We start from the raw sequence: 57,671 nt of genomic DNA on the forward strand, positions 1-57,671 counted from the left end.
GCGCTGTTCCCGAACGAGGAAAACCCGTTCCCGTGGATGAGCGAGATGATCGACCTGAAGAAGGAGCGCAACTTCTTCGAGACGCGTGTGACCGAGTACCAGACCGGTGGTGCGCTGAACTGGGATTGATCCCGGAGCGCCATGACGAAGCCCGCCGCCCGGCGGGCTTTTTTATTTGCAGGGCCGCTCGGCTCAACGGTCGTCGAGCCAGGCGAGGAAATCGCCGGCCACTTCCGGCGTCAGTTCCAGTGCCGCTTCCGCCACGTCGCCCGTCCCTTTGACTGCCGCCAGCGCCGCCATCGCGCACGCGAGGAATTCGTCATCCCACTGACGCACGGCGGCGGCAGCAATCAAGCGGGGAAGGGCGGCCAATGCCGTGAAGTAGGCCTCGCGCAGGTCGGAAGGCGCGGTGATGTCGTGCCGCTTGCGGCAGATTTCGATCCACGCTGGAAACTGCAGGTAGCCGGCACTGGCCCGGTCGGGCGCCAACGCCAACGCACGCACGACGTGCGGCACGGCCGCGAATGATGCCGGGTACACGTCTCCCTGATGTGCCAGCGCGCTCCACAGCGAGAACCAGGGCTCGTCGTCGGGACCCGTCGGCGGGAGGGGGGCGAGCTGGCGCAACAGCGCCGGCATGTCGGTGGCCTTGCCATACGCATGCTCGAGTTCATGCCAGCGCGGACTGTCGAGGGGCAGGCAGGGCAGATCAGGATCGGTCGTCATCGCGTCTCATCGGGAAACAAACCGATAGTCTAGCAAGCCTTCCTGCGCCGGTCTGCGTGGGCATCGTCGATGAGCGCCCGTCAGTCGACAAACTCCAGAATCGCCTTCATCGTCGCCTCGGGCGCCTCCTCCATCAGCCAGTGCCCCGCATCCGGAATGACCACTTCCGTGACGTTGGCCGCCGCATTGCGCATCACGACCGCCTCGTTGGCGCCGAACGACTTGGCGCCGCCGATGGCGAGGACGGGCATCGTCAGCTTGTGGGCGAGGACTTTCTGGTTGTCTTCCGCATCCTTGGGAATGCTGAGGAATTGCGCGAAGGCCGAGTGCATGGCGCCCGGGCGGGCGTACAGCTTCGCATAATAAGTACGGGTCGCTTCGTCGACCTTCTTCGGGTCGCCGGCGAACTCGTTCCAGAAACGGTCCAGGTAAATGCGCTCGCGGCCGGCGACGAGCCGCTCGGCGTCCGGGCCGCCGAACGAGAAATGCCACAGCTGCGGACTGCGGACGATCTGTTCCCACGGCGGCACCCCGGGCACGGGTGCATCCATGACGACGAGGCGGTCCGTCTTGTCCGGATAGCGAGCTGCATAGGCGAAGGCCACCATCGTGCCGATGTCGTGGCCGACGACGACGGCATGGTCGATGCCCAGCTTGTCGAGGACGGCGCGGACGTCGCCGGCCTGCGTCCATTTGTCGTAGCCGCCCGCCGGGTGCGACGACAGCCCCATGCCGCGCAGGTCCGGCACGATGACCGTGTGGTTGGCGGCCAGGCGCGCGGCCAGCGGCGACCACATTGCGCCCGTGTCGCCGAAGCCGTGCAACAGCACGACGGCGGGACCGTGGCCACCCGTGACCACGTGCAGCGCGGCGTCACCGGCCTGGATGGTCTGCGCCTTGAACGCGGGCGGGAAGGGCTGGACGGCGGCGCCGGCGGGCTGGCTCAGCGCCACGGACAGTGAAAGGATGGCAGCGATACGTGGGAACATGGACGATCTCCTACCCGGCGGGGGAGGCCACGTGGCCATCGCTGATTGCCCTTGGGGTGACGGCCAGTATGGTTTAGGATGAGCAGCCGGACTAGTCGCCAAATACCGCAACAGCAATTCGGAAACGCCGAACAACGGAGTGCACCGACATGAAACTGGAAGGCCTCGCCACGTTCGTCACGGTGGCCGAAAGCGGTTCGTTGAGCGAAGCGGCGCGCCGGCTGCGCGTGTCGCGCTCCGTCGTCAGCGAGCGCCTCGTCGAACTGGAGCGCTCGCTCGGCGCGAGCCTGCTGCAGCGGTCGACGCGCAAGGTCTCGCTCACCGAGGACGGCGCCGCCTTCCTCGCGCGCGCCGCGCGCATCGTGCGCGACGTGCAGGAGGCCGCGGCCGACCTGGCCGAGCGGCGCGGGCAGCTGAGCGGTCCGCTGCGCATCTCCGCGCCGGTCACGTTCGGCCGCATGCACCTGGGGCCCGCGCTGTATCCCTTCCTCGCGCGATACCCCGACATCCAGCTGACGCTCGAGCTGAACGACCGCCGGGTCGACGCGGCGTCGGACGGATTCGATGCCGTCCTCCGCCACGGTCCGATCGCGGATACCTACCTCGTCGCGTGGCAGCTGGCAACGAGCCGGCGCGTGCTCGTCGCCGCACCCGCCTACCTGGACCGGTACGGCGCGCCCCGCTCGCCGGAAGAACTCGAAGGCCATCGCGGCATCTTCTACATGCACCGCGGCGGCGCCGACTGGCGCTTCGCGCAGCAGGGCGGGGCGCGCATCGTGCGTGGACGGCCCGGCATGGTCCTGAACAACGGCGACATGATGCGCGACGCGGCGGTCGCCGGACTCGGTGTCGCCTTGCTGCCGATCTTCATCGTCGGCGGTGCGCTCCGCGCGGGGACGCTGCGCGTCATCGACGTCGGCATCGAGGCCGAACAGGAGTACATCTATCTGACGCACGCGGACGGCCAGAATCCATCCGCGAAGCTGCGTGCGCTGGGCGCATGGCTGAGGGAAGCGTTCGGCAATCCACCGTATTGGGAGACCGAGTGCAGCGCTTACGTCTAGTGCTCGGTGTGTCCTGAGTGGAAGATCGCGCCGTTGCAGATCGACGGCCGTCACCATGCTATGCTGCCGCCCTTTCGGCACTTGTCCCCGCATCCGTCATGCTCACCAACCCGCTCCTCGACGACCCCGCCATCGTGCACGGCTTCGGCACGCGCGATGACGACATGGCCGCGCTGCTGCCCGGCTACTGGCCGCGCCGCCCCTTCCAGCGCGAACGCCACGGCACCCGCATTGCCATCGCGACGCGGCCGAACGAGGATTGCGGGGAAGTCGACGGCATGCTGACGGATCGTCCCGGCCTGCTGCTCGCGATCTCCACCGCCGACTGCGTGCCCGTGCTGCTCGCGCGGCAGGACACGCGCGAAGTGGCGGCGCTGCACGTCGGATGGCGCGGCGCCATGGACGGCATGGTCGATGCGTTCGCGGCGCTCGTGCGCGCGCGCGGCGGCGATCCGGCCGAGTGGATCGCGGTCGCGGGACCCGCGGCACATGCCTGCTGTTACGAGGTCGGGCAGGACGTGATCGACGGCTTCGTCGCGCGCTGGGACTTCGCGCCGCGCTTCGTCGCGCCGCATGGGCGCATGCTCGACCTGCCCGCCATCGTGCGTCGCCAGCTCGAGCGTGCGGGCATCGTCCGCGTCGCGTCGCACGCCGAATGCACGATGTGCCATCGCTGCGGCGACGGCAGCCACACCTTCCACAGCTACCGCCGCGACCGCGCAACGCGCACGCCCGTGGTCGACGTGCACTGGTCCGCGATCGCGATCGCCGACCGCTAGACAGGCCGCGCGACGCGGCGCCGGCGCACGACATCGGCACGTGGATGCGCCCGTCATCGCGGCGCGCGCACCGCGTTTGCAAGGGCCTTGGAGTCGCGCAAAGAACACGCTGCATCGATCATGCGGCGTCTTCATCACGATTTTTATGCGTGTCTCGCGCCACAAGCTTCTCACTGAGGCTATCATGCGCTCAATTCCATCTTATCGATGTCGTCATCGTCGATCGCGCCATGGTCCGAGTCCTCGTCATCCGCCAGAATCCGCAGTGCCGGTCGCGCCGGTCGATGCGGCATGTGCGGACGCGCAGCGGCGCAGACGTCGCGCACGTGAACGCGGGGGAGGTCGCATGACGGACCGCTTCGCTTTTCACTACACGCCCGACGGCTATTCGACCTCGGGTGCGCGGCTGATGGGCCGCCAGGCCGCGGGCGCCGGACTGCTGCGCGCCATTGCGGCCGCGCCCGATCTGGAAGCGGTCGGCTGCTTCGCCGGCGGTCAGGCCCACGCGGCCGAGGGCGAGCGACTGCTGCGCGAATATGGTTACGCGGGCCAGGTGGAATGGATCGCCCAGGGCCGCCCGCAAGACCTCGAGCGCTACGGCACGCTGTACCATCCCGCACCCGGCATCGAACGGCTCGCGTGGCGCCGTCTCGGCATCGGCGAGCGCCGCTACAGCCTGTGCGGCGTCACGCACGCGCCGGCGGGCCATGCCGTGATGTCGAGCCTCGCGAACCTCCTCGTGGCGCCCGTGCGCAGCTGGGATGCCGTGATCTGCACGTCGCGCACCGTGCGCGACAGCGTGCGCCGCGTGCTGGAGCGCCAGGCCGAGTACCTCAGCGCGCGCCTCGGCGCACAGCGTTTCGAGTTGCCGCAACTGCCGCTGATCCCGCTCGGCGTGCATGCGGCTGACTTCGATGCCGATCCGTCCCGCCGCGACGCCGCCCGCGAGCGCCTCGGCATCGCCGGCGGCGCCGTCGTCTTCCTGTTCGCCGGGCGGCTGTCGTTTTGCACGAAGGCGCATCCGCAACAGATGTTCCTCGCGCTCGAACGGGCGGCGCAGAACGGCGCGCGTGTGCATCTCGTGCTGTGCGGTTCGTTCGCCGGCGACGCCGTCGACAAGGCCTTTCATGAAGCCGCCGCGCAACTGTGCCCGTCGGTGCGCCTGTCCGTACCGGAGCACGATGATGAGGCTGATGTGTGGGCCGCCGCCGACGTCTTCATCTCCCTCGCCGACACCGTGCAGGAAACATTCGGCCAGGCGCCGCTGGCCGCGATGGCGGCGGGCCTGCCGTGCATCGTCAGCGACTGGGACGGCCATCGCGACATCGTGCGCGACGGCGTCGATGGCTATCTCATCCCGACCGTGATGCCGGGCGCGGGTGCCGGACTCGATCTCGCGCAGCGTTACGACGATGGCGTCGACAGCCACGACACGTATCGCGGTCACACGAGCCAGGCGGTCGCACTGGACGGCGCGGCCCTCGCGCGGGCGTGCGCACGACTCGCCGACGACGCGTCGCTGCGGCGGCAACTGGGCGACAACGCACGCCGGCGCGTGCGCGCGGAGTTCGACTGGGCCGTCGTGTTCGGACGCCACCGCGCATTGTGGCGCGAGCTCGACGAGCGGCGCCGTGCCGATGCGGTACTCGGCCCCGCGCTGCCCGCGGCCGTGCCCGACCGGCTCGATCCGTTCGAACTGTTCGCCACGTATCCCACGATGCAGATCACGCCGGCGTCGATGGTCGAACTCGCGCCCGATGCATCGCTCGCGCTGTTGCGGCGGTATCGCGAACTCGCGATCAACCGCTTCGCGCACGCGGCGCTGCCGACGCTGGAAGAGTTTGGACAGATCTTCGGATCGATCGAATCACGTCCGATGCAGGTCGACGAGTTGCTTGACGCGCTCGGACCGTGCGATCGGGCGACATTGCTGCGCGGACTCGCGTGGTTGTGCAAGATGGACTTGCTCCGGATTGCCGCGGGTCAAGCGTGAATATTGAATATCGCCTTTAGATAAAGGCTTTATACGAAATGGAAGTACGGTAATGCGCATCGATTTGCGCGCTTGTTTTTGGAGACCAAGCAGAACGAGGAAGGAATCAACCGTTATCGCAGCGATCGTTTCGATTGATGCTATCGCGGGTTCGCGCCTTAAAAGATACGAAAAATATTGTGTGCGGGTTGCGCACTGACAAGGTTTTCGTGTACTTTACGTGATTGAATTTGTCAAAACGTGAAGACGCTGATTTTGGTAGCGTCAAACGGGAAACAAACCGATCAAAAAAGGGACGCTGATTCATTCAGTATGCACGTAAAGCTTAGCGAAAAGAACAAGCCGCATTGCCTGATAAACGTCGGGTATGGCGGCTTTTTCTTTTCGCGGCCCTGCGGGCTGTGATGTGGACAGCGCAGTGAACCATCGGACTTTAGTCGATCAGGTCGTCGGCGACGACGATAGCCGAAGTGCCGTGGAGTAGTTCTGCTGTATGAAAATACAGTATATCGCAATTCGAGAATGCATGCCCGGGTTTTACGGGTTTTATCGAATCGCCGCGGTAGTTCGGCTGGTGCCGGATTCATTGACGCAAACGCCGCGTTTGCGCCGATGAATAATTCGCCCGACCAAGCAGACTGGGTTGGACGGGTTCAAATCATGTAGCGTAAATTTCTCATCGCAGAGAAGGAGAACACAAAATGGCAACCGCCGCGAAGAAACCAGCAGCAAAACCGGCCGCAAAAGCCGCCACCAAACCGGCCGCAAAGGCAGCAGCAGATAAACCGGCAAGCAAAACCGCAGCCACCAAAGCCGCCGCCAAGCCGGCAGCGAAAAAAGCCGCTGCAACCAAGGCCCCGGCCGCCAAATCGGCCGCAACCAAAGCCGCCGCCAAACCGGCAACCAAGAAAGCCGCAGCAACCAAGACCGCCGCCAAACCGGCAGCCAAGAAAGCTGCAGCAACCAAGACGGCCGCCAAACCGGCAGCCAAGAAAGCCGCAGCAACCAAGACCGCCGCCAAGCCGGCAGCCAAGAAAGCCGCAGCAACCAAGACCGCCGCCAAACCGGCAGCCAAGAAAGCCGCAGCAAGCAAGACCGCCGCCAAACCGGTAGCCAAGAAAGCCGCAGCAACCAAGACCGCCGCCAAGTCGACCGCGTCCAAGTCGGCAAGCAAGGCCGCCGCCAAGCCGGCAGCGAAAAAGACTGCCGCCAAGTCGACGGCAAAAGCAGCAACCAAGACCGCCGCCAAACCGGCTGCCAAGAAGGCTGCTGCCAAGTCGTCCGCTAAACCGGCTGCGAAGAAGACTGCTGCCAAGTCGACCGCCAAAGCTGCAAGCAAGACCGCCGCCAAGTCGACCGCGGCCAAGCCTGCTGCGAAGAAGACTGCCGCCAAGTCGACCGCTGCCAAGCCTGCTGCCAAGAAGACTGCCGCCAAGTCGACCGCCGCCAAGCCTGCTGCGAAGAAGACTGCCGCCAAGTCGACCGCCGCCAAGTCGACCGCCGCCAAGCCGGCTGCGAAGAAGACCGCTGCCAAGTCGACCGCGACCAAGGCTGCAGCCAAGCCTGCTGCCAAGCCGGCCGCGACCAAGTCGACGGCAACGAAGGCTGCTGCGACCAAGACCGCCGCCAAGCCGGCTGCGACCAAGTCGACCGCCACCAAGGCCGCCGCTCCCGCCGCCAAAAGCGCCGAGTCCAAGCCGGCCGTGAAGAAAGCTGCCGCCAAGCCGGCCGCCAAGAAGGCCGCTCCGGCCAAGACCGAAGCCAAGCCGGAAGCGAAGCCGGAAGCCAAGCCTGAAGCCAAGGCCGAAGCGAAGACCGAAGCCAAGACCGACAGCAAGGACACCGCCACCCAGGCCGCAAGCCCGGCGCCGGCAGCCAAGTCCGTCATCGCACCGGCAGCATGGCCGTTCCCGACGAGCAGCCGTCCGTAAGCCATTCCTGCCTGGTTCAGGCAAAATACCGCTGTGTGAGCTTTCACACAGCGGTTTTTTTTTAAGGAGTCCTCGTGCTGTCCATTCTGAAGTTGATCGTCGATACCGCGGCCGGTGTGCTCGGTGGGGTGTTGCTGCTGCGTTTCTGGATGCAACTGATCCGCGTGCGTCCGCCGTCGTCCGTTGCGCAATTCACGTTCACGCTGTCCGACTGGCTCGTGCGTCCGCTGCGCCGCATCGTGCCGGGCATGGGCGGCTACGATTGGGCCAGCCTGCTGGGCGCCTTCCTCGTCGTGCTGGCCGCGACGTCGATCCTGCTGCTGGTCGGGACGAGCGGCCAGGCCGTCGTGCTGATCGCGCTCGTGCGCCTGCTCGACTGGATCCTGTACGGCTTCATGGGCCTCCTGATCATCGAGGTGATCTTCAGCTGGGTCAATCCGCATGCGCCGCTGGCGCCGTTCATCCACGCGCTCAACGACCCGCTGCTGCGCCCGCTGCGCCGCGTGATCCCGCCGGTCGGCGGTCTCGACCTGTCGGTGCTCGTGGCATTCATCCTGATCCAGATCGCGCAATTCCTGCTGCGCCAGGTTTTCTACATCTGACGCCAGGCGTCATGAAAAAAGCGCGCCGGTCCCGCGAGGGACGGCGCGCTTTTTTATTGCCGTGCGCGTCAGAAGCGGTAGCCGAAGGCCGCCTCGAAGCGGTCCGCGATCTCCTGCTGCGTGAAGCTGTGGTTCTGGCCGCCCTGGTGCGCGATCTTGATGGAGCCCAGCAGGCTGGCCAGGCGGCCCGTCGTGGGCCAATCGAGGTCGTTGGCGATACCGTACAGCAGGCCGGCGCGATACGCGTCGCCGCAGCCCGTTGGATCGATGGTGGCAGCTGCCGGCACGGCCGGGATCTTGTGGTGCTCGCCGCCCGCATAGATGTCGGAACCGGCTTCGCCGCGCGTGACGATGAGCGCACCCAGGCGCGCCGCGACGTCCTGCAGGGGCAGGCCCGTGCGGTCCATCACCATCTCGAATTCGTAGTCGTTGCAGGCCAGGTACGCGGCCTGGTCGATGAACGTCAGCAGTTCCTGGCCGCTGAACATCGGCAGCTGCTGGCCCGGGTCGAAGATGAAGGGCACGCCCTGTTCCGCGCAGTCGCGCGCGTGCTTGATCATGCCGTCGCGGCCGTCCGGCGCGATGATCGCGACGCGCAGCGGCAGGTAGTCGGCCAGGCTGTTCTCGTGCGAGAACTGCATCGCGCCCGGGTGGAACGCGTTGATCTGGTTGTTGTCCAGGTCCGCGGTGACGAAGCACTGGGCCGTGTACGCGTGGGCGATCGTGCGGATCGCGTTGGTCGCGAGGCCTTGCTGCTCCATGCGGTCGAGGTACTCGCCGCCGTCCTGGCCGATGGTGCCCATGATCAGGGGATCGCCGCCCAGCAGTTTCAAGTTGTAGGCGATGTTGACGGCGCAGCCGCCGTATTCCGTGCGCAAGGTGGGCACGAGGAACGAGACGTTCACGCGGTGCAGCTGGTCGGCCAACAGCGTTTCGCCGAAACGGCCGTGGTATTGCATGATCTTGTCGAAGGCGATCGAGCCGCAGATCAGCGAGGTCTTGGTCATTGGAGCCTCAAGGATAGAAAACGAAAGTGTGATAGCCGGACGGCTGCAGGCCGGCCAGCGTGAAATGCAGTGCGACCGGCTGCTCCGAGTGCGGCGCGAAACCGTTGGCCGCCGGCGTGCCGGGCGGCAGGTAGTCGGCGGGCGCCAGCACGCGGCGCAGCACCGGCTTGTCGCTGGCGTCGGTCAGTTCCAGTTCGATGCTGGGCCAGGCCAGCACGAGGCTACCCTGGTTGCGCAGCACCGTATTGAGCGCGTACGTGCCGGGGCCCAAGGTCGTCAGCTCGCCCGTCTCGATGACGAGGTTCTCGGCCTGCGCAGGCAGCTCCACGCGGCAGCCCAGCACGGCGCAGGCGCCCTGCAGCACGGGCCTCAGGCCCGGATGCTGCGCGGCCAGCACGTTGCGATAGGCCAGCACCGCCTGGGCCAGCAGCGCGAGCAGCAGCGCGACGCTGCCTGCCACCATCCACAGGCGCTGCGTGCGGCCCATGCGTTCCTGGCGGCGGCTGCGCTTGACGAATTCCGGCTCGTCCGCGTCGCTGTCGGCCGCGATGCGCAGCCTCGGCGGCTCGATCTTCGTCGGCGTCAGCTTCGAGCGGCGTGCCCGTGCGTCGGATGCGCGCGCGGCCTTGCTGCGCGCGGACGCCACGACGGGCGGGATCATCGCCGGTGTCGGCGCGGGCGGTTCGCTCGCGGCCGATGCGCGCAAGGGCAGTGCGGCGGACGGGATGTCGGCGGCGGACGTGGGGCCGGCCGGCGCGGCCGGTGCCGCCGTCGGATCGGGTTCGTGCTGCGGTGCCGGTTCCGGTTCCGGTTCCGGTTCGTAGTCGGGCAGCGGCTGCGCGACGATCTCCTCGTCCACCGGCAGGCCGAAGTTCGGTTCGACGCGGCCGGCGGGCGCGTACGCGCTGGCAGGTGCCGCGTCCGCGTGCGTGGCCGCGGCGGTATCTTCGGGCGGTTCGGATGGCGGGACGGCAGCCGCGTCGTGCGCCGCATCGAACACGGGTTCCAGGCGCGGCTCGACGCGACCTGCGGGCGCGTAGGCGGAGGGCGGGACGGAGACCGGGTGTTCTTCGGCGAGCGCGACGTCGGGGGATTCGCTTGCCGGTGCAACATCGGCGCGCTCGGTATCGGCCGGTGCGGCGGCGACCAACGGCTCGTCGGCTGGCGCGGCGTCGGCACGCTCGGCATCGACCGGCGCAGCATCGATCACCGGCGCATCTGCAGGCGCAGCATCGATCACCGGCGCCTCTGCAGGCGCAGCATCGTCGTCGGGACCCTCAGCGGCAGCTGCCTCGTCCGGGTGCGCCGGCGTCGTCTCTGCGTCCTCGGGCGCGCGCGCGCCACCCGTGCGCCACACGTGCGCGCGCGGCGCCGCGGGCGCGGGCGCTTGCGCCTCGTCCCGTTCATCCACGTTCGGCAGGATGCCGAGCGGATCGAACGTGTGGCCGAAGTCGAGGGTGTAGACGGGCAGGGCGTCGTCCTGGTCGGACGGTGCGGGCACTGTCGGCGGCGTCTCGGTGGGCGCAGGCGCGGCCGGCTTGGCCAGGTCGATCAGGTGGGCGTTGCCGTCAAAGATGCTCTGGCAGGCTCCGCAGCGGACGATGCCGCCGCGGAGCTTGAGCTGGTCCGCGGCGACGCGGAACGTGGTGTGGCAATGCGGGCACTGGGTGGCGAGCGCCATGCCTTATTTGCTGCCGTCGGCACGCAGTTCGGTCACCCGGCGCGGCTCCGGTGCATTTGCTGCGCCGAGCTGCCCGTGCAAGGCGACCCAGCCGTCCAACTCGGCCCAGACACCCAGCTTGATGAACGGTGCGTACGCGGCAGCCACTTCGTCGGCCTGGCGCGCCAGCACGCCGGACAGGATCAGCGAACCGCCGTCGGCCACGCGGCCGGACAGCATCGGCGCCATCAGCTTCAATGGGCTCGACAGGATGTTCGCCACGACGATGTCGAAGCGCTCTTCGCCGTGCTTCGACGCGACGAAGTCGTCCGGCACGTAGAAGTCGATCTCGCAGCGGTTGCGTTCCGCGTTGAGCTTCGCGGATTCGATGGCCTGCTCGTCGATGTCGACGCCAGAGACTCCAGCCGCGCCGAGCTTCTTGGCGACCATCGCGAGGATGCCCGAGCCGCAGCCGTAGTCCAGCACGGACTTCCCCGGTGCCGGATGGGCTTCCAGCCATTCCATGCACAGGCGCGTCGTCGGATGGCTCCCGGTGCCGAATGCGAGGCCCGGATCGACTTCCAGGATCAGCGCGGTGGGATCGGGGGCTTCGTGCCAGCTCGGCACGACCCAGATGTTCTTGCCGATGTGGATCGGTTCGAACTGCGATTGCGTGAGGCGCACCCAGTCGGCGTCGGCGACGGCGCGCGTCGTGAAGCCAGGTGCCTGCGCGAGGCCGATGGCGGCGGCTGCCTCCGCGACGATGGCGGCCTGGTCGGCATCCTCGTCCGTCAGCGCGACGACGCGGCTGTGGTCCCAGGCGGCTTCCTTCGGCACCATGCCCGGCTCGCCGAACAGGGGCTTCTCGTCCTCCGTGCCTTCGTCCGCGTCTTCCACCGAGACCGACAGTGCGCCCGCTTCCATCAGGGCATCGGACAGGCCCTCGGCGTGCTCGCGTGCGATCTCGATGACGACTTCAGTCCAGCCCATCATTCAGCCTCGGATTTGGCGCCGATCGCGCCATCCTTCGGCAGGTCCGGCTTGTGGGCCAGCTTCTGCTCCAGGTAGTGGATGTTGGTGCCGCCTTCGATGAAGCGGGCGTCGACCATCAGTTCGCGGTGCAGCGGGATGTTGGTCAGGATACCCTCGACCACCATTTCCGACAACGCGATCTGCATGCGGCGGATTGCCTGGTCGCGCGTGGCGCCGTAGGCGATGACCTTGCCGATCATCGAGTCGTAGTGCGGCGGCACGTAGTAGCCGGCGTACGAATGCGAATCGACGCGGATGCCGGGGCCGCCCGGCGGATGCCAGCCCGTGATACGGCCCGGCGACGGCGTGAACTTGAACGGGTCTTCCGCGTTGATGCGGCACTCGATCGCGTGGCCCGACAGCATGATGTCGCGCTGGCGGAAGCGCAGGCGCTCGCCGCAGGCGATGCGGATCTGTTCCTGCACGATGTCGATGCCGGTGATCATTTCCGTGACCGGGTGTTCGACCTGCACGCGGGTGTTCATCTCGATGAAGTAGAACTCGCCGTTCTCGTACAGGAATTCGAACGTGCCCGCACCGCGGTAGCCGATCTTGCGGCAGGCCTCGGCGCAGCGGTCGCCGATCTTCTCGATCAGCTTGCGCGGGATGCCCGGTGCCGGCGCTTCCTCGATCACTTTCTGGTGGCGGCGCTGCATCGAGCAGTCGCGCTCGCCGAGCCAGACGGCTTGCTTGTGCTCGTCGGCGAGAACCTGGATTTCCACGTGGCGCGGATTCTCCAGGTATTTCTCCATATAGACTTCCGGATTGCCGAACGCGGTGCCCGCTTCCGTCTTGGTCATCGCGACGGCGTTCAGCAGCGCGGCTTCCGTGTGCACGACGCGCATGCCGCGGCCACCACCGCCACCGGCGGCCTTGATGATGACCGGATAGCCCACGCGGCGCGCGGTCTGGATGATCTCTTTCGGATCATCGGGCAGGGCGCCATCGGAGCCCGGCACGCACGGCACGCCGGCGCGGATCATCGCCTGCTTGGCCGACACCTTGTCGCCCATCAGGCGGATCGATTCCGGACGGGGGCCGATGAACACGAAGCCCGATTTTTCGACGCGTTCCGCGAAGTCGGCGTTTTCCGACAGGAAGCCATAGCCGGGGTGGATCGCTTCCGCGTCCGTGACTTCGGCCGCGCTGATGATCGCCGGCATGCTCAGATAGCTTTGCGCGGACGGTGCCGGGCCGATGCAAACGGACTCGTCGGCCAGTTTCACGTACTTGGCGTCCTTGTCGGCCTCGGAGTGCACGACGACGGTCTTGATGCCCATCTCGCGGCAGGCACGCTGGATGCGCAACGCGATTTCACCACGGTTGGCGATAAGAATTTTTTCAAACATGGTAAGTTCGGTGTTTCTTTGAGTGCCGGCGGTTTGCCGGGAGGGCGCGGTCGAGCGACCGCGCCGGGAGACTTTAACCGATTACGAACAGCGGCTGCCCGAATTCGACAGGCTGGCCGTTTTCCACCAGGATCTTGGTGACGGTGCCGGAGATATCGGCATCGATTTCATTCAGGAGCTTCATCGCTTCGATGATGCACAGGGTATCGCCTTCCTTCACGGTCGAACCGACGTCGACGAATGCCGCGGCACCAGGTGCCGACGAGCGGTAGAACGTACCGACCATCGGCGACTTGACGACGTGGCCGGTCGGTTCGGCCGGTGCGGCCGGGGCGCTGGCGACTGGCGCGGCGGCCGGCGCATGCATGGCCGGTGCCGAGAATTGCTGCACGCCTTGCTGCGGCACCATGACCATCTGATTCTGCGGGATTGCGGAGGACTTGACGATGCGGACCTTGCTTTCGCCTTCCGTGACTTCGAGTTCGGCGATATCCGACTCGGCGACGAGGTCGATCAGTGTTTTGAGTTTTCTTAGATCCATGTGAAACCCCTTGGAATTATTTGTTTAAGAGCATACGGCGCGTCGGGTGGTGCGCACTTTCGCGCGGAATGCGTGAAGTTGACGTAGATTAACGCTGTTTCAGCGCGAAGTCGATGGCAAACCGATATCCATCAGCACCGAGCCCGCAGATCGTGCCTTGCGCGATCGCCGACAAAAAAGAGTGGTGCCGGAATTCTTCGCGCTTGTAAATATTAGAGATGTGCACTTCCACGAACGGAATGTCCACGCCGGCAAGCGCGTCGCGCAGCGCCACGCTGGTATGGGTCAGTCCGCCCGGGTTGATCACGATCGCGTCCACACCCTCCTGGCGGGCAGCGTGGATACGGTCGATCAGCGCTCCTTCATGGTTACTCTGGAAACAGGCAATTTCCGCCCCGGCCTCCTGTGCCTGGGCGGTGGCGGCCCGCTCGATGTCGGCCAGCGTCGTCGCGCCGTACACCGCAGGCTCACGCGTCCCCAGCAAATTCAAATTGGGGCCATTGAGCAGCAGTAGCTTTTTCGCCATGTTGAACCGTCAGTTTGCCCGAAAGACAGGCATTTTGCCGCCAACGTTACGTGTTGGCAAGCGATATAAATCACCCGGAAAATAAGTGAACGACCGTTCGCCGGTCGCCCGCCGGGCCCTACAGCTTGGCCAGGTCGGCGCGCACCTGGTCGAACTTCAAACGGCCCAGGTACGTCTTGCGAACCTGCCCATCTGCGCCGATCAGCACCGTAAATGGCAGCCCGCCATTCGCGTTGCCGAGGTTGCGCGCGAGGTCGGTGCCACCCATGCCGCCTACGTACAATGGGTAGGAAATCTTGATTTTGCGGGCAAACTCGGCGAGGTTCGACGGCGAATCGATGCCGATGCCGATCACGTTGAAATGCTTGCCGCCGTCCTTGGCCGCCAGTTCCGACAGTTCCGGCATCTCCGACACGCAGGGTGCGCACCACGACGCCCAGAAATTCACGAGCAGGGGCTTGCCCTTCCACTGGCCGAGCGCCTGCGGCTTGCCGGCGAGGTCGTTCAGCGAGGATGCATACAGGTTCGTAACGGGCGTTTGCGGCCGGCCATCCGTCTTGTCATATGTCGTCGTCAGCGGGCCCTTGGCGTCCTGCTTGACGCCGGCGATGGCGCCGAGCACGGTGAAGGCGGCAGCCAGCGCCACGTAGCCGGCCAGGTGTTTTTTATTCATCTTGTTCGGAAGAGTCATTGTTCATCAGGGTGCGGAGCGCGGCGGCGTCGGCGCGCTGCAGGCGGCCGTCCGCACGGGGTTTCAGGGCGCCCCGCAGGTCGTTCATTTCATACAGCTCGGCATGCACCATTTCTTTTTGCCACATGAAGCTCACCGTTTCGACGGGATCGTGGCGGCCGCCCTTGAAGTGCGGCGTTTCCGAGATCTCGATATTGACGTTGCGGTTCAGGAGCCAGATCTCGACGTCCTTGGCGCTGTCGGCGAACAATTGTAAGTGGATGTCGTCGTATTCGCCCGCCGTGCCGTTCAGCACGGGGCCCGTGATATAGGGGCGGAAATCGGCCAACAGCTCCATCACTTCGAGGGCCGCGCTGCGCATGTGTTTTACACGCGCCGCCTGGGACGGGCCCTGGAACAGGCTCTGGTAGCGGCGTACCTCGTCTTCGACTTGTATATTGTCCGGCAGATAATTCGGGGACGGGCGATCGACGCCGAGCACCTGGCGCGCCGCCTTCGTCTTTGCCGTGGAATAGTCGGCGCCGTCCTGGGCGATCATGCGGGCGGCCGTCGCGGCGATGCGTGCGCGCACCTGCAGAAGGTCGTCGTTTGAATTGGGCATCATGTCCAAATCATACCCTTGAACGCGAAATGGCATCGCGTCACTGGCGTGCCCCGCCTTGACTATAGTCTTCCACCAGGCGCAGCACGGCCTTCGATTGGTAGCCCCTGGCCAGCGCGCTCAACCGGTTGGCGAACGGCCGGTAGCGTCCGTCCAGCGCAGCCAGCCGCTCGGCTTGCGCGACGATGTCCTGCATGTGGCCCGAGCGTGCGAGCTGGAGCAGCACTTCCATCTCGGCGGCGGGCGGCGCCACGATGGGCCCCTCGGCCGGCAGTGCGGCCGGCTTTTCCGCGCCATACGTCCATTCCAGCTGCAGCAGCCGGGCGATGTGCTCCAGCAACCGGTCCGTGTCGAGCGGCTTCGGCAGGAAGGCATCCATCCCGGCCGCCAGGCATTCCTCGCTGTCGCTCGTCGACACGCTGGCCGACAGCGCGATGACCGGCAAGCCGCGGAACGCCTCCTGCCGGCGCAACCGGCGCACGACTTCCAGGCCGTCCAGCCGCGGCATGGCGACGTCCAGCAGCACGAGGTCGGGCCGCAGGCGTTGCACCTGGGCCAGCGCGGCCTCGCCGTCGGCCGCCTCGGCGACCTCGAAGCCGAGCGACGTCAGCAGGTCGGTCGCCACCGCCCGGTTCTCGGCGACGTCGTCGACGACCAGCACGGTCCGGCGCGGGCCCGTATAGCCGGTCACGGTGCGAGAGACGGCCGCGGCCGTCAACGCCTGCACCGGCGGCGCCCGCACGTCGAAGCGGAACGTGCTGCCCCGGCCGAGGTCGCTGTCGACCCGGATGTCGCCAGCCATCAGGCGCACGTACTGGCGGCTGATCGTCAGGCCCAGGCCCGTGCCGCCCAGGTGCCGCCGCACGTCGCCGGCCTGCTCGAACGGCTCGAAGATCGTGTCCAGCTGGTCGGCCGCGATGCCGATGCCGGTGTCGCGCACCTCGAACGCGAGCCGGTCGGGCGGCACGAAGCGCACCTGCAGCGTGACCTGGCCGGCGTCGGTGAACTTGACGGCGTTGGACAGCAGGTTCAGCAGGACCTGGCGCAGCCGCTTCTCGTCGACCCGGACCCAGGCCGGCAGGTCGGGCGCGAGGTCGCATACGAGGTGCAACTGTTTTTGCGCCGCTTTCACGCCCACGATGTCCGCGATGGTCTGCACGAAGCGGGCGAGGGGGATGTCGGTGGCGTACAGTTCCATCTTGCCGGCCTCGATCTTGGCCATGTCGAGGATGTCGTTGATGAGGGTGAGCAGGTGCTCGCCGCTCTTGCGGACGACGTTGACGCCGGCCAGTTGGCGCTCGGTCAGCGTCGGGTCGCGTTCCAGGATCTGGGCGTAGCCGAGGATGCTGTTCAGGGGCGTGCGCAATTCGTGACTCATATTGGCCACGAAGGCACTCTTGGCGCGGCTGGCCGTTTCGGCCGCCTCGCGTGCCTGCCGCTCCGCCTCGGCCTGCTTGTGCGCGGACAGGTCCAGCACGAAGGCGACGCCCTGGTCGGGCGCGTCGTCGAACAGGACGGCGCCGATCAACACGGGCACGTGGCTGCCGTCCTTGCGCCGGAACGCTTTCTCGTACGGTGTGCACGTCCGCGTCGTGCGCACCTCCTCCATTTTTTGCGCGTCGATGGCCTTGAATTCCGGCAGCGTCATGGTTTCCCAGCGCACGTTCCCCGCGAGCAGGTCCGCACGCGAATAGCCGATCATGTGCAGGAACGCATCGTTGGCGTCGCTGATGCTGCCGTCGACGTCCCAGAAGAAGATGCCGATGATGCTGGACTCCACCAGGCGCCGGATGCGGGCTTCGCGCGCCTGCAGGCTGGCGTACAAGGTGGCGTTTTCCAGCGAAATGGCCGCCTGCGACGCGAGCAATTCCAGCACGGCCAGGTGGTTGCGCGTGAACGCGCGCGGCGCGAGGCGGTTTTCCAGGTACAGGATGCCGACGAGGTTTGCCTGTTTCGCGAGGGGGATGCACAGCACCGAGCGCGGCGGCGGCTGCTGGACTCGGAAATACGGGTCGTCGGCGAACGGGTGCGGCGCGGCGACGTCGTCCAGCAGCACGTTCTCGCGCACGCGCGCCACGTAGCGCAGCAGCGACTCGGGCAGCGCCGCGGCGCTGACGGCGGTCCCCCGGAGGATGACGTCGATCCCCGCATGCGTGCCCAGTGCCTCGGCTTCGACCTTGAACCCGTCCGGCGCCGGCAGGATCAGCAGGCCCCGGTCGGCGCCCGCATGTTCGACGGCGATCCGCATCAGGGTTTCGATCAGCGCGGGCAGCACGATCTCGCGCGACACGGCCTGCGACGCCTTGACGACCGTGGCGATGTCCAGCTGCCGGTTCGACGTGTCGCCGGCCAGGCCCTGCGCCGGCGCCAGGTTGCCGGCGGGCCGGGCATGGTGCCGGTCGAGCTGCGCCACCTTGCCGTCCGCCCCGTAGCGCGCATAGCCGGCACGGGCCTGGCGCAGATAGGTCGCCGCGATCTCCGCGAAGCCACGCGCCCGGTAGAAGTTCGCCGCCAGTTCGTAGGCCAGCGCTTCGTTCTGCACCATGCCTTGCTCGCGCGCGGCCGCGATCGCTTCTTCGTAATGCCGCATTGCCTCCATGTCGCGCTGCTCGATGCGGGCGATCTCGGCGGCAACGAGCGCGGCGCGCGTGCGAAAATTGTCCGGGCAGTTCTCCGCCCACGTCGCGATCTGCTGGTGGTGGGCGGCGAGCGTTTGCCTGAGCACCGGTCTGGCGTCGGCCGGCGCCGTGTCGTAGTGGGCCGCGCTCGCCAGCGCGTCGTAGAAGTGATACTCGGCCAGCTCGAAGAACGACGGGAGCGTCCACAGCAGCGTGCATGCGCGCGTAGCGGCATCGATGGCGCCGCGCGCATCGCCGTCGAAGAAGCGGATCTGCAGCTTGCGGATCCAGTACGAGCAGGTGGACACCGCCAGGTGCGGATCCTGTTCCAGGTGCCGCCGGAAATCGTCTTCGCTGCATGTCGTGCCGGGGGCCAGCTCGAATCGCTGCGGCAGCCCGCGCAGCGCGCGCATCAGCATCAGCTGCCCGTTCATCGTGGCGATGACGAGGCCGAGCCGGGTCTTGTGCACAAAAGCGGACAATTGTTCCGCTTCGCGTTGCACGTCGCCGAGGGATGTACCCTCCGCCAGCCGCAGCGTGATCAGGCAGTTGCAGCAATACGAGGCGTAGACGAGGTTGCCGCTCTCGCGGGCGGCGTCGAACGCGCGCCGCACGGCGTCGATGCCCGCGCTGACATGGCGCGACCATGGGCTGATCAGGAAGCCGAACCCGAGATAGGTCTGGGCCTTGAAACGCTGCAGGCCGCGCTGCTCGAGCAGGTCGAAGCCGAGCTTGCCGAAGCGATAGCCGGCCCGGTAGTCGCCGAAGTGCGGACCGAGGACCGTGCCCAGCGCGACATACGCGAGGCACGAGGCGTCGCTGTTGCCGTGCTCCATGCTGATGTTTGCCATGTGCGCGGCGATCAGCGCGAGCAGGTTCGCATCCGTGTGCAGCGCCGGCGCCTGGCCCCACATGAGGACTTCCAGGGTGCCGCGCCACGCAGCGTCCGTCATCGGAGGCAGGTCGATGAGGTCTTCGATGGCGCGGTTGCCGATCCGCTGCCACATCGCGTCGAACTCGCGCCTGACGTCGGCGTCGGTCGGATGCGGCGACCACGCGATGCCGAGGCGGCGCAGGTAGTCGATCACCGCCAGCACGCTCAGGTCCGGCCGGTCCAGCATCGCGTACAGCGCGGTCTGGGCGCAGGCGACGGCGGCCGCGTCCACGAGGCCGGACGCGCGCTGCGCCAGCCGTGCCAGCCGTTCTTCCGCCGCGGACGTTGCGCCGGTCAGCGATTCGCATTCGGCCTGCCCGAGTTCGAGGGCGAAGGCCAGCGCATACCGGCTGTCCCAGCAGTCCGGCGCGAGCAGGCCGCAGCCGGTCGTGAAGAAGCCCAGCGCCGATGCGTACGCGGTGGCCGTCGCGGCGCGCCTGCCCGCCATCAGGTTCAGTTCGGCCAGGCGCGTCCGTTCGGCGTCCGCCGTCATCAGCGCGGCGCCCCGGTTCAGCTGGCTCACGACGTCGAACACGGCGTCCGCCAGCGCGTCCGGTCGTGTACGGGCCAGCAGCAGCCGGCCGATGCGCAGGTGCGCGGCCGGCCGTTCGGCGGCGGGGATCAGGGAATACGCGGCTTCCTGGACGCGATCGTGCAGGAACACATACGTACCGCGCTTGCGCCACACGAGCCCGGCACGGTGCGCTTCCCACAGCGCGCGGTGGCTGGCGTCTTCCGGTTCTCCGCGCACGAGCGCCAGCGTGGCGGCGTCGCCCGCGTTGCCGAGGCACGCGAGCTGGCGCACGGCGTCGCGGGTCATGTCGGGCAGGCGGGCCAGCTTCGCGACCAGCAGTTCGACGACGTTGTCCGTGTAGCCCTTGGCGTGGATGCGCTCGACGTCCCACATCCAGGCCGCCTTGTGCGCGTCGAAGGCGAGCAGTCCCTCGTCGTGCAGTGCCATGACGAACTGGATCGCGAAGAACGGATTGCCGGCCGTTTTCTCGTGCACGAGCGCCGCCAGCGGCGCGATGGCGCGGCGCGTCCGGTGCAGGGAATCGGCCAGCAGGTGGGCCACGTCGTCGACCGACAGCGGGGCCAGGACGATTTCCGTGACGTCGATGCCAGCCCGCCGCAGCGCGTCCAGGCGCAGCATCAGGGGGTGGTCGGGACCGACTTCGTTGTCCCGATAGGCGCCGACCAGCAGCAAATAACGCACCTCGCCCTCGGCGATCAGGCCGTTCAAGATGCGCTGCGTCGCCGCATCCAGCCATTGCAAGTCGTCGAGGAACAGCACGAGCGGGTGCGCCGGCTGGGCGAACACGCACAGGAAGCGCCGGAACACCCGCTGGAAACGGTTCTGGGCTTCCAGCGGCGCCAATTCCGGTACCGGCGGCTGTGCGCCGATGACGAGTTCCAGCTCCGGCACCAGGTCGATCATCAGCTGGCCGCACGGATGGACGGCGTCCAGCAGCGCCGCGCGCCACCGGCCCAGTTCCGCTTCGCTCGTCCCCAGCAGGCGGTGCACGAGCATCTGCAACGCTTGCGCGAGCGGTGCGTAGGGAACGTCCCGTTTGAACTGGTCGAACTTGCCGGACGCGAAAAACGCGCGGGGCCCCACGATTTCCCGCTGCAATTCGTTGACGACGGCCGACTTGCCGATGCCCGCATAGCCGGACACGAGGGCCATCCGGCTGTCGCCCGTCGCGACCACGTGTTCGAACGCGTCCATTAAAGTGCGCACCTGGGCTTCGCGGCCGTACAGGTGTTCCGGCACGCGCAGCCGGTCCGGGATGTCCTGCCGGCCGAGGCGGAAGGGCCGGATGGCGCCGTGGGCGGCCCATTGCTCCCGGCAGCGGCGCAAGTCCGCCACGACGCCGGCCGCGGACTGGTAGCGCGCCTCGGGCATTTTCGCGAGCAGCTTCATGACGATGGCCGAGACGGGTTCCGGTACGCCGGGACTGCGTACGGCGGGCGGCACGGGCTCGCGGGCGATGTGGCAGTGGATGAGTTCCAGCGGGTCCGCGGTGGCGAACGGCAGTTCGCCGGTGAGCATGCGGTACAGGATGATGCCCAGGGCGTAGAAGTCGCAGCGCGCGTCGACGGAACGGTTCATGCGGCCCGTCTGCTCCGGCGCCAGGTAGGGCAGGGAACCGGTGATGATCTCGGACGGTTCCAGGTCGTGGCGCTCGCTGGGCAGTCGCGATGCGCGCCCGAAGCCGAGGAGGCGTACCTGTTCGCCCTGCACGAGGACGTGGGCCGGCGCGAGATCCTGATGGATGAGGCCGCTGGCATGCACATGGCCGAGCGCGTCGGCGAGGGAGATGCCGAGTGCGAGGGCGGTGTCCACGGCGAGCGGGGCGCCGAGGCGGCTGTCCAGCAGGTCGCCGCCGGGATCGTCCAGCAGCAGCACGAGCCGGCCCGCCTCGTGCATCAGGGCACGGGGGCGCACCGCCCAGGCCGGATCCAGCTCGGCCCTGAGCGCGTACTCGTGTTCCAGACGCGCCAGCGTCGCGGGTGCCGGGTGCTCGTCCAGGGCGGTCTGCATCAGGAAGGACGTCGCGTCGCCGGCAAAACCCCGGTAGCAGGCCAGTTCACCATCCTGCCCGAGGACGTCGACGCGTTTCCCGTGAAAGGTAGTCATCTCAGCATCCGAAGCACACCAAACGATTATATAGTTCATCAATCTGTATAGGTGGGCTCGTTGCCGCCGTGTCGAAACGGCCGCTGCGGGGGATGAGGTGTTTGGTAGAATCGCGTATTCGCTATTTCAACGATCCCTTCGGCACGTCATGCACATCCATATCCTCGGCATCTGCGGCACCTTCATGGGCGGCCTCGCGGTGCTGGCCAAAGAGGCCGGCCACCGCGTCACCGGGTGCGACGCCAACGTCTACCCTCCGATGAGCACCCAGCTCGAAGCCCAGGGCATCGAGCTGATCCAGGGGTACGGGCCCGACCAGGTGAACTTGAACCCGGACCTGTATGTCGTCGGCAACGTGATGACGCGCGGCAATCCGCTCATCGAGGAGATTCTGAACCGCGGCCTGCCGTATGTGTCCGGGCCGCAATGGATTGGCGACCATATTCTGCGTCACAAATGGGTGCTCGCCGTCGCGGGCACGCACGGCAAGACGACGACGTCGTCGATGCTCGCGTGGATCCTGGAAGACGCGGGCTATTCGCCCGGCTTCCTGATCGGCGGCGTGCCGCTGAACTTCGGCGTGTCCGCGCGCCTATCCGGCGAAACCGACTCCGACTTCTTCGTGATCGAGGCGGACGAGTACGACACGGCGTTCTTCGACAAGCGTTCGAAGTTCGTGCACTACCATGCGCGGACGGCGGTGCTGAACAACCTCGAATACGACCACGCCGACATCTTCCCCGACATCGGCGCCATCGAGACGCAGTTCCACCACCTCGTGCGCACGGTACCCGGCGTCGGCCGCATCGTCGTCAACGGCGACGAGGCGTCGTTGGCGCGCGTGCTGAAGCGCGGCTGCTGGAGCGAAAAGGAAAGCTTCGGCAGTTCCGAAGGTGTCAACTGGAGCCTCGTCGAGCATCCGGGCGGTTCCAGCTTCGACGTGCTGTTCGACGGCGTGCAGCAGGGCACCGTCCACTGGGACCTGACCGGCCACCACAACCGCAGCAATGCGCTGGCCGCCATCGCGGCCGCGCGTCACGTGGGCGTGCCGCCCGCGCAGGCGATCGAGGCGCTGGCCCGCTTCCAGAGCGTCAAGCGTCGCATGGAAGTGCGCGGCGCCGTCAACGGCGTGACCGTGTACGACGACTTCGCGCACCATCCGACGGCCATCGCGATGACCGTGGGCGGCCTGCGCCAGAAACTCGGCACAAGCGGCAGGATTCTCGCCGTGCTGGAACCCCGTTCGAACACGATGAAGCTGGGCGCGATGAAGGATGCGCTGCCGGGCAGCCTGAAGGATGCCGACCTCGTGTTCGGCTTCGGCAGCCAGCAGGCACTCGGGTGGTCGCTGGCGGACGCGCTGAAACCGCTGGGCGCCAACGCGCACAGCTTCGACCAGATCGACTACCTCGTGCAGGCCGTCGTCCAGGCCGCGCAGCCGGGCGATCACATCCTCGTGATGAGCAACGGCGGCTTTGGCGGCGTGCACCAGAAGTTGCTGGAGGCATTGGCGGCATGAGCGGGATCCCGCATCTGCTTTATTTGCACGGCTTCCGCTCGTCGCCGCGTTCGTTCAAGGCGCGCGTCGTGCAGCAGCGGATGGCCGCGGCCGGCCGCGCCGACCTCCTGATCTGCCCGCAACTGCCGCCGTCGCCGCAGGCCGCGATGGCGCTCGTGCTCACCCTCGTCGAGCGCTATGCTGCAAAGGGCCCGGACGAACTCGCCATCGTCGGCTCGTCGCTGGGCGGTTTCTACGCGACGTGGCTGGCGGAACGCTTCGGCTGCCGCGCCGCGCTGATCAACCCGGCCGTCGACCCGTTGCAAGACCTCGACAAGCACGTCGGCATCACGACGGAGTGGCACACGGGCGAGCCGTTCGAATTCAAGCGCGACTACATCGCCGAGCTGGCGGCGCTGAAGGTCGGACAGATCACGCGGCCGGAGCGCTATTTCCTGCTGGCCGCCACCGGCGACGAGGTGTTGGACTACCGCGACATGGTTGCGCATTACGCAGGGGCGCACCAGCACGTCATCGAGGGCAGCGACCACGCCATCTCGGAATTCGAGCAGTATGTCGACGAGGTGCTGGCATTCTGCCTGACGGGGGAAGTACAAGGCTCGGCCGGATCGGACACGGCAAGGTGAGGCCGGCGTCGCTGCGCCGGGCCCGCTGGCTGGCGCATCCGGACGGGGTCGGCGCCCCGGCCGCCATGCGCGACTGGCTCACGACCCCGGGCTCGCTGACGGCGCGCCTCATCGCGCATAGTGGGCATTTCCGGGTACAGAAACTGCGCCAGGCCGGCAATATGTGCCTGGCGGACGAAGCGGCCGCGATCGGCCTCGCGCGGCCCCAACGCGTGTGGGAACGCGAAGTGCTGTTGCGTTGCGATGACCGCCCCGTCGTGTACGGTCACACGGTCGTGCCGATGAGCGCGAGCGCGAGCGACTGGCCGCTGTTTTCGGCGCTGGGCGAGCGTTCGCTCGGCACCACGCTGTTCTACGATCCGAAGGTCACGCGCGGCGAGCTCGAATTCGCGCGGCTGCGCCCCGGCCATCCGCTGCTGGCCCGCGTGCACGACGTGCTCGGCATCGACGGCCCGCTGCACGAAACTTATTTTGCGCGGCGTTGCCTGTATCGCCGCCGCCAGGGCGTACTGCTCGTCACCGAGGTCTTCCTGCCGGCGGTACTCGACCTCGCAGCGCCCGCAACCCACATGAATACGAATACAAAATGAACTTATTTTTCGAAGAGTCCGGTGATTTCAAGGTCGGCACCGTGTTGTCGCAGGCGGGCGAGGCCTACCAGGTCGAGATGCCGAGCGGGAAGCGCACCAAGGTCAAGGCGCGCGACGTGCTGCTGCAGTTCGACAAGCCGGACCCGGGCACCTTGCTGGAACAGGCGAAGGCCGTCGCGGCGGACGTCGACCTGGAATTCCTGTGGGAAGTCGCGGGCCAGGACGAATTCGGCTTCGCGGAACTGGGCGCCGAATACTTCGGCCATGCGCCGCTGCCGTTCGAGGCGGCCGGCCTCGTGCTCGCGCTGCATGGCGCCCCAATCTATTTCTATAAAAAGGGCCGCGGCCGCTACAAGGCCGCGCCGGAACAGTCGCTGCGCGCGGCGCTGGCCGGCATCGAAAAGAAGAAACAGCAGGCCATCGTGCAGGCCGCGTACGTCGAGGAACTGAAGGCCGGCACGCTGCCGCAGGCGATGCAGCCGCTCGTCCAGCAACTGCTGTTCAAGCCGGACAAGAACAGCATCGAATACAAGGCCCTCGAGACCGCGGCCGACGAATTGCAGACGACGGCGCCGCGCCTGATGCTGTCCACGGGCGGCATCGCGTCGGCGAAGGACTTGCACATGGGGCGCTTCCTGTTCGAGCACTTCCCGCGCGGCGCCGGCTTCCCGCCGGTCGCAGTGCCGGTTCCTCCGTCGGACCTGCCGCTGGCGAACGTGGCCGCGTTCTCGATCGACGACGTGACGACGACCGAGATCGACGACGCGTTCTCCGTCGAGAAGCTGGACGACGGCACCGTGCGCGTCGGCATCCACATCGCGGCGCCGGGCCTCGGCATCCGCCCCGACGACGCCATCGACAAGATCGCCCGCGCGCGCATGTCGACCGTGTACATGCCGGGCGATAAGATCACGATGCTGCCGGACGAGGTCGTCAATGCGTACACGCTGGCCGAAGGCAGCGACTGCCCGGCGCTGTCGCTGTACGCCGTGCTCGACCCGGCCACGTGGACCGTGCTGTCGACGACCACGCGCGCCGAACGCGTGCCCATCAAGAACAACCTGCGCCACAACGACCTCGATGAAGTCGTCAACGAAGAGACGCTGAACAGCGGCGAAGGCGATTATCCGCACAAGACGGAGCTGGGCCTGCTGTGGCAATGGGCGCTGCAGCTGGAAGCGGGCCGCATGAAGAAGCGCGAGGCGTTCGGTTTGAAACCCGAGCAGGCCAACCGCGTCGACTTCAATTTCTACGTCGAGGACGACGTCGTCACGATCGTGCGCCGCAAGCGCGGGGCGCCGCTGGACAAGATCGTCGCCGAACTGATGATCTTCGCGAACTGCACGTGGGGCAAGCTGCTGCACGACAGTGGCGTGCCGGGCATCTACCGCTCGCAGGGCCCGGGCGCCGGCGGCTGGGCCGCCAAGATGCAGGTGCGCATGGTCACGCACGCGGCGCCGCACCAGGGCCTGGGCGTCGATCAATATGCGTGGTCGACGTCGCCGCTGCGCCGCTACACGGACCTCGTGAACCAGTGGCAGATCCTCGCGTGCGCCAGCAACGGCGTGACGGCGCCGCTGGTCGCGCCGTTCAAGCACCGCGACGCCACCTTGTTCTCGATCGTGTCCGCGTTCGACGCCGCGTACGCCGCGTATAACGACTTCCAGCAGAACATGGAGCGCTACTGGTGCCTGCGCTGGCTGGCGCAGGAGCATGCGAAGCAGGTCGATGCCGTCGTGCTGAAGGATGAGGTGCTGCGCCTCGTCGAGATTCCGCTCGTGATCCGCCTGCCGGGCATGCAGCAAGTGGCGCGCGGCGCGCAGGTCCGGCTGGACATCGTGCGCTGGGACGAGGTCGACCTGGCGCTGGAGGCGCGCCTGCTCGAGGTGGCTGCCGTGGCTCCGGAGGCAGCCGAGGAGCTGGGGCTGGACGAGGAAGAGGAAGGCGCGGACACGGGCGAGGCGGCGGCAGCCGAAGCGGCCGAGGCCGAAGGGGCGGTGGCCGTCACCGATCCGGAGACGCAGACCGATGTGGCGGGCGAGCAGGCCGATCCGGAGACGCCGCGGGCGGCGTAATCGCTAAATTGATGCGTTGAAACGATGACAACGTGTTGTTATTTACCGAGTGCGGAGTTTCCACAAGGCTCGCAAATCGCCCGGCCCGCACGGTAGAATGGGCAGTTCGATGACCCCAACCGTCCCACCCCGCAGCGCGTGAACACCCTCCGACACAACCGCCCCCTGATGATCGCCATCACCTGTTCGGTGCTGGCGCACGCCTCCCTGCTGGCGGTCCGCTTCGCCGCGCCCGACGCGTTCCGGCTGCAGCCGGCCGACCCGGGCCTGGAAGTCATCCTCGTCAACGCCAAGCATGCGCGTGCGCCCGTGAAGGCCGACGCGCTGGCCCAGGCCAACCTGGACGGCGGCGGCAGTGCCGACGCCGGGCGCGCCCAGTCGCCGCTGCCGGACCTGCGCAAGGTCGAGAACGGCGACAGCATCCAGGCCCTGCAGCGCCGCATCGCCGAATTGGAACAGCAACAGAAAAGCGTCCTGACGAAAGTCCGCCAGTCGCAATTCAACAGGGCGCCCGTCGCCGACCAGGCCAAGCCGGACCCGAGCCGGACTGGTGTCGACAACCTCGATTCCACCAAGGCCATCGCGCGCATGACGGCCGAGATCACCCAGCGCATCTCCGACGAGAACAAGCGCCCCAAGAAGACGTTCATCAGCCCCAGCACGCGCGAAGTCGGCTACGCGATGTACTACAAGGCGATGCAGAAGCGCGTGGAGGAAGTTGGCACCCTGAATTTCCCGCAGCAGAACGGGCACAAGCTGTACGGCGAGCTGGTCGTCTACATCCCGATCTTCCAGGACGGCACCCTGTACGAGAAAGAGGGCGGACCGCGCATCGAGCGCAGCTCCGGCAACGCGGCGCTGGACAAGGCCGCGCTGGCGATCGTCCGGCGCGCGGCGCCGTTCGGCAAGTTCCCGGCGAATATGCGGTCGAGCGACAAGGACGATTTGTGGATCGTCGTCACCCGCTTCAAATTCACGCGCGAAGAAAAACTGCAGGCGGAATTGCGCGGCGACGGTTAACAGGAGATCGAATGACGGACAAGTATTGCGTGATCGGCAACCCGATCGCCCACAGTAAATCGCCGGACATCCACGCCGCCTTCGCGGCCGCGACCGGGCAGGACATCGCTTACAAGCGCCAGCTGGCGCCGCTGGACGGTTTTGCGGACACCGTGCGGGACCTCGTCGCGCAAGGCTATCGCGGCGCCAACGTCACCGTGCCGTTCAAGCTGGAAGCGGCCGCGCTCGCGACGCGGCTGGAAGAGCGGGCGCGCCTGGCGGGCGCCGTCAACACCTTGCGCTTCGACGGCGGCGAGATCGTCGGCGACAACACGGACGGCCCGGGCCTCGTCGCCGACATCGTCAGGAATGCGGGCGTGCCGCTGGCCGGCAAGCGCATCCTGCTGCTGGGCGCGGGCGGCGCGGCGCGCGGCGTGATCCTGCCGTTCCTGCGCGAGAAACCGGAGGCGATCGTCATCGCCAACCGCACGCGCGCGACGGCCGATGCGCTCGTGGCCCATTTCGCGGACCACGTCGCGTATCCCGGCCAGATCGCTGCTTGCGGCTTCACGGACATAAGGGGCTCGTTCGACGTCGTCGTCAACGCCACGTCGGCGAGCCTGTCGGCCGACTTGCCGCCCGTGCCGGCGAGCGCGTTCCGCCAGGGAGCGCTCGCGTTGGACATGATGTACGGGAAGAAGCCGACACCGTTCATGGCATTCGCAGCAAAGCACGGCGCGACCGTGCGCGACGGCCTCGGCATGCTCGTCGAGCAGGCGGCCGAAGCGTTCGCCATCTGGCGCGGCGTCCGGCCGGACACGGCGTCCGTGCTGGCCCGCATGCGCGCAGCGTCATGAGCGGCGTCGGCACCCTGAAGGCGGGCGCCGTCCCCCGCACGAAGTCCGGCGGGCGGCGCTGGCTGAAATGGATCATCCTCGGGCCGCTGCTGCTCGCCGTCCTGCTGCAGCTGTATTTCTTCGCGATGGTGTGCTGGTGGACGCAGTTCAATCCGTCGTCCTCGAGCATGATGCGCCAGCAGCTTGCGGCGCTGCGCGAACAGAATCCGAACGCAAAGCTGGAGCACATGTGGGTGCCGTACGCGCGCATTTCGGACCACCTCAAGCGCGCCGTGATCGCGTCCGAGGACGCCAATTTCGTCGACCACGACGGCGTCGACTGGGATGCGCTGGAAAAGGCCTACGAGCGCAACAACAAGAAGCACCGGGTCGTGGGCGGCGGGTCGACGATCACGCAGCAGCTCGCGAAGAACCTGTTCCTGTCCGGCTCGCGCAACTACCTGCGCAAGGGCCAGGAACTCGTCATCGCCTACATGCTGGAAGCGGTGATGGACAAGGAACGCATCCTGGAGATCTACCTGAACGTCGTCGAATTCGGCCGCGGCGTGTTCGGCGCGGAAGCGGCGGCGCGCCACTACTTCCACACAGCGGCCGCGAACCTGAGCCCGGCCCAGGCCGCGCGCCTGGCCGTGATGCTGCCGAACCCGCGCTACTACGACCGCCACCGCGACACGAGCTACCTGGCGCGCCGCACGGCCGTCATCCAGCGCCGCATGAACGCCGCCGAGCTGCCCTGATTCACAACGCCTGCTCCCACACGAGGCGCCAGGTCGTGCGCACGCGGTAGACCGTCGTGCGTGCGCGCGGGCTCGCGCCGTCCCATGCGATCCGTTCGCGATAGTCCGGATGCAGCAGGTCCGCGACGGACAAGCGCAGCCGCGTCGTCGCGTCGCGCTTCCACACCGCATACAGGTCGAGCTGGCGCTTGATGCCGTCGTCGCTGGACAGCAGGGCGCTCGTGCGGCCGGCCACCCGGCCGCGGTAGCCGTAGCTGCCGCCGACGTCGATGCGGGCGGCGGCGTAGTCGAGGCCGACGTTGCCGCTGTAGGCCGGCTGCCCCTCGATCCGGTTACCCGGCCCTGGCACGCTGTCCACGTTCGACCAGTTGCGCGCCGCGTTCACGCGCGCCGTCAGCGGGCCGCGCGTCACCTTGCCCTCGAATTCGATGCCGCGCACGGTCGCGCCGCCCAGGTTGTCCGGCATCGAGGTCCACACGCCGTCGGCCAGGAACGTGCGGTACAGCGTGACGTCGCGGATGCGCTTGTGGAAGGCGCTCATGCCCACCATGCCCTCGTTGCCGAGCGTGCGTTCCCAGGCCAGGTCGATGGCGAGCGCCAGTTCCGGGCGCAGGTTCGGATTGCCCTGCTCGTCGGGATACGTGGCGCTGTTGTTGTTGTCGACCGTGTAGCGGCGCGGCATCAGCTGGACGATGTTCGGTGCCTTGTACGTGCGGCTGACGGCGAGGCGGAACTGGTCGCGCGGTCCCGTGCCGCCGTCCGGGTGCGCCGGCTTGAACAGCGCCTGCAGGATCGGGCTCCAGGCGCCGGCATCGACGTCGACGGCGGCATGCGCGTTGCCCGCTCCCGTCGTGCGCAGGTCTTCGCGGCGCAGGCCGACGTAGGCCGACCACGCATCGTCGATGTCCCACTCGTCCTGCACGAAGAACGCCGCGCGCGCGACGCTGGCGCGGTAGTCCTCGTCGCTCGCGAGCAGCAGCGCATCGTCCGCGTCGGTCTGGCGTTCGCGCCGGTATTCGCTGCGCCGCTTGCGGCCCAGTTCCCACCCGGCCGCGAGCAGGTGGCCGCGCCACATGGGGCGGCGCCAGCTGCCGTTGAACGTCCATTCGCGCTCGGTCGGGCCGGACGCCACGCGATGGGTCTCGAGCAGGGCGTCGCGCACGTCCATGCCGCGGTACACGAAGTCGGCATCGCGGGTCGTGGTGTACGCGGACAGCTTGGCCGTCACGCGCGCGCCGCCGGCCAGCTTGCGGATCCAGGCGGCGTCGGCATAGGCGTGCAGCGGGTCCGCCGCGAAGCGTTGGACGGCGTGCGGAAACGCGGTCGGGCTGCCGATTGCCGTGGTTTCCACCTCGCGCTTGGTATTGTCCAGGCGGCGCGTGCGCACATAGGCTTGCGCCGTGACGGTGTCGCTAGTGTCCGGCTGCCACGACAGGCGCGGCGCCAGCTCCGCCACCGCCTCGGTCTGGTGGTCGGTCCACGCGATGCTGCGCCTCAGGTCGGGCTGCGTGCCCGTCTCCGTGGTGACGGCCGTGACCGGCTTCTCGTCGTGCTTCAGCGTGGCGACGACCGTATAGGCCAGCGCGCCCGCGCGGCCGCTGTGCTGGGCGACGAACTGCGGCGCGAGATAGCCGTCGACGACGGCGCTGCCCGCCTTGACCTCCGTCGCGGGGGCGCCCCGGGTGGGACCGGCGCGGCGCAGGATCACGTTGATGGTGCCGGCCACGGCCTGGCTGGACGTCTCGGCGGTGGCGGTGCGCTGGATCTCGATGCGCTCGATGACGTCCGGGCCGAGCGACTCGAGCGCGAAGCCCGCCGGCGCCGGCACGCCGTTGAGCAGCAGCGCCACGTAGCCGCCGCCCATGCCGCGCATGCGGATCGTGGCGGGCTTGCCCGGGTTCGTGTCGACCGTGATGCCGGATTGCCGCTTCAAGACGTCGGACAGCGTGGCGTCGCCGAGGCGCAGGATGTCGTCGCGGCCGACGACGATCGACGAGGTGGTCGATGACGCGTGCCGCGCGTCGGCGCTGACGACGACTTGTTGCATGGGCTCGGGCGCGGTCTGGGCATGGGCGCAGGCCTGGACGGCCAGCAGCAGCGCACCGGCGCCGCGGGATCGGAAAGTGTGCATGGCGGGATTATTCGGTGGCCGCCCCGGTTGCGGAACAGCGGTGGGATGAACGCACGGGACGACGGGACGAATGCCGCCGCCGGCCCAGGGGGCGAGTATTTACCGCAAAACACGCGTTCGGGCTGGCCGGGCCCAGGGCTTAAAGGTACACTTGCGCTGTTTCCGAATCCGGCCGAGAAAGCAGCGCATGATCAACGTATTTGTCCTACAAAATGGCCGACTGAACCAGGTACCGATCGCCTCGCGGACCGATCTGGAGAACGTGCCTGCCGTCTGGGTCGACCTCACCGATCCCACGGACGAGGAGCGCGCCTGGGTCAAGGCGACCTATGACGTGATCCTGCCGGGCGAGGACGAAGTCCAGGACATCGAGGCATCGGCCCGCTACTACGAGGCGGAAAACGGCGACCTGCACCTGCGCACCGACTTCCTGCGCGAGGAAGAGGACGGCCCGTCGCGCATCGTGACGGTTGCGTTCATCCTCGCGAAGAAGATCCTGTTCTCGGTCCACACGGACGACCTGCCCGTGTTCCGCCTCGTGCGCCTGCGCGCGCGCTCGCGGCCCGGCTCGATCGAGGACTACATGGACGTGCTGCTCGACCTGTACGCGACGGACGCCGAATATTCGGCCGACGCGCTGGAAGGCATCTACGAGAGCCTGGAAGACGTCAGCCAGCGCGTGCTGCAGAAGGAATTCACCGACCAGGACGCGGCCGCCGCGCTGAATGCGATCGCGCACGAGGAAGACTTGAACGGCCGCATCCGCCGCAACATGATGGATACGCGCCGCGCCGTGAGCTTCCTGATGCGCGGCCGCCTGCTCAACACGGACCAGTTCGAAGAAGCACGCCAGATCCTGCGCGACATCGAATCGCTGGACGGCCACACCTCGTTCCTGTTCGACAAGATCAACTTCCTGATGGACGCCACGGTCGGCTTCATCAACATCAACCAGAACAAGATCATCAAGATATTCTCGGTGGCGTCCGTCGCGTTCCTGCCGCCGACGCTGATCGCCAGCATCTACGGCATGAACTTCGAATTCATGCCCGAGCTGCACTGGCACCTCGGCTATGGCTGGTCGCTGGCGCTGATGGTGGTCAGCGCCATCGCGCCGTTCCTGTACTTCCGGCACCGCGGCTGGCTGAAATAATCAGAGCGGCACGTCGTCCACCTTCAGATACCACGTCAGCGCCCGCACGACCAGCGCATGGTCGTCCACGCCCGCAAGCCCGGACACGGTGATCGTGCCGACCTGGCCCGTGCCCTTGACGACGATGGGGAACGAGCCGCCGTGCGCGGCGAAATCCTTGCGGTCGAACGTCGGCAGGTTGTCGTAGTCCTGGCCGCGTTCGATGGCCTGCAGATGCGTGAAGAACGACGCGCGGCCCGTGCGGTTCACGAGGTTGCTCTTGCGCCGGATCCAGTCGATGTTGTTCGGGCTCGTGCCCGCCATCGCGTGGAAGAACAGCGGATTGCGGTTGACGGCGACGTCGACCGTGACGCCGACCTTGTCGGCCTTGGCCATCTCGACGATCTTGTTGCCGATCGCGAGCGCGGCGTCGTTGTCGAACGAGGTGAACTGCAACGCCTCTTCCTGGCGCTTGATGGTGTCGAGTGTTACGGTTTGCTTGTCCATGCCGGTTCCTGCGAAGTGATCCGCGAGTATAACCAACCGGGCACCATTAGTGCTTCAGGTTCAGGAACAGGTTGGCGGCGAACGTGAGGATGGCCAGCGCGGCGACGATTTCCCCGATCGCGAGCACGGGCGCGATGCTCATATGGCCCAGCAGCAGCAAGGTGAGCGCACCCATCATGACGGGCAGGGCCAGGTTCAGCAGCCAGAAATGCAGGCGCGCCAAGCGGCTTTCGCCCGCCTGCGGGAACACGCTGTAGATCAGGCCCGCAAGCGCCATCGTCGTCCAGCCCAGCAGGTTGATGTGCGCGTGGACGGGTCGCAACGTGAAATTCTGGCTGGCGCCCATCGCGATGCCCAGCGAAATGCCGAGGATCAGGTAGAGGACGGCCAGCTTCAGCCAGATGATCCCGGCGCGCGAGAATTGCGGTTGCGGGATCGGGGAAACGGTGGTGGTTTGCATGATGCGGCTCCAGTGGGTGTGTACATGAGAGGAGCGCATCGTAAGCTGTCCGCCCGCGCGGGTGCAGCCCCACGCGTGGGGGTGATTGACGCGGTCACAAGGTCGCGAACATCGCCACCACGGCCACCATCATCACGGCCACGCCAGCCCAGCCGATGAGCGTATGGCGCGTGGAGAGCGTGTACGCGCCCATGATCTTGCGGTTGTGCGCGAGCATCATCATGACGGCCATGATGGGCACGGCGATCACGCCGTTGATCTGCGCGGACAGCACGAGGGCCGCGATCGGGTCGACAGGGGCGAAGTCGAGCAGCACCCCGCCCAGCGTGGCGAGGGCGATGATGCCGTAGAACTCGCGCGCCTCGACCACTTTCAGGTCCATGCCGTTGCGCCAGCGGAAGCTCTCGGTGACGGCGTACGCGGCCGAGCCGGCCAGCACCGGCACGGCCAGCATGCCCGTCCCGATGATGCCCAGCGCGAACGCGAGGAACGCGAACTCGCCCGCCACCGGACGCAGCGCTTCGGCCGCCTGGGCGGACGACTGGATGTCCGTGATCCCGTGCGCGCCAAGCGTAACGGCCGTCGTCAGCATGATGAAGAACGCGACGATGTTGGAAAAGCCCATGCCGATCAAGGTGTCGGACTTGATGCGGCGAAGCTGCGCGGCCGCGTCGCGCGGGCGCGTGCGCAGGGCGCGCGTGTGATGGTCGTTGCGGATCTCCTCGACTTCCTGCGACGCCTGCCAGAAGAACAGGTAAGGGCTGATGGTCGTGCCGAACACGGCGACGACCAGCGCGACGGATTCCTTCGTGAACGCGAAATGGGGCCAGACGGTGCGCGCGAACACTTCCGTCCACGGCATGTGCACGGCGAACGCCGTCGCGACATAGGCCAGCAGGCCCAAGGTGAGCCATTTCAGGTAGCGCACATAGGTCGCGTACGGCAGGAATACCTGGAGCAGCAGGCACAGCACGCCGAAGCCGAGCGCGTACAAGTGGCTCGACCCGGTGCCCGTCACGAGATACAGCGCCTCGCCCATGGCGGCGATGTCGGCCGCGATGTTGATCACGTTGGCCACCAGCAGCAGGGCGACGATGACGTACAGCAGCCAGGGAGAATATGCGCGGCGGATGTTGGCAGCGAGTCCGCGTCCCGTCACGCGGCCAATGCGGGCCGACACGAGCTGGATGCCGACCATGAACGGATACGTGAGTACGAGCGTCCACAGCGTATTGAAGCCGAATTGCGCGCCCGCCTGCGAATAGGTGGCGATGCCGGAAGGGTCGTCGTCCGCGGCGCCCGTGATCAGGCCCGGTCCCAGCGATTTCAGGGTGGCGTTGTCGGTGAGACGGCGGAAAAGCTTGAACGGCATGTCGGGCTCGCGCGAAGGAACACAGGCGCGCGGCCGGAAGGATCAGCGCGCCAGGGCGATCGGGTTGGTAGAGGGAAGGTCCATGATTGGCGCGCAGTGTAGCACGGGGGACACGGTTCCAACGTGTCCCCTCGGTAACACAAGCGAGAAATAAGCCCCGTTTAAGCCAGGCGGCCGAAGACGCGTCGCGCCGCGTCCACGGTGGCCGCGATCACGGCATCGTCGTGCGCGGCGGACACGAAGCCCGCTTCGAACATGGCCGGCGCAAAATACACGCCCTCGTCCAGCATGCCGTGGAAGAAGCGGTTGAAGCGTTCCTTGTCACCGGCCATCATCTGCGCGTAGCCGGTCGGCACCGTGTCGGCGAAATACAGGCCGAACATGCCGCCGACGCTGTCCGCGCAGAACGCGATGCCGGCGTCCTTCGCGGCCGCCGTCAGGCCATCGACCAGCTTCTTCGTCTGCGCCGTCAGGTGCTCGTAGAAGCCCGGCTGCTGGATCAGCTTCAAGGTCGTCATGCCGGCGGCGACGGCGACCGGGTTGCCGGACAGCGTGCCCGCCTGGTAGACGGGGCCGATGGGCGCCATTTTCTGCATCAGGTCGGCGCGGCCGCCGAACGCGGCAACGGGCATGCCGCCGCCGATGACCTTACCCAGCGCCGTCAAGTCCGGCACGATGCCGTACAGCGCCTGCGCACCGCCAATGCCGACGCGGAAGCCCGACATCACCTCGTCGAAGATCAGGACGGTGCCGTACTCCGTGCACAGTTCGCGCATGCGGTGCAGGAATTCCGGCGTCGCGCGGATCAGGTTCATGTTGCCGGCCACGGCTTCCACGATCACGCAGGCGATGGTGTCGCCCATCGACGCGAACGCGTCTTCCAGCTGCGGGATGTCGTTGTAGTCGAGGACGATGGTGTGCTTGACGAAGTCCTCCGGCACGCCGGCCGACGTCGGGTTGCCGAACGTGAGCAGGCCCGAACCGGCCTTCACCAGCAGGGAATCGGCGTGGCCGTGGTAGCAGCCTTCGAACTTGACGATCTTGTCGCGGCCCGTGGCGCCGCGTGCCAGGCGCAGCGCGCTCATCGTCGCTTCCGTGCCGGACGAGACGAGGCGCACCTGCTCGATCGACGGCACGAGGCGGCAGATTTCCTCGGCGATCTCGATCTCGCCCTCGGTCGGCGCGCCGAACGACAGGCCGCGCGCGGCGGCATCCTGCACGGCCTTCACCACTTGCGGGTGCGCATGGCCGACGATGGCCGGGCCCCAGGAGCCGATGTAGTCGATGTAGCGCTTGCCGTCCGCGTCCCAGAAATACGGCCCTTCGGCGCGGGTGATGAAGCGCGGCGTGCCGCCGACGGAGCGGAAGGCGCGCACGGGCGAGTTGACGCCGCCCGGCGTGGTCTGCTGGGCGCGGGCGAACAGGATGTCGTTCCGGGAGGTGGTGCTTGAGGTAGCGGTCATGGTGTCTCGGTGAATCCGGCGCCGTGCCCGCGACGGGCGCTGGCGCCGTCTGGTTAGCAGGCCGCGCCGGGGGCGCGGAAGATCTTGTTCGGGATGAGCCGGCCCATGCCGAAGCGGCAGGCGTTGGCGAGGGCGCCGGTGACGTATTCCTGGGCCGGCGGCAGCGCATCCTGGGCGCCGGCGCCGCGCGCCATGACGGCCGCCAGCGCGGCCGACAGCGTGCTGCCGGCGCCGACGAACGGGCCGGGCAGGTGTTGCGACCAGGGCAGGGCGGTGGCGAGGCCGTCCGCGTCGTACAACTCGTTGCAGCGGGTGCCGTCGCCGCCGCCGATGCCCGTCACGAGCACGTGGCCGCAGCCGAGGCCCGTGAGCTCGGCCGCGTCCTCGGCGACGGTGGCCAGGCTGGCCGGATCGCGCCAGCAGTCGGCGAAGCGCGCCAGCTCGGGTTGCGACAGCAGGAACACGCTGGCCTGCGGCACGAGCAATTGGTGAATGAGCGTCATCATGTCATCGTCGCGCGTGCCGCAATCGGGCAGGGACGACGTGAACGGATCGAGGATGAGGGGCACGTCCGCATAGTCGGACACGATTTCCGCGATCGCGGCGATCTGTTCCAGGCTGGCCATCGTCCCCACCTTGATGGCGGACACCGGCATGTCCTCGAGGAGCATGCGCGCCTGTTCGACGACGAACGCGTGGTCGGTCGGCTGGATGTCGTCGACGCGCGCGGAGTCGGCCACGAGCAGGCCCGTCACGACCGACAGGGCGTGGCAGCCATGCATGGCGAAGACGGTCACGTCGGACTGGATGCCCAGTGCCCCGACCGGATCGGCGGGGCCGAACGTGAGGATGAGTGGAGACGATTGGTTTTGCACAGCGGGTAGAATAATATACCTTTCCCTCATTTTATCTGATGGGGACCGTTAGGCTAACACTGAACTGAAAAGAGGAATTGAACGTGAGTACTGAAACACAGGTGTATCAGACCTGGATGTGCCTGATCTGCGGCTGGGTCTACGACGAAGCCGCCGGCGCCCCGGACGACGGCATCGCGCCGGGCACCCGCTGGGCCGACGTCCCGATGAACTGGACGTGCCCGGAATGCGGCGCGCGCAAGGACGACTTCGAAATGACCGCGATCTGAGCGGTTTCCTTGCCGCCCGGTCAATGAACGATGACGTCCCGCCAACGCTCGATGTCATCCTCTCAACGCCATCTGCATCAGTGAGTTGACGTATCGCAACACTTCATGCACAAGCCCCACACGCTATGCTATCTTGCGTGTTCATGCTGAAGTGAAACGAATATGACGACGCAACCGACAGGCTTGACGATCATGGTGATCGACGACAGCAGCACGATCCGTCGGTCCGCCGAGATTTTCCTGACACAGGCCGGCTACCGGGTGGTGCTGGCCGAAGACGGCTTCGACGCGCTGGCCAAGATCAACGACCACCAGCCCGCGCTGGTGTTCTGCGACATCCTGATGCCGCGGCTCGACGGCTACCAGACCTGCGCCCTGATCAAGAAGAGCGCGAAATTCCATGCCACGCCCGTGATCATGCTGTCGTCCAAGGACGGCCTGTTCGACCGTGCGCGCGGCGCGATGGTGGGCTCGAGCGCCTACCTGACCAAACCTTTTTCCAAGGACAGCCTGCTGGCGGCCGTGCGCGATCATGCGCAGGGCCAAGCCGCTGCTGCCTGACCAACGATGCGGAGCCCACCGTGGCCATACAAAAGATCCTGATCGTCGACGATTCCCCGACCGAACGTTACTACCTGACCGACATCCTCGTGCGCAACGGCTTCACCGTGACCACGGCCGACAACGGCGAGGAGGCGCTGGCCAAGATCCGCGCCGAGCGTCCGGAGCTGATTTTGATGGACGTCGTGATGCCCGGCGCGAACGGCTTCCAGGTGACGCGTTCGATCGCGCGCGACCCGGAGCTCGCGTCCGTCCCCGTCATCATCTGCAGCAGCAAGAACCAGGAAACGGACCGCATCTGGGGCATGCGCCAGGGCGCGAAGGATTATTTCGTCAAGCCGGTCGACGCGGCCAGGCTGCTGGCCACCATCGCCACGCTCGGCGCCTGAGATGGACGCCAGCGACGCCGGCGGACAGAAGGGCGCGGCCAGGCGCGCGCGCCTGCGCCAGTACCAGGAACAGCTGCTCGAGCGCATGCAGGCCGCGCGCACGAGCAGCGGCGCGCGCGCGCACCAGCTGGGCGTCGAGATCGGCGGCGCGCGCTATCTGTTCGACCTCGTCGAAGCCGGCGAGATCGTGCCGCTGCCGCCGCTGGCCGCGGTGCCCCTGACGCAGCCGTGGTATCTCGGCCTGGCGAACGTGCGCGGCAGCCTGGTGGGTGTCGTCGACCTAGCGCGCTACCTCGATCCGGATGCGGCGCCGAGTGCCGCGCCGGCCGCGGGCGCGCGCCTCGTCACGTTCGCACCCGGCCTGGCGTTTCCGTGCGCCTTGCTGGTCGGAAGAGTCGTCGGCCTGCGCCACGCGGCCGACATGACGTCCGCGGACGGGGGCCTGCTCGACGCGGACGGGCGCGAATGGACACCGCTGTCGCTGGCGGCCCTCGCGCGCGAGGAACGGTTTCTGCAAGTCGCACGCTAAATCAATCACAACGGGTTCTGCACTGGAGCTGGAATGGGATTCGCATCCAAACTGTCGATGAATTTCTTCCCTAAAAACGAGGGCGGCGCCGCGCCGGCGCGCGAAGGCGATGCGGGCACCGTGCTGGCCTCGCCGGACACGCAGTTCGGCACCGGCACGCTGCCGGCACCGGCACCGGTGCCGTCCGGCCCCGTCAGCGGCACCGCGCCGACCGGTTCCGCGGACGATGCGGCGCTGCGTCTGGGCCTGCTCGGCCGGCGCAAGCAGCGCACCGTCGACAACGCCGCCGCCGCGGCCGCCGGTGCAGAGGAAGACCTGCGCCTGCCGCTCATCGGCCACCTGTCGCTGCCGCGCCAGCTGCGCATCCTGCTCGCCGCGTTCGTCGTCGGCATCCTGGTCACGCTGCTGTCGCTGTGGCGCAATGCGGGCAGCGGCGCCATCGCCAGCGGCCAGACCCAGATCGCCAGCGAGGCGCTGATGCACTCGCAGCGCGTCGGCAAGGCGGCGCCGAACGCGATGCAGGGCGTGCCGGACGCCTTCACCCAGCTGCAGGACAGCCGCATCGCCCTGTCGCGCGACCTCGACCTGCTCGCCAAGGGCGGTGAATTCAACGGCAATACGATTCCCGCGTCGAGCGGTGACCTGGCGGCGCAGCTGGCCAAGGTGCGCAAGAAGTGGAACGTGTCCGACGCGGCCGCCGCCAGCATCCTCAAGATGAAGCCGGAGCTCGTCGCCTTCGACAAGAACCTCCAGCAGCTCGACGTGCTGACGCCGGAAATGCTGGCGACGACGGAAGAGATCCTGGGCGAGCGCACGGCCCGCGGCGGCAGCCCGCGCGAACTGGCGGCGCTGGGCCGCATGATGATGCTGACGCAGCGCATCTCGCGCAGCGCCAGCGAATTCCTGACCTCGGGCGGCATCCGGCCGGAAACGGCATTCCAGATGGGCCGCGACACGACCACGTTCCGCGCCACCGTCGACGGCCTGCTGAACGGCAGCACGGCGCTCGGCCTCGCGCCGCTGCGCGACCCCGACCTGCGTGCCAAGCTGTCGGAAGTGCAGTCGAAGTTCGACATCTGCCAGCGGCTGATCTCGACCTTCCTCGACAAGCTGTCGGACATGACGGCCGCGAAGGCCGCCGAGCAGAAGATCTTCGGCGACAACGAGGCGCTGCGTTCCCAGCTGACGGCACTGCAGGCGTCGTACCGCGCCGGCGAAGGCAGCACGAGCGGCTGGTTCTGGCTGCTCGTGGCCGCGTCGATCTTCAGCCTCGCGACGGCAGGCAGTATCTCGCGCGTGATGCTGCAGGATTCGCGCAACCGCACCCGCGGCGCCGACGCGCGCCGCCAGGAAGCGGAAGCGATGCGCCTGCTGGCCCAGGCCAAGGAAGAGGAAGCGAAGGCAACGAATGACCAGAACCAGGCCGCGATTTTGCGCCTGATGAACGAGCTGCAGGAAGTGGCGGACGGCGACTTGACGGTGTACGCGACCGTGTCGGAAGACATCACGGGCGCCATCGCCGACTCCGTGAACTACACGGTGGAAGAGCTGCGCGGCCTCGTCGTGCGCGTGATCGACACGGCGGAAAAGGTGACGCAGGCGTCGAACGATGCCCAGCAGGTGTCGAGCAGCCTGCTCGTCGCGGCGGGCCAGCAGGCGCGCGAAATCCAGGACACGTCGTCCACGATGCTGCGGATGGCCGGCGAGATCACGGACGTGTCCAGCTCCGCGAAGGAATCGGCCGAGGTGGCGCGCCAGTCGGTGGCGGCCGCCGAGCAGGGCGCGACGGCGGTGCAGAACGCGATCCGCGGCATGGGCGAGATCCGCGAGCAGATCCAGGAAACGTCGAAGCGCATCAAGCGCCTGGGCGAATCGTCGCAGGAGATCGGCGAGATCACCGAGCTCATTTCCGACATCACGGAACAGACCAACGTGCTGGCGCTGAACGCGGCGATCCAGGCCGCGTCGGCCGGCGAGGCGGGACGCGGCTTCTCCGTCGTGGCGGAAGAGGTGCAGCGGCTGGCGGAACGCTCGGGCGACGCGGCCAAGCAGATCGGCGCGCTCGTGCGCACCATCCAGACCGACACGCACGACGCCGTCGCGGCAATGGAAAAGTCGACGCAGGGCGTCGTCGAGGGCGCGCGCGTGACCGACGCGGCGGGTGCGGCACTCGCGGACATCTCGCGCGTGTCGAACCGGCTCGCTGAACTGATCCAGGGAATGGCCGTCGCCGCGGGCCTGCAGGCGACGTCCGCGAACGGTGTGGCGCATAATATGCAGCACATCCTCGCGATCACCGAGCAGGCGCAGGGCGGCACGCAGCAGACGGCGCAGTCGATCCGGCAGCTGGCGGAGCTCGCGCAGGAGTTGAAGAATTCGGTGTCGCGCTTCCGCGTCGCCGCCTGAGCACCGCTTGAGTAACGCCTATTTGCCCACATGACCCAGCATTCGCACGCGTCCGCCGCACCGCCTTTCGATACCGGCCCCCTGTCCTGGGTCATCGCTGAAATCCGCGATGCGCTCGGGCGCTCGGCCAAGGCGCTGCGCGATGCGGTCGGCCGCACGGCGGAAGCCCGGCCCACGCTGCTGCTGCACGCCAAGTCGCACCTGCACCAGGCGCACGGCGCGCTGCAGCTGGTCGACGTCGCCGGCGTGGAACGGCTGAGCGAGGCGGCCGAACAGGTCATCGACCGGTTCAAGGCCGCCACGCTGGCCCTTGACGCCGACCGCGCAGGTGCGGTGGATGAGGCCTACCGGGCACTCGTCGAATACCTGGAAGAATTGCTGGACGGCGCCGCGCCGCAGTCCGTGCGGCTGTTCCCCTACTATCGCGCGCTGCAGGAATTGCTGGGCGTGGAACGGGTGCATCCCGGCCAGATGCTCGTGCTCGACCTCGCGCCGGCATTGCTGCCGGGCGGCGGTGCCGGTCAGATGCCGGACTACGCGGCGACCCGCGGCGCATTCGAAAAAGCGCTGCTCACGTTCCTGCGCAGCCAGGACGTCGATGCCCAGCGCGCCCAGGCAGGCGCCATGCGCGACGCGCTGGCCCCTGTCGTGGAGGGCCAGCCGCAGGCGGAGGCGCACGCGTTCTGGCTGGCGCTGCACGCCGCCGCCGACCTCGTCGCGACGGGCCAGGTCGCACCCGACCTGTACGTGAAACAGCTGTTCGGCCAGATCAACCTGCAACTGCGCCGCCAGGCACAAGGCCATACGGAACTGCCGGAAGCGCTGCTGCGCGACGCGCTGTTCTTCATCGCCGCCGCGCCCGAACCCACGCCCGACGCACGCCGGCTGCGCGACGCCTACCGCGTCGGCGGCCAGGTACCGTCGGACTACCTGGAGCGCCGCTACGGCCGCGTCGATCCGGACGTGCTGAAGGACGCAAAGGAAGCCCTGGTCGAGACGAAGCAGGGCTGGGACCGCGTCGCCGCGGAAGGCCACGACGTGCTGGACGGCGGCTTCAACGACGCCCTGTCGAAACTCGCGGGCGCCAGCGAGAAGCTGGGCGCGCCCGCGCTGGCGAACCTGCTGCGCGAACTGGGCCAGGCGGCCAGCGAATCGATGACGGGCGACCGCAGCGACCAGTTCAGCCTCGAGATGGCCGAGGCAATGCTGTTCGTCGAGCACGGGCTGGATCAGGTGCGCCAGCTCCCCGACGACTTCGGCCAGCATGCGGAAGCCGTCGGCCAGCGCCTGCTCGCGCTGGCGCACGGCGAGACGCCGCCGGACGCCCCGGCATGGCACGGCGAGATGGCGCGCGAGCTGCAGCAGGGCCAGACGGTGGCCGTGCTGGCGGGCGAGATCCGCACTGGCCTGCGCCAGGTCGAGAAGCTCGTCGACGAATACTACGAACACCCGGCGCGCGTCGCCTCGCTGGAACAGGTCGACCCGCTGCTGCACCAGTTGCACGGTGCGCTGGACATCCTCGACCAGGACCAGGCCACGCAGGCCGTCGCGCACGTGCGCGCCAAGGTGCGCGCGCTCGTGGACGAGCAACCGGATGCGGCCACGCGCGGCGCCGTGCTGGACAACATCGCCCGCAACATCGGCGCGCTCGGCTTCTTCACGGACGCGCTGGCGCAGAACGTCGAGGGCGCGCGCAGGCGCTTCCGCTTCGACGCGGGCGAGGGCCTGTTCCGCGAACTGCCGTTCGACGGCCAGGCCGCCGCGCCCGCGGAGCCGGCCGAGCCGGCGGCCGCGTCGACGCCGGCCCCCGTACCTGCACCCGTGCCGGAAGCGGATGCCGTCGAGGCCGAACTGCTGGAGATCTTCATCGGCGAGGCGCGCGAAGTGCTCGACGTCGTCGCCGCCGCGCTGCCGGCCGCGCAATCGAATCCTGCCGACCAGGACACGCTGACGCGCCTGCGCCGCGGCTTCCATACGCTCAAGGGCAGCAGCCGCATGGTGGGCCTGGAGCAGTTCGCCACCGTCGCCGCCGCCATCGAGAAAGTGCTGAACCTGTGGCTGGCGGAAGCGCGCGCCGCGACGCCCGACGTGCTGGCGCTGCTCGCGCACGCGCACGCGGCGCTGGCGGCGTGGGTCGACGAGCTGGCGGCGGGCGGATCGCGGCGCGACGGTACGGCGCTGGTCGAGGCCGCGCAGCACGTGCAGGACGGTGGTCCGTTCGTGGCGTCCGAGGCCGCGCCGGAAACGCCCGCGACCGCGGACGAACCCGATGCCGCCGCCGTGCCTGCGGACGAGGCGATGTCGTTCGCGCCGGCCGACAATGTGGTGGCGTTCCCCGTCTCGGAAGCGAACCTCAAGCGCGTGGGCAACCTCGAGATCCCGCTGCCGCTGTATAACATCTACCTCGGCGAGACGGAGGAACTGGTGCGCGCGCTCGCCGCGGACTTCGCCGCCTGGCGCGCGGAACCGCTGCACGCCGTGACGCCGCAGGCGCTGAAGGCCGCGCACACGCTGGGCGGCACGTCGGCCACCGTCGGCTTCGAGGCGCTGCGCGACCTGTCCGTGGCGCTGGAAGAAGCGCTGCAGGTGGCCGTGCCACCGCTGCAGGGCGACCAGTTCGACCTGCTGGACGAGACCGTCGAGCGCATCCGCGTGATGCTGCAGGTGTTCGCGCTGGGCGAGCTGCCGCCCGCGCAGCCGGAACTGCTGGCGCGCCTCGGTGCGCTGCGCGACGACCTGGGGCGCCAGCGCGCCGACGCCGTGTTCGACGACGCCGATGCCGAACTGGCCGAGCGCCTGGACGAGTTGTTCGCCGCCACGTATGCCAGCATCCTGGCCGATCCGCCGCTGACGGGCAGCGCGCCGTCCCTGCCGGCCAGCACGGAGCTGGCGCCGCGCGCGCCCACGCCGCGCCAGGACGATCCGGCCGTGAGCGCCGTTGACGACCTGTTCGATTCGTATTTCGGCGAGCCGTTCGCCGCGCCCTCGCTGGAGCAGGCCGAGCCCGCGCCGTCGCCAGCGGCGCAGCCGGAGGCCGATGACGGCGCTGCCATCGATTTCGACGCGTTGTTCGACATGCCGGCCGAGGAGGCTGCGCCGGAAGCCGAGCCGCTGGCGGCAGCCAACGCGCAGCCCGAGCCAGAGCCGGTGATGGAGCCGCAGCCCGTGGCCGAAGCCCAGCCCGAGCCGCCGCCCGTCGCCGAAGCCGAGCCGGCACCCGCGCCGCAACCGGCACCCGAACCGCAGCCTGAACCGGAAGGCGTCCTCGCCGCCGAGCCCGTGTTCGTCGACGAACTCGACCCGGACCTGCTGCCCGTGTTCATGGAAGAAGCGTCCGACCTGCTGCCGCAGATCGGCAACGGCCTGCGCCATTGGCAGCAGAACCCGGCCGACGCGGCGGTGGCGCAAGGCCTGCTGCGCGCCCTGCACACTGTGAAGGGCAGCGCGCGCATGGCCGGTGCGATGCGCCTCGGCCAGCACACGCACGCGCTGGAAACGCAGATCGAGAACATGCTGCACGCCGGGACGACGAATCCGGCCGCGTTCGACGAACTGCTCGCCAACTACGACCAGGCGCAGCTGCTGTTCGAACAGTTGCAGCAGCCCGCGGCACCGGTGCCGGCACCCGCCGCGGACACCGTCGCACCGGAGCCGCCGGCCGCCGCACCCACGGACGAGGCCGCGCGCGCGCCGCTCGTGCGTGTGCGCGCCGACATCCTCGACCGCCTCGTCAACCAGGCCGGCGAAGTGTCGATCACGCGCTCGAAACTGGAAACGCAGGTCGGTGCGCTGAAGGGCATGCTGTCCGACTTCGCCGACAACCTCGCCAACCTGCGCCGCCAGTTGCGCGAGGTCGAGGTGCAGGCCGAGTCGCAGATCGCGTCCCGGCTGTCGATTGCCGGCGAGCGCGAATTCGACCCGCTCGAATTCGACCGCTTCACGCGCCTGCAGGAACTCACGCGCATGATGGCCGAAAGCGTGAACGACGTCGGCTCGTTCCACGACGGCCTCGCGCGCACGGTGGAAGCGGCGGCCGACGACCTGACCGCGCAGTCGCGCCTCACGCGCGAGCTGCAGCGCGACCTGATGCGCGTGCGCATGGTGCCGTTCGCGAGCCTGTCCGAACGCCTGTTCCGCGTGGCGCGCCAGACCGCGAAGGAAACGGATAAACGCGTGAACCTGGACATCCGCGGCGGCGGCGTCGAGATCGACCGCAGCGTGCTGGAACGCATGGCCGCGCCGTTCGAACACCTGCTGCGCAACGCCATCGTGCACGGCATCGAGCCGCGCGAGCAGCGTGTCGCGGGCGGCAAGCCGGAGACGGGCGAGCTGCTCGTGCAGGTGAGCCAGCAGGGCAACGAAGTCGAGATCCGCTTCGCCGACGATGGCGCGGGCCTCGATCTCGCGCGCATCCGCGCCAAGGCGGCGTCGCTCGGCCTGCTGGCCGACGGCGAGGAGGTGTCCGATGCGGATGCCGCCGAGCTGGTGTTCGAGCCGGGCTTCTCGACGGCGGACACGCTGACGGAACTGGCCGGCCGCGGCGTCGGCATGGACGTCGTGCGCTCGGAAGCGCGCGCACTGGGTGGCCGCGTCGACGTCGACACGACGCCGGGCCGTGGCGCCGCCTTCGCCATCCACCTGCCGCTCACCCTGGCCGTCACGCAGGTCGTGCTCGTCGCCAGCGGTGCACGCACGCATGCGCTGCCGGCCGTGCTGGTCGAGCAGGTACTGCAGGTACGCGAAGCCGACCTGCAGGCGGCGGAAAGTGCCGGCGCGATCAGCGTGCACGGCGAGACCATCCCGCTGCACTACCTGCCCGCAATGCTGCACGAGCCGGGTGAAGCATGGGAAAAGCGGGGCGGGCAGCGCTCGGCGCCGGTGCTCGTGCTCAGGAGCGGCAATACGCGCATCGCCGTGCGCGTGGACGAGGTGCTGGGCAACCGTGAGGTCGTCATCAAGAACATCGGGCCGCAGCTGGCGCGCATGCCTGGCATCGCCGGCGCCACCGTGCTTGGTTCGGGCGAGATCGTGCTGATCCTCGACCCCGTGCAACTGGCGGGGCAGGGCGCGCGTCCCGGCCGCGTCGCCGCCGCGCCGGCCGAGCCGGCGCCGGCGCCCGCGCGCATCGCGACGATCATGGTCGTGGACGATTCGCTCACCGTGCGCAAGGTCACCCAGCGCCTGCTGGAGCGCGAAGGCTATCGCGTCCTGCTGGCCAAGGACGGCGTCGACGCGCTCGAGCAAATGCAGGAGACGAGGCCCGACCTGATGCTGGTCGATATCGAGATGCCCCGCATGGACGGCTTTGACCTCACGCGCAACGTGCGCGGCAACGAGGCGACGGCGGCGCTGCCGATCATCATGATCACGTCGCGCACGGCCGACAAGCACCGCAACGTCGCGCTGGGCCTCGGCGTCGACGCCTATTTCGGCAAGCCGTTCCAGGAAGACGCGCTGCTGGCGGCGATCACGGGCCTGCTCGACGCGCGGTCACGCTGACTACGCGGCGCGGATCGCCTTGAACCGCGCCAGCGTCCTCTCCCGCGCGGCGTCGTGGTCAACGACCGGTCGCGGATAATCCTGCCCAAGCACGACGCCTGCCTTTTCCAGCACGTCCGGCCGCGCCAGCCACGGCGCGTGTATAGCCGTCCCGCTCAGCCGCGCCAGCTGCGGCAGGTACTGCCGGATGAAGTCCCCGTCCGGATCGAAGCGCTTCGATTGCGTCACCGGATTGAAGATGCGGAACCAGGGCTGCGCGTCGCAACCCGTCGACGCCGCCCACTGCCAGCCGCCGTTGTTCGACGCCAGTTCGTAATCGTTCAGCTTCAGCGCGAACCAGCGCTCGCCGCGGCGCCAGTCGATGCCCAGGTCTTTCGTGAGGAAGCTCGCCGTCACCATGCGCAGGCGGTTGTGCATGAAGCCCGTCCGCTCGAGCTGCAGCATGGCGGCGTCGACGAGCGGGTAGCCCGTGCGGCCCGCGCACCAGGCGGCGTACAGCGCATCCGCATCCGGCCCTTCGTCCCACGCGACGGCGTCGAACGCCTGCTTGAACGATTGCGTGACGACGCGCGGATGGCGTGCGAGGATCATCATGTAGAACTCGCGCCAGACGAGTTCCGCCAGCCACACGGGCGCGCCCGGACCGCCGCTGCCGTCGGCGATGCGTGCGTGCAGCATGGCGACGAGCCGGCGCACGCTCACCGTACCGAAGCGCAGGTGGATCGACAGGCGTGACGTCGCGTCCAGCGCCGGATAATCGCGGTCGTGGTCGTAGCGCGCGAGGCGTTCCTCGAACTGCGCCAGGAGGTATTCCGCGCCCGTCATGCCGGGATGCGCGATGGGGGCGGCGTTCGGCGCGAAACCGAGGTCCGTCAGCGACGGCAGTGCGTGGTCCGCGGGCACCGGCGCGAGCGCGGACGCGTGCGGCGCCGTCTCGAACGGGCGCACGGCCTCGGGCTCGCGCGCGAGGCGTTTCAGCCACGCGTTCTTATAGGGTGTAAAGACGGAATAGGGGCCGCCGGCCAAGGTAAGCACCTCGTCGTGCTCGAAGATCACCTGGTCCTTGAACGTCTGCAGGCTGCGGCCGGCCGCGCGCAGCGTCGCCAGCACGGCGCGGTCGCGCGCGACCGCCTGCGGTTCGTAGTCGCGGTTCGCGAAGACGGATTCCGCATCGAGCTCGGCAGCCAGCGCGGGAATCACCTGCGCGGCGCGCCCGTGCCGCACGATGAGGTAACCTCCCAAGGAACGCAAGCGCGCATCCAGCTCGCGCACGCTGTCCAGCAGAAACTGGACGCGGCGGTCGTCCGGCGGCAGGCCGGCCAGGATGTCGGTGTCGAACACGAACACGCCGAACACACGGCGTGACGAGAGCAGGGCGTGATGCAATGCGGCATGGTCGTCCACGCGCAAATCGCGCCGGAACCAGACCAATGAGTTTCTCAAAGTCATCTTCTGTGTGCGGAGTCAATGCGGTCCAGAATTTTACTGTCTACCATCTCTCAGGTTTGCCCGGTCAAGCGCCTCCCGTGGCTCGTCGGGCAATTCGGTGTAAACTAGCGAAAAGTCTTTTTCAGTCTAGCAATGCCGCGGTAACCGAGAGAGTGAGCCAACAGAGAGTATGAGCATGAAAAAAAGTAAGGTCGGCAAGCCTCTAACCATGCCCGGGATGCCCCAGGAAGAGATTCTCAACCTGGGGCAGGCGAGCGCGCCCGTCTCGCAGCTGAACCTGGCTAATCATTTCCTTATTGCAATGCCGTCGATGAATGATCCGATCTTCGGCGGCACCGTCGTGTACATCTGCGAGCACAACGACAAGGGCGTGCTCGGCGTCGTCATCAACAAGCCGACGGACATGACGATGGACGTCCTGTTCGACCGCATCGACCTGCAGGTGGCCGAAGGCTTGCGCGCCAGCGTCGTCAACGAGCCGATCATGTTCGGCGGTCCCGTCCAGGACGACCGCGGATTCGTGCTGCATACGCCGGGCGGTCGCTATTCGTCGTCGCTCTCCGTCACGGACGACGTCGCGTTCACCACGTCGATCGACGTGCTGGAAGCCGTCGCCAACGGTTCGGGCCCGCGCCGCATGCTCGTTTCCATCGGCTATGCCGGTTGGAGCCCCGGTCAGCTGGAAGAAGAAATCGCCCGCAACGGCTGGCTCACGGTCGGCGCCGACGCGCGCGTGCTGTTCGATCTGCCGATCGAGGAGCGCTACAACGCCGCCATCAAGCTGCTGGGCATCGATCCTCTGATGCTCGCCACCGAGGCGGGTCATGCCTGACGGTCGCACATCCGAAATCGTAGGGTGGGCACCCCTGTGCCCACGCGAACGCCGGCGTAACGCAGGCGTCCCGCGTGGGCACGGGGTGCCCACCCTACTGGCTCGTGGCCGCGTATTCATCCGGAGTCGGCGCAGGTAATGGTCGACATCGTTCTAGGCTTCGACTTCGGCATCAAGCGCATCGGCATCGCCATGGGGAACACCTTGACGGGACAGGCGCAGCCGCTGTCCGTCATCAATGCGGTCGACAACACGACCCGCTTCAAGGTCATCGGCGACCTGATCGAACAATGGCGCCCCGCGCGCCTCGTCGTGGGCGAGCCGCGCCATCCGGACGGCGCGGAGCACGACATGACCTTGCGCGCGCGCCGCTTCGCCAACCAGCTTCACGGTCGCTTCAACCTCCCGGTCGAACTCGTCGACGAACGCTATTCGTCCGCCGTCATTCCCGCCAAGCGGGGCGAGATCATCGACGCCAAGGCCGCCGCCATCATTTTGCAACAATACTTTGACGATCATGCCAACTCTTATTAACGACGCGGAGCCGGCCAGCTTCGACGCCGAAGCTTTGTACGGCAAGCTGCTCGCACAGGTACGCGCCGGCATCGACGGCGTGCAGGATGCCGCCATCGTCGGCATCCACTCGGGCGGCGCCTGGCTCGCCGAGCGCCTCGCGCACGACCTCGGACTGCCGGCGCGGCTGGGCTTCATCGACGTCTCGTTCTACCGCGACGACTTTGCCCGCAAGGGCCTGCATCCGGACGTGAAGCCCACCCGGATCGAATTCAACGTCGACGGCGCGACCATCGTGCTCGTCGACGACGTGCTGTACACCGGCCGCACGGTGCGCGCCGCGATCAACGTGCTGTTCGACTACGGCCGTCCGCAACGCATCATGCTGGCCGCGCTGGCGGACCGCGGCGGTCGCGAACTGCCGGTGGCCGCCGATTTCGTCGGCGCCCACGCCCAGCTGGCACCGGGCCGCTCGCTCGCGCTCGCGCGCGACACGAACGGCCAACTTTCGCTCACGATCGAAGACGACAATGCATAACCCGCAACTGAACAAGAACGGCGAACTGCAGCACCTCCTCACCATCGAGGGACTGCCCAAGGCCATCATCAACCACATCCTCGACACCGCCTCGAGCTTCGTGAGCATCTCCGACCGCGAGGTCAAGAAGGTGCCGCTGATGCGCGGGAAAAGCGTCTTCAACCTGTTCTTCGAAAACTCGACGCGCACGCGCACGACGTTCGAGATCGCGTCGAAGCGCCTGTCGGCCGACGTCATCAACCTGAACATCGCCGCCTCGTCGACGAGCAAGGGCGAATCGCTGCTGGACACGATCGACAACCTCTCGGCCATGCACGCCGACATGTTCGTCGTGCGTCACGCGCAGTCGGGCGCGCCGTACCTGATCGCCAAGCACCTGAACGACACGAAGCAGAACCACGTCCACGTCGTGAACGCGGGCGACGGCCGCCATGCGCACCCGACGCAGGGCCTGCTCGACATGTACACGATCCGCCACTACAAGAAGGATTTCACGAACCTGCGCGTGGCCATCGTCGGCGACATCCTGCACAGCCGCGTCGCGCGTTCCGACATCCACGCGCTGACGACGCTGGGCGTGCCGGAAGTGCGCGCCATCGGCCCGCACACCTTGCTGCCGGGCGGCCTGGAACAGATGGGCGTGCGCGTGTTCACGAACATCGAAGAGGGCCTGAAGGACGTCGACGTCATCATCATGCTGCGCCTGCAGAACGAACGCATGTCGGGCGCCCTGCTGCCGTCGGCCGGCGAATACTTCAAGAGCTACGGCCTGACGCCGGAGCGCCTGGCGCTCGCGAAACCCGACGCCATCGTGATGCACCCGGGCCCGATGAACCGCGGCGTGGAGATCGATTCGGCCGTGGCCGACGGCGCCCAGGCCGTGATCCTCCCGCAGGTCACCTTCGGTATCGCCGTCCGCATGGCGGTTATGAGTATTTTGGCCGGTAGCCACACTTAAATTCGCACGTATGAAGAACTTGCACATCAAGAACGGGCGCCTGGTCGACCCGGCCGCCGGCATCGACGCCGTCCAGGACCTCTACATCGCCGACGGTAAAATTGCCGGCGTCGGCAGCGCACCGCAGGGTTTCACGGCCGCGCGCACGATCGACGCGGCCGGCCTCGTCGTCGCACCGGGCTTCGTCGACCTGTCGGCCCGCCTGCGCGAACCGGGCTATGAATACAAGGCCACCCTGGAATCGGAAATGCAGGCGGCGATGCATGGCGGCGTAACGACGCTCGTGTGCCCGCCCGACACCGACCCCGTGCTGGACGAACCGGGCCTCGTCGAAATGCTGAAGCACCGCGCGCGCCTGTTGAACCAGGCCCACGTGCATCCGCTGGGCGCGCTGACCGTCGGCCTCAAAGGCAAGGCGCTGACGGAGATGGCCGAGCTCACGGAAGCGGGCTGCATCGGCTTCGCGCAGGCCGAGGAACCGGTCGAGGACACGACCGTGCTGCTGCGCGCCATGCAGTACGCGAAGACGTTCGGCTACACCGTCTGGCTGCGCCCGCAGGACCCGCACATCGGCCGCGGCGGCGTCGCCCACAGCGGCCCGCTGGCGTCGCGCCTGGGCCTGTCCGGCGTGCCCGTGATGTCCGAGACGATCGCGCTGCACACGATCTTCGAACTGATGCGCGCAAGCGGGGCGCGCGTGCACCTGTGCCGCATCTCGTCCGCCGCCGCGCTGGACCTGATCCGCGCCGCGAAGAAGGAAGGCCTGCCCGTCACGTGCGACGTCGGCGTGCACCACCTGCACATGACGGATGCCGACATCGGCTTCTTCGATCCGAACGCGCGCCTGACGCCGCCGCTGCGCAGCCAGCGCGACCGCGACGCGATCCGCGCGGCTGTCCTGGACGGCACCGTGGATGCCGTCTGCTCCGACCACACGCCGGTCGACGACGACGAAAAGCTGCTGCCGTTCGGCGAAGCGTCGCCAGGTGCCACCGGCCTCGAACTGCTGCTGGCGCTGATGCTGAAATGGGCGGCGGAGCAGGGGCACGACGGCAAGGCGCTGACGACGGCGCTGGCGAAGATCACGAGCGACGCCGCGCGCACGGCGGGCCTCGCGGCCGGCACGCTGGCGCAGGGCGCCAGCGCGGACGTGGTGCTGTTCGATCCGGACGTGCGCTGGACCGTCAACGCCGCGGCCCTCGCGAGCCAGGGCAAGCATACGCCTTTCCTCGGCTACGAACTGGCAGGCCAGGTGAAAGCGACGATCGTCGCCGGCCACGTCGCGTTCGAACGCTGATTGTCTTTGCACCCGGCCGCGGCGGTACAATCGCTGCGGCCGCGGCCCGCGCGGCGTTTCGTGTCGAGTTCCCAGTGAAAATCAAGCTTGCGTGGCGCCTCGCGCGCCTCGTCCTCCACCTCGTCCAGGGCCTGGCCACCTGCGCCCTCGTGTTCCCGTGGGCGAGCGACGCGTGGCGTGAACGCCTGATCCGGCGCTGGTCGGCGCGCCTGCTGCGCATCTGCCGCGTGCGCCTCGAGCGCGTGCCGGGCGAAGACTCCCTCGCGCATGCGCTGATCGTGGCGAACCACATCTCGTGGCTCGACATCTTCGTCATCAATGCCGTGCATCCGTGCCGCTTCGTGGCCAAGGCCGAGATCCGCGCCTGGCCCGTCGTCGGCTGGCTCGTCGCGCAGGCCGGCACCGTGTTCATCGCGCGCGGCAACCGCCGCGACCTGCGCCACATCTTCAAGGGCCTCGTCGACGCGCTGGCCGGGCGCCGGCGCGTGGCGTTCTTCCCGGAGGGGACGACGGCGAGCCAGGGCACGCTGCTGCCGTTCCACGCCAACCTGTTCGAGGCCGCCATCGACGCCGCCGTGCCCGTGCAGCCCGTCGCGCTGTCGTATGTCGACACGCGCGGCGCCTGGCATCCTGCCGTCGACTACACGGGCGAAACGACGTTCGTCGACAGCGTCCTGCGCATCATGCAGGGGGAGCCCGTCGTCGCGCGGCTGGCCTGCCTCCCACCGCTGGCGGCGGCCGGCGCGCACCGGCGCGAGCTGGCGCAGGCGGCGCACGACGCGATCGCCGCCGCGCTGGGGCAGCACGCGGCGTCCGACCGCACCCATCACACGGCCGGCTGACGCTATGTCTTGACTCTATTTTTTGCCGCTGTGCTCCCGGTACTCGGGGCAGTCGACCTGCAGCAGCGTGCGGTCGTCCAGGCACACGGCCGTGAGCTTGCCCCCCCATACGCAACCGCTGTCCAGGCCCACGAGATTCGGCCGCAATACGAGACCCAACGCCGACCAGTGCCCGAACACGACCGTGACATCGAGCGTGCGGCGGCCGGGCAGGTCGAACCACGGCTGCAGGTCGGAACCTTCCGGGCCCTTGTCGCTTTCCTTGTGCGCGAAGTCCATGCGGCCGTCGGGCCAGCACAGGCGCATGCGCGTGAGCGCGTTGACGATGCAGCGCAGGCGGGGAATGCCCGCCAGGGCCTCGTCCCAGCGGTCGGGTTCGTTGCCGTACATCTGGCCGAGGAAGTCGATCCAGCCGTCGCTTCTCAGCACCGCTTCGACTTCGGCCGCCAGCGCCATCGTCTGCGCCGCCGTCCACTGCGGCGGCACGCCCGCATGCACGAGCAAATGCGCGTCGACGAACATCGCGAGCGGCCGCCGGCGCAGCCAGTCGATCAATGCGTCGCGGTCGGGTGCGGCGAGGATCGCGTCCAGCGTGTCCGAGCGGCTCGTCTTCTGGGCGCCGACGGCGACCGCGAGCAGGTGCAGGTCGTGGTTGCCGAGCAGCGCGTCGACGCGGCCGCCGCTCGCCTCCGACAGCGCCTTCATGTTGCGCAGCGCGCCCAGCGAATCGGGACCGCGATTGATCAGGTCGCCGACGAACAGGATGCGGGCGTCAAGACCGGCGTGGCTCCGGATCCGATCCAGCAGCAGGCCGGCTTCGTGGGCGCACCCCTGGAGGTCGCCAATGACATATGTTTTCATTTCACTCGTTTTATGGTGATACGTCGAAAGGCCGTCGTGCGCGGCGTGGACGGAACGGCGAATCTTCCGGATTCTGTTTTTGCAGGATCGATACTAATTGATTTGCGCGGGTTTCGTGCACGAGGCCGTTGTGGCGACGTCTATTACCGATTGTAAATTTTCTTGCCAATTGCGCGGCGTCGCACGTTTCATTTCCCTCAATCGGAACCGTGCGCGCACACGTAAACTGAGGGGGCGATTGCGGGATGCCATTCCGGTACAATGGCACAGTTTGCCTTCCTCATCGCCAGGAATCGGACACGCGGTACTGGTTTTTCCGGACCGAGGCACATTCGCCAGCGGGATGTTGCATTTTAAAAATAATAAGATGTTTTCCTTCATCGTAAGTTTTTTCGTCTCCGCATTGCTGACGCTCCTCGTCGTCAAGCATTCGAAATTGCACAGTCCTGCACTCGACGATAATTTCAACGGCGTGCAGAAGGTGCATCTGCATGCAGTGCCGCGCATTGGTGGATTGCCGATCTTTTTTGCCGTCGTGCTGACCGCCTGCATTTCCGTATGGCGGGTGCCGGATCTCGGCTTTTGGCTGATGACGCTGCTGGGTTGTTCGGCGATCGCTTTCGCCGGCGGTATCGTCGAAGACTATACGGGCACCGTTCGTCCGTCGCGCCGCCTGATATTGACCATGGTGGCGGCGCTGCTCGGCTACCTGGTACTGCGCGCGCAAATCGTTCGGCTCGATATGCCTTTCGTCACCTGGCACCTGGATTCGCCGTGGCTCGTATTGCCACTGACCGTGCTGGCCGTCGCCGGTATTGCGAATGCGGTCAACATCATCGACGGTTTCAACGGCCTGGCCAGTGTCGTGACGATCTTCATGCTGGTCTCGCTCGCGTACGTGGGCTGGCAGGTCGGGGACATGTTCGTGCTCGTGTCCGCGCTGACGGTGGCCGGCGCGACGGCCGGTTTCCTGATCTGGAATTATCCCGCCGGCCTCATATTCCTCGGCGACGGCGGTGCCTATTTCATCGGATTCATGCTGGGGGAACTGGCGCTGCTGCTCGTGATGCGCAATCCGCAGGTCTCCACATGGTATGCCGTATTGCTGCTGATTTATCCGGCATTCGAAACCATTTTCTCCGTTTATCGCCGCATGTTTGTACGTGGGAAATCTCCTACAATGCCGGACGGAATCCACCTGCACAGCCTCATTTTCCGGCGCGTCGTCCAATGGGCCGTCGGTCGCAAGGAAGCCCGTGCGCTGATGAAAAGGAATGCCCGGACGTCGCCTTACCTGTGGTTGTTTTCGCTCACCGCCGTTATCCCGGCAACCGTGTTCTGGCGGAATACCGGAGTCTTGATATTCTTCTGCTTGCTGTTCATTATCAGCTACGTGTGGTTGTACGCACGTATCGTCAGATTCAAGTCGCCGCGCTGGCTGATTTGGCACAAAAAACACTGAAGAAATTTCAGTTGTAGTATATTGCGATAAATGGTGATTATTCGATAAAATCCCATTACACCGACTCTACTTATAAAGGAACCAAGATGGATCTGTCTAATATGTCCTTGGGCGATTTGCGCAATCTGCAGGAGCAGATCAAGCAGGAGATGAAGAAACGTGAGGTGCAGGAGGTGCAAAAAGCACGCGAGCAGATCCTGGCCATCGCGCAGAGCGTGGGCATGCCTTTGAAAGACCTGATCAGCGCCAGCGGCCGTGGCGGCAAAGCGGGCGGGAATACCGGCACCGTCGCCGTCCGTTATCGCAATCCGGACAATGCGTCGCAGCAGTGGACCGGCCGTGGCCGCCAGCCGAAATGGGTCAAGGAATGGGTCGAAGGCGGTAAATCGCTGGACAAACTGCGCGTCTGATTCCGCGTATTCGCGCAGTTTGTTTTACCGGGGAGCGCTCGCGCCAGGGCGGGGCTCCTTGAATATCCATTGCACCGGACTGCCACCCGGCGTAATGCTGTTTCCGGGCGCGCATTCGCGGCTCGCCTTCGTCTTCGCTTTGCGCACCGCGCCCGCGGCACGCAAACGCCGGCAATCGGGCCCCGCGGCCTCTCGTTGCCGTTACAATATCCCTTTTTAGACATTCACCCGATCCCAGCGGCGGCCGCAATGCGCGCGCATGCATGCGAACGCCCAGTCCTGCAAGGTAAATACTCCATGGTTCCTCTCTCGAAAACGATCTTCAAGGCTTATGACATCCGCGGCGTGATCGGCAGTACGCTCGATGCGGGCATTGCGCGGCGCATCGGCCAGGCCTTCGGCGCCGCCGCGCTGGCCAAGGGAGAGCGTACCGTGATCATCGGCCGCGACGGTCGCCTGTCCGGCCCGGACCTCGCGCGGGCGCTGGCACAAGGCCTGCAGGCCGCCGGCGTGGACGTCGTCGATCTCGGCATGGTCGCCACGCCGATGGTCTATTTCGCGACCAACGTGCTGAACGCGCGCTCGGGCATCATGGTCACGGGCAGCCACAACCCGCCGGATTACAACGGCTTCAAGATGGTCCTCGCCGGCGAGGCGATCTACGGCGACGCCATCCAGGCGCTGTACCAGGCCATCGAACGCGACGACTTCCAGGCCGCGGCCAAGCCGGGCGGCTATTCGACCCACGACATCAAGTCCGCCTACGTCGAGCGCATCGTCGGAGACGTCAAGATCGCGCGTCCCATCAAGATCGCCGTCGACTGCGGCAATGGCGTGGCAGGCATGGTCGCGGGCGATCTGTTCCGCGCGATGGGCTGCGACGTCATCGAATTGTTCTGCGACGTCGACGGCCACTTCCCGAACCACCATCCAGACCCGGCGCACCCGGAAAACCTGCAGGACCTGATTGAGTGCCTGAAAACGACGGATGCCGAGATCGGCCTCGCGTTCGACGGCGACGGCGACCGCCTGGGCGTCGTCACGAAGGATGGGCAGATCATCTTCCCGGACCGCCAGATGATGCTGTTCTCGCAAGACGTCCTGGCGCGCAACCCGGGCGCCGAGATCCTGTACGACGTGAAATGCACGCGCCACCTGGGCCCGTGGATCGAGCAGCACGGCGGCCGTCCGCTGATGTGGAAGACGGGCCACTCGCTCGTCAAGGCCAAGCTGAAAGAGACGGGCGCGCCGCTGGGCGGCGAGATGAGCGGCCATATCTTCTGGAAGGACCGCTGGTACGGCTTCGACGACGGCCTGTACACGGGTGCGCGCCTGCTCGAGATCCTCACGCGCGAAGCCGACCCGTCGGCGCTGCTCAACGGCCTGCCGATCGCGTCGAGCACGCCCGAGCTGCACCTGCACCTGAAGGAAGGCGAGAACTTCGCCCTGATCGACAAACTGCGCGCCGAGGCGGAATTCCCCGGCGCGGACCGGATCGTCGACATCGACGGCCTGCGCGTGGAATACCCGGACGGCTTCGGCCTGGCGCGCGGCTCCAACACGACGCCGGTCGTCGTGCTGCGCTTCGAGGGCGAGAACCCGCAAGCGCTGGACCGCATCCAGAAAGCGTTCGCCCGCGTGATCCTGGCCGCCAAGCCCGACGCAAAGCTGCCGTTCTGATGAAGATCCTGCTGGTGCGGGTGTCGTCGCTGGGCGACGTCCTGCACAATCTCCCGATCGTGGCCGACATCCGGCGCCACTTTCCGGATGCCCAGGTCGACTGGGTGGTGGAAGAGGGCTACGTGAGCCTCGTGAAGCTCAACCCGCAC

At 67.4% G+C, this 57,671-nt stretch carries 48 protein-coding genes and 1 pseudogene (1 of these 49 running past the window's edge); 30 read left to right on the forward strand and 19 right to left on the reverse strand.

The genetic code is table 11. The features are described from left to right. Positions 1 to 129, forward strand: a pseudogene (locus NX784_RS09980) (ribonucleotide-diphosphate reductase subunit beta); the annotation flags it as partial. A 63-nt stretch (positions 130 to 192) separates the two neighbouring features. Here NX784_RS09980 and NX784_RS09985 read toward each other — a convergent pair. Both NX784_RS09985 and NX784_RS09990 read right to left on the reverse strand, forming a co-directional pair. Further along, positions 193 to 726: a hypothetical protein gene (locus tag NX784_RS09985; RefSeq protein ID WP_258816502.1), complete on the reverse strand. Its 534-nt coding sequence runs from the start codon at positions 724 to 726 to the stop codon at positions 193 to 195. 80 nt (positions 727 to 806) lie between these two features. After that, a complete protein-coding gene (locus NX784_RS09990) occupies positions 807 to 1,715 on the reverse strand; it encodes an alpha/beta fold hydrolase (RefSeq protein ID WP_258816503.1) in 909 nt (302 codons plus the stop codon). Positions 1,716 to 1,864: 149 nt separating this feature from the next. Here NX784_RS09990 and NX784_RS09995 point away from each other — a divergent pair, with 149 nt between their 5' ends. The 5 genes from NX784_RS09995 to NX784_RS10015 all read left to right on the forward strand — a co-directional run bounded on the left by NX784_RS09995 (position 1,865) and on the right by NX784_RS10015 (position 8,084). Then, positions 1,865 to 2,779: a LysR family transcriptional regulator gene (locus tag NX784_RS09995; RefSeq protein ID WP_258816504.1), complete on the forward strand. Its 915-nt coding sequence runs from the start codon at positions 1,865 to 1,867 to the stop codon at positions 2,777 to 2,779. 98 nt (positions 2,780 to 2,877) lie between these two features. Beyond that, the gene (locus tag NX784_RS10000; RefSeq protein WP_258816505.1) at positions 2,878 to 3,558 is read left to right on the forward strand and encodes a purine nucleoside phosphorylase YfiH/LACC1 family protein; all 681 of its coding nucleotides are present in this window, start codon (positions 2,878 to 2,880) and stop codon (positions 3,556 to 3,558) included. 346 nt (positions 3,559 to 3,904) lie between these two features. Further along, positions 3,905 to 5,551 (forward strand): glycosyltransferase family 4 protein, encoded by a 1,647-nt coding sequence (locus NX784_RS10005; protein WP_258816506.1) that lies wholly within the window; start codon positions 3,905 to 3,907, stop codon positions 5,549 to 5,551. A 701-nt stretch (positions 5,552 to 6,252) separates the two neighbouring features. After that, a complete protein-coding gene (locus NX784_RS28805) occupies positions 6,253 to 7,482 on the forward strand; it encodes a transcriptional regulator (RefSeq protein ID WP_307735938.1) in 1,230 nt (409 codons plus the stop codon). A gap of 74 nt (positions 7,483 to 7,556) precedes the next feature. Next, positions 7,557 to 8,084 (forward strand): YggT family protein, encoded by a 528-nt coding sequence (locus tag NX784_RS10015; RefSeq protein ID WP_258816507.1) that lies wholly within the window; start codon positions 7,557 to 7,559, stop codon positions 8,082 to 8,084. A 68-nt stretch (positions 8,085 to 8,152) separates the two neighbouring features. On the opposite strand, the gene NX784_RS10020 is transcribed toward NX784_RS10015, so the two are convergent. The 9 genes from NX784_RS10020 to NX784_RS10060 form a co-directional block, all read right to left on the reverse strand. Further along, positions 8,153 to 9,091, reverse strand: coding sequence for a carbohydrate kinase family protein (locus NX784_RS10020; protein WP_258816509.1), 939 nt, complete (start codon positions 9,089 to 9,091; stop codon positions 8,153 to 8,155). A 7-nt stretch (positions 9,092 to 9,098) separates the two neighbouring features. After that, the gene (locus NX784_RS10025) at positions 9,099 to 10,772 is read right to left on the reverse strand and encodes a DUF3426 domain-containing protein (RefSeq protein ID WP_258816510.1); all 1,674 of its coding nucleotides are present in this window, start codon (positions 10,770 to 10,772) and stop codon (positions 9,099 to 9,101) included. Positions 10,773 to 10,775: 3 nt separating this feature from the next. Beyond that, positions 10,776 to 11,741, reverse strand: coding sequence for a 50S ribosomal protein L11 methyltransferase (gene prmA, locus NX784_RS10030; protein WP_258816744.1), 966 nt, complete (start codon positions 11,739 to 11,741; stop codon positions 10,776 to 10,778). Continuing rightward, the gene (gene accC, locus NX784_RS10035; RefSeq protein WP_166863888.1) at positions 11,741 to 13,132 is read right to left on the reverse strand and encodes an acetyl-CoA carboxylase biotin carboxylase subunit; all 1,392 of its coding nucleotides are present in this window, start codon (positions 13,130 to 13,132) and stop codon (positions 11,741 to 11,743) included. Before accC ends, prmA begins: the two co-directional genes overlap by 1 nt. A gap of 73 nt (positions 13,133 to 13,205) precedes the next feature. Beyond that, positions 13,206 to 13,673 carry an acetyl-CoA carboxylase biotin carboxyl carrier protein gene (accB, locus tag NX784_RS10040; protein WP_166863890.1) on the reverse strand — a complete coding sequence of 156 codons (468 nt, stop codon included), beginning with the start codon at positions 13,671 to 13,673 and terminating at the stop codon, positions 13,206 to 13,208. Positions 13,674 to 13,761: 88 nt separating this feature from the next. Beyond that, positions 13,762 to 14,199, reverse strand: coding sequence for a type II 3-dehydroquinate dehydratase (aroQ, locus tag NX784_RS10045; RefSeq protein WP_166863891.1), 438 nt, complete (start codon positions 14,197 to 14,199; stop codon positions 13,762 to 13,764). Between the two features lie 118 nt (positions 14,200 to 14,317). Next, entirely contained in the window at positions 14,318 to 14,872 is a 555-nt protein-coding gene (locus tag NX784_RS10050) for a TlpA family protein disulfide reductase (protein ID WP_258816511.1), read from the reverse strand. Beyond that, complete coding sequence (locus NX784_RS10055) at positions 14,865 to 15,494, reverse strand: hypothetical protein (RefSeq protein WP_258816512.1); 630 nt, start codon at positions 15,492 to 15,494, stop codon at positions 14,865 to 14,867. Before NX784_RS10055 ends, NX784_RS10050 begins: the two co-directional genes overlap by 8 nt. A 37-nt stretch (positions 15,495 to 15,531) precedes the next feature. Next, a complete protein-coding gene (locus tag NX784_RS10060) occupies positions 15,532 to 21,684 on the reverse strand; it encodes an AAA family ATPase (protein WP_258816513.1) in 6,153 nt (2,050 codons plus the stop codon). Between the two features lie 97 nt (positions 21,685 to 21,781). Here NX784_RS10060 and mpl point away from each other — a divergent pair, with 97 nt between their 5' ends. The 7 genes from mpl (at position 21,782) to mtgA (ending at position 29,087) form a co-directional block, all read left to right on the forward strand. Beyond that, positions 21,782 to 23,203, forward strand: coding sequence for a UDP-N-acetylmuramate:L-alanyl-gamma-D-glutamyl-meso-diaminopimelate ligase (gene mpl, locus NX784_RS10065; protein WP_370662922.1), 1,422 nt, complete (start codon positions 21,782 to 21,784; stop codon positions 23,201 to 23,203). Next, positions 23,200 to 23,829, forward strand: a complete 630-nt coding sequence (locus NX784_RS10070; RefSeq protein WP_258816515.1) for a YqiA/YcfP family alpha/beta fold hydrolase — start codon at positions 23,200 to 23,202, stop codon at positions 23,827 to 23,829. The genes mpl and NX784_RS10070 overlap by 4 nt, the downstream gene beginning before the upstream one ends. Beyond that, positions 23,826 to 24,419, forward strand: a complete 594-nt coding sequence (locus tag NX784_RS10075; protein ID WP_258816516.1) for a chorismate--pyruvate lyase family protein — start codon at positions 23,826 to 23,828, stop codon at positions 24,417 to 24,419. Before NX784_RS10070 ends, NX784_RS10075 begins: the two co-directional genes overlap by 4 nt. After that, positions 24,416 to 26,494 carry a ribonuclease catalytic domain-containing protein gene (locus tag NX784_RS10080; protein ID WP_258816517.1) on the forward strand — a complete coding sequence of 693 codons (2,079 nt, stop codon included), beginning with the start codon at positions 24,416 to 24,418 and terminating at the stop codon, positions 26,492 to 26,494. The genes NX784_RS10075 and NX784_RS10080 overlap by 4 nt, the downstream gene beginning before the upstream one ends. A gap of 168 nt (positions 26,495 to 26,662) precedes the next feature. Beyond that, complete coding sequence (locus NX784_RS10085; RefSeq protein WP_258816745.1) at positions 26,663 to 27,514, forward strand: TonB family protein; 852 nt, start codon at positions 26,663 to 26,665, stop codon at positions 27,512 to 27,514. Positions 27,515 to 27,525: 11 nt separating this feature from the next. Next, positions 27,526 to 28,350 (forward strand): shikimate dehydrogenase, encoded by an 825-nt coding sequence (gene aroE / locus NX784_RS10090; protein ID WP_258816518.1) that lies wholly within the window; start codon positions 27,526 to 27,528, stop codon positions 28,348 to 28,350. Further along, positions 28,347 to 29,087: a monofunctional biosynthetic peptidoglycan transglycosylase gene (gene mtgA, locus NX784_RS10095; RefSeq protein WP_258816519.1), complete on the forward strand. Its 741-nt coding sequence runs from the start codon at positions 28,347 to 28,349 to the stop codon at positions 29,085 to 29,087. Before aroE ends, mtgA begins: the two co-directional genes overlap by 4 nt. Before the next feature lies 1 nt (position 29,088). On the opposite strand, the gene NX784_RS10100 is transcribed toward mtgA, so the two are convergent. Further along, positions 29,089 to 31,218: a TonB-dependent receptor plug domain-containing protein gene (locus NX784_RS10100; protein WP_258816520.1), complete on the reverse strand. Its 2,130-nt coding sequence runs from the start codon at positions 31,216 to 31,218 to the stop codon at positions 29,089 to 29,091. A 187-nt stretch (positions 31,219 to 31,405) separates the two neighbouring features. Here NX784_RS10100 and corA point away from each other — a divergent pair, with 187 nt between their 5' ends. Then, on the forward strand, positions 31,406 to 32,371 hold the full coding sequence (gene corA, locus NX784_RS10105) for a magnesium/cobalt transporter CorA (RefSeq protein ID WP_258816521.1): 966 nt from the start codon (positions 31,406 to 31,408) through the stop codon (positions 32,369 to 32,371). Here corA and NX784_RS10110 read toward each other — a convergent pair whose 3' ends face one another. The 5 genes from NX784_RS10110 to thiD form a co-directional block, all read right to left on the reverse strand. After that, the gene (locus tag NX784_RS10110) at positions 32,372 to 32,857 is read right to left on the reverse strand and encodes a heme-degrading domain-containing protein (protein WP_258816522.1); all 486 of its coding nucleotides are present in this window, start codon (positions 32,855 to 32,857) and stop codon (positions 32,372 to 32,374) included. A gap of 46 nt (positions 32,858 to 32,903) precedes the next feature. Next, positions 32,904 to 33,317, reverse strand: coding sequence for a hypothetical protein (locus tag NX784_RS10115; RefSeq protein ID WP_258816523.1), 414 nt, complete (start codon positions 33,315 to 33,317; stop codon positions 32,904 to 32,906). A 94-nt stretch (positions 33,318 to 33,411) separates the two neighbouring features. Then, positions 33,412 to 34,689 carry an NRAMP family divalent metal transporter gene (locus tag NX784_RS10120; RefSeq protein ID WP_258816524.1) on the reverse strand — a complete coding sequence of 426 codons (1,278 nt, stop codon included), beginning with the start codon at positions 34,687 to 34,689 and terminating at the stop codon, positions 33,412 to 33,414. A gap of 161 nt (positions 34,690 to 34,850) precedes the next feature. Beyond that, positions 34,851 to 36,152 carry a glutamate-1-semialdehyde 2,1-aminomutase gene (gene hemL / locus NX784_RS10125; protein ID WP_258816525.1) on the reverse strand — a complete coding sequence of 434 codons (1,302 nt, stop codon included), beginning with the start codon at positions 36,150 to 36,152 and terminating at the stop codon, positions 34,851 to 34,853. A gap of 53 nt (positions 36,153 to 36,205) precedes the next feature. Next, positions 36,206 to 37,027 (reverse strand): bifunctional hydroxymethylpyrimidine kinase/phosphomethylpyrimidine kinase, encoded by an 822-nt coding sequence (thiD, locus tag NX784_RS10130; protein ID WP_258816526.1) that lies wholly within the window; start codon positions 37,025 to 37,027, stop codon positions 36,206 to 36,208. 116 nt (positions 37,028 to 37,143) lie between these two features. On the opposite strand from thiD, the gene NX784_RS10135 reads away from it, so the two are divergent. The 6 genes from NX784_RS10135 to NX784_RS10160 all read left to right on the forward strand — a co-directional run bounded on the left by NX784_RS10135 (position 37,144) and on the right by NX784_RS10160 (position 46,680). Beyond that, entirely contained in the window at positions 37,144 to 37,296 is a 153-nt protein-coding gene (locus NX784_RS10135) for a rubredoxin (RefSeq protein ID WP_029755924.1), read from the forward strand. Between the two features lie 162 nt (positions 37,297 to 37,458). Further along, positions 37,459 to 37,857 (forward strand): response regulator, encoded by a 399-nt coding sequence (locus NX784_RS10140; RefSeq protein ID WP_258816527.1) that lies wholly within the window; start codon positions 37,459 to 37,461, stop codon positions 37,855 to 37,857. Positions 37,858 to 37,877: 20 nt separating this feature from the next. Further along, complete coding sequence (locus NX784_RS10145; protein WP_370662923.1) at positions 37,878 to 38,246, forward strand: response regulator; 369 nt, start codon at positions 37,878 to 37,880, stop codon at positions 38,244 to 38,246. 1 nt (position 38,247) lies between these two features. Then, positions 38,248 to 38,775 (forward strand): chemotaxis protein CheW, encoded by a 528-nt coding sequence (locus NX784_RS10150; RefSeq protein ID WP_258816528.1) that lies wholly within the window; start codon positions 38,248 to 38,250, stop codon positions 38,773 to 38,775. A gap of 33 nt (positions 38,776 to 38,808) precedes the next feature. Further along, the gene (locus NX784_RS10155) at positions 38,809 to 41,181 is read left to right on the forward strand and encodes a methyl-accepting chemotaxis protein (RefSeq protein ID WP_258816529.1); all 2,373 of its coding nucleotides are present in this window, start codon (positions 38,809 to 38,811) and stop codon (positions 41,179 to 41,181) included. Positions 41,182 to 41,211: 30 nt separating this feature from the next. Continuing rightward, positions 41,212 to 46,680: a hybrid sensor histidine kinase/response regulator gene (locus NX784_RS10160; protein WP_258816530.1), complete on the forward strand. Its 5,469-nt coding sequence runs from the start codon at positions 41,212 to 41,214 to the stop codon at positions 46,678 to 46,680. Here NX784_RS10160 and NX784_RS10165 read toward each other — a convergent pair whose 3' ends face one another. After that, on the reverse strand, positions 46,681 to 48,129 hold the full coding sequence (locus tag NX784_RS10165; RefSeq protein WP_258816531.1) for a cryptochrome/photolyase family protein: 1,449 nt from the start codon (positions 48,127 to 48,129) through the stop codon (positions 46,681 to 46,683). A gap of 175 nt (positions 48,130 to 48,304) precedes the next feature. Here NX784_RS10165 and NX784_RS10170 point away from each other — a divergent pair, with 175 nt between their 5' ends. The 6 genes from NX784_RS10170 to NX784_RS10195 all read left to right on the forward strand — a co-directional run bounded on the left by NX784_RS10170 (position 48,305) and on the right by NX784_RS10195 (position 53,109). Next, entirely contained in the window at positions 48,305 to 48,961 is a 657-nt protein-coding gene (locus tag NX784_RS10170; RefSeq protein ID WP_258816532.1) for a YqgE/AlgH family protein, read from the forward strand. Positions 48,962 to 49,099: 138 nt separating this feature from the next. Next, positions 49,100 to 49,495: a Holliday junction resolvase RuvX gene (gene ruvX, locus NX784_RS10175; RefSeq protein WP_258816533.1), complete on the forward strand. Its 396-nt coding sequence runs from the start codon at positions 49,100 to 49,102 to the stop codon at positions 49,493 to 49,495. Further along, positions 49,479 to 50,012, forward strand: coding sequence for a bifunctional pyr operon transcriptional regulator/uracil phosphoribosyltransferase PyrR (gene pyrR / locus NX784_RS10180; protein ID WP_258816534.1), 534 nt, complete (start codon positions 49,479 to 49,481; stop codon positions 50,010 to 50,012). Before ruvX ends, pyrR begins: the two co-directional genes overlap by 17 nt. Continuing rightward, positions 50,005 to 50,970 carry an aspartate carbamoyltransferase catalytic subunit gene (locus tag NX784_RS10185; protein WP_258816535.1) on the forward strand — a complete coding sequence of 322 codons (966 nt, stop codon included), beginning with the start codon at positions 50,005 to 50,007 and terminating at the stop codon, positions 50,968 to 50,970. Before pyrR ends, NX784_RS10185 begins: the two co-directional genes overlap by 8 nt. Positions 50,971 to 50,980: 10 nt before the next feature. Next, positions 50,981 to 52,267 (forward strand): dihydroorotase, encoded by a 1,287-nt coding sequence (locus NX784_RS10190; protein WP_258816536.1) that lies wholly within the window; start codon positions 50,981 to 50,983, stop codon positions 52,265 to 52,267. Between the two features lie 74 nt (positions 52,268 to 52,341). Beyond that, entirely contained in the window at positions 52,342 to 53,109 is a 768-nt protein-coding gene (locus NX784_RS10195) for a lysophospholipid acyltransferase family protein (protein WP_258816537.1), read from the forward strand. Positions 53,110 to 53,124: 15 nt separating this feature from the next. On the opposite strand, the gene NX784_RS10200 is transcribed toward NX784_RS10195, so the two are convergent. Continuing rightward, on the reverse strand, positions 53,125 to 53,970 hold the full coding sequence (locus NX784_RS10200; protein WP_258816538.1) for a symmetrical bis(5'-nucleosyl)-tetraphosphatase: 846 nt from the start codon (positions 53,968 to 53,970) through the stop codon (positions 53,125 to 53,127). A 367-nt stretch (positions 53,971 to 54,337) separates the two neighbouring features. Here NX784_RS10200 and NX784_RS10205 point away from each other — a divergent pair, with 367 nt between their 5' ends. The 4 genes from NX784_RS10205 to waaC form a co-directional block, all read left to right on the forward strand. Next, entirely contained in the window at positions 54,338 to 55,432 is a 1,095-nt protein-coding gene (locus tag NX784_RS10205) for a glycosyltransferase family 4 protein (RefSeq protein WP_258816539.1), read from the forward strand. Positions 55,433 to 55,518: 86 nt separating this feature from the next. After that, a complete protein-coding gene (locus NX784_RS10210) occupies positions 55,519 to 55,842 on the forward strand; it encodes an H-NS histone family protein (protein WP_258816540.1) in 324 nt (107 codons plus the stop codon). A 297-nt stretch (positions 55,843 to 56,139) separates the two neighbouring features. Then, positions 56,140 to 57,522, forward strand: coding sequence for a phosphomannomutase/phosphoglucomutase (locus NX784_RS10215; RefSeq protein ID WP_258816541.1), 1,383 nt, complete (start codon positions 56,140 to 56,142; stop codon positions 57,520 to 57,522). Continuing rightward, a protein-coding gene (waaC, locus tag NX784_RS10220; protein ID WP_258816542.1) for a lipopolysaccharide heptosyltransferase I crosses the window boundary here: on the forward strand, positions 57,522 to 57,671 show its start. It continues 822 nt past the right edge of the window; 150 of the gene's 972 nt are visible here — the first part of the coding sequence; it begins with the start codon at positions 57,522 to 57,524; the stop codon falls past the right edge of the window. Before NX784_RS10215 ends, waaC begins: the two co-directional genes overlap by 1 nt.

The organism is Massilia pinisoli (assembly GCF_024753285.1).
Classification (GTDB): Bacteria; Pseudomonadota; Gammaproteobacteria; order Burkholderiales; family Burkholderiaceae_D; genus Telluria; species Telluria pinisoli.

Excerpts from the sequence above, each read along its gene's own strand:
- NX784_RS10005 (WP_258816506.1), top strand. The coding sequence starts at position 3,905 with ATGACGGACCGCTTCGCTTTTCACTACACGCCCGACGGCTATTCGACC.
- NX784_RS10135 (WP_029755924.1), top strand. The coding sequence starts at position 37,144 with ATGTGCCTGATCTGCGGCTGGGTCTACGACGAAGCCGCCGGCGCCCCG.
- NX784_RS10055 (WP_258816512.1), bottom strand. The coding sequence starts at position 15,494 with ATGATGCCCAATTCAAACGACGACCTTCTGCAGGTGCGCGCACGCATC.
- NX784_RS10185 (WP_258816535.1), top strand. The coding sequence starts at position 50,005 with ATGCATAACCCGCAACTGAACAAGAACGGCGAACTGCAGCACCTCCTC.
- NX784_RS10110 (WP_258816522.1), bottom strand. The coding sequence starts at position 32,857 with ATGGACAAGCAAACCGTAACACTCGACACCATCAAGCGCCAGGAAGAG.
- NX784_RS10215 (WP_258816541.1), top strand. The coding sequence starts at position 56,140 with ATGGTTCCTCTCTCGAAAACGATCTTCAAGGCTTATGACATCCGCGGC.
- NX784_RS10160 (WP_258816530.1), top strand. The coding sequence starts at position 41,212 with ATGACCCAGCATTCGCACGCGTCCGCCGCACCGCCTTTCGATACCGGC.
- NX784_RS28805 (WP_307735938.1), top strand. The coding sequence starts at position 6,253 with ATGGCAACCGCCGCGAAGAAACCAGCAGCAAAACCGGCCGCAAAAGCC.
- mtgA (WP_258816519.1), top strand. The coding sequence starts at position 28,347 with ATGAGCGGCGTCGGCACCCTGAAGGCGGGCGCCGTCCCCCGCACGAAG.
- NX784_RS09995 (WP_258816504.1), top strand. The coding sequence starts at position 1,865 with ATGAAACTGGAAGGCCTCGCCACGTTCGTCACGGTGGCCGAAAGCGGT.
- pyrR (WP_258816534.1), top strand. The coding sequence starts at position 49,479 with ATGCCAACTCTTATTAACGACGCGGAGCCGGCCAGCTTCGACGCCGAA.
- aroQ (WP_166863891.1), bottom strand. The coding sequence starts at position 14,199 with ATGGCGAAAAAGCTACTGCTGCTCAATGGCCCCAATTTGAATTTGCTG.
- NX784_RS10085 (WP_258816745.1), top strand. The coding sequence starts at position 26,663 with ATGATCGCCATCACCTGTTCGGTGCTGGCGCACGCCTCCCTGCTGGCG.
- NX784_RS10050 (WP_258816511.1), bottom strand. The coding sequence starts at position 14,872 with ATGAATAAAAAACACCTGGCCGGCTACGTGGCGCTGGCTGCCGCCTTC.
- NX784_RS10155 (WP_258816529.1), top strand. The coding sequence starts at position 38,809 with ATGGGATTCGCATCCAAACTGTCGATGAATTTCTTCCCTAAAAACGAG.
- hemL (WP_258816525.1), bottom strand. The coding sequence starts at position 36,152 with ATGACCGCTACCTCAAGCACCACCTCCCGGAACGACATCCTGTTCGCC.
- accC (WP_166863888.1), bottom strand. The coding sequence starts at position 13,132 with ATGTTTGAAAAAATTCTTATCGCCAACCGTGGTGAAATCGCGTTGCGC.
- NX784_RS10070 (WP_258816515.1), top strand. The coding sequence starts at position 23,200 with ATGAGCGGGATCCCGCATCTGCTTTATTTGCACGGCTTCCGCTCGTCG.
- NX784_RS09990 (WP_258816503.1), bottom strand. The coding sequence starts at position 1,715 with ATGTTCCCACGTATCGCTGCCATCCTTTCACTGTCCGTGGCGCTGAGC.
- NX784_RS10000 (WP_258816505.1), top strand. The coding sequence starts at position 2,878 with ATGCTCACCAACCCGCTCCTCGACGACCCCGCCATCGTGCACGGCTTC.
- NX784_RS10115 (WP_258816523.1), bottom strand. The coding sequence starts at position 33,317 with ATGCAAACCACCACCGTTTCCCCGATCCCGCAACCGCAATTCTCGCGC.
- ruvX (WP_258816533.1), top strand. The coding sequence starts at position 49,100 with ATGGTCGACATCGTTCTAGGCTTCGACTTCGGCATCAAGCGCATCGGC.
- accB (WP_166863890.1), bottom strand. The coding sequence starts at position 13,673 with ATGGATCTAAGAAAACTCAAAACACTGATCGACCTCGTCGCCGAGTCG.
- NX784_RS10060 (WP_258816513.1), bottom strand. The coding sequence starts at position 21,684 with ATGACTACCTTTCACGGGAAACGCGTCGACGTCCTCGGGCAGGATGGT.
- aroE (WP_258816518.1), top strand. The coding sequence starts at position 27,526 with ATGACGGACAAGTATTGCGTGATCGGCAACCCGATCGCCCACAGTAAA.
- prmA (WP_258816744.1), bottom strand. The coding sequence starts at position 11,741 with ATGGGCTGGACTGAAGTCGTCATCGAGATCGCACGCGAGCACGCCGAG.
- NX784_RS10205 (WP_258816539.1), top strand. The coding sequence starts at position 54,338 with ATGTTTTCCTTCATCGTAAGTTTTTTCGTCTCCGCATTGCTGACGCTC.
- NX784_RS10025 (WP_258816510.1), bottom strand. The coding sequence starts at position 10,772 with ATGGCGCTCGCCACCCAGTGCCCGCATTGCCACACCACGTTCCGCGTC.
- NX784_RS10120 (WP_258816524.1), bottom strand. The coding sequence starts at position 34,689 with ATGCCGTTCAAGCTTTTCCGCCGTCTCACCGACAACGCCACCCTGAAA.
- NX784_RS10140 (WP_258816527.1), top strand. The coding sequence starts at position 37,459 with ATGACGACGCAACCGACAGGCTTGACGATCATGGTGATCGACGACAGC.
- NX784_RS10170 (WP_258816532.1), top strand. The coding sequence starts at position 48,305 with ATGAAAAAAAGTAAGGTCGGCAAGCCTCTAACCATGCCCGGGATGCCC.
- NX784_RS10190 (WP_258816536.1), top strand. The coding sequence starts at position 50,981 with ATGAAGAACTTGCACATCAAGAACGGGCGCCTGGTCGACCCGGCCGCC.
- NX784_RS10020 (WP_258816509.1), bottom strand. The coding sequence starts at position 9,091 with ATGACCAAGACCTCGCTGATCTGCGGCTCGATCGCCTTCGACAAGATC.
- NX784_RS09985 (WP_258816502.1), bottom strand. The coding sequence starts at position 726 with ATGACGACCGATCCTGATCTGCCCTGCCTGCCCCTCGACAGTCCGCGC.
- NX784_RS10100 (WP_258816520.1), bottom strand. The coding sequence starts at position 31,218 with ATGCACACTTTCCGATCCCGCGGCGCCGGTGCGCTGCTGCTGGCCGTC.
- NX784_RS10200 (WP_258816538.1), bottom strand. The coding sequence starts at position 53,970 with ATGAAAACATATGTCATTGGCGACCTCCAGGGGTGCGCCCACGAAGCC.
- NX784_RS10150 (WP_258816528.1), top strand. The coding sequence starts at position 38,248 with ATGGACGCCAGCGACGCCGGCGGACAGAAGGGCGCGGCCAGGCGCGCG.
- NX784_RS10165 (WP_258816531.1), bottom strand. The coding sequence starts at position 48,129 with ATGACTTTGAGAAACTCATTGGTCTGGTTCCGGCGCGATTTGCGCGTG.
- corA (WP_258816521.1), top strand. The coding sequence starts at position 31,406 with ATGATCAACGTATTTGTCCTACAAAATGGCCGACTGAACCAGGTACCG.
- NX784_RS10210 (WP_258816540.1), top strand. The coding sequence starts at position 55,519 with ATGGATCTGTCTAATATGTCCTTGGGCGATTTGCGCAATCTGCAGGAG.
- NX784_RS10080 (WP_258816517.1), top strand. The coding sequence starts at position 24,416 with ATGAACTTATTTTTCGAAGAGTCCGGTGATTTCAAGGTCGGCACCGTG.